General features: G+C 62.6%; 54 protein-coding genes and 1 pseudogene (2 of these 55 cut by a window edge). 18 read left to right on the forward strand and 37 right to left on the reverse strand.

Annotated features, from left to right (window positions below):
- The 15 genes from PVV54_RS20585 to PVV54_RS20655 form a co-directional block, all read right to left on the reverse strand.
- Positions 1–33 carry the 5' portion of a hypothetical protein gene (locus PVV54_RS20585; protein ID WP_274907001.1) on the reverse strand. Its footprint begins 294 nt before the window's first position, so the window shows 33 of its 327 coding nt (coding positions 1–33); its start codon is at positions 31–33; its stop codon lies off the left edge, out of view.
- Entirely contained in the window at positions 30–953 is a 924-nt protein-coding gene (locus PVV54_RS20590) for an alpha/beta hydrolase (RefSeq protein ID WP_274907002.1), read from the reverse strand. Before PVV54_RS20590 ends, PVV54_RS20585 begins: the two co-directional genes overlap by 4 nt.
- The gene (locus PVV54_RS20595; protein WP_274907003.1) at positions 925–2,244 is read right to left on the reverse strand and encodes a flavohemoglobin expression-modulating QEGLA motif protein; all 1,320 of its coding nucleotides are present in this window, start codon (positions 2,242–2,244) and stop codon (positions 925–927) included. Before PVV54_RS20595 ends, PVV54_RS20590 begins: the two co-directional genes overlap by 29 nt.
- A 43-nt stretch (positions 2,245–2,287) precedes the next feature.
- Positions 2,288–2,836, reverse strand: a complete 549-nt coding sequence (locus PVV54_RS20600; protein WP_274907004.1) for a hypothetical protein — start codon at positions 2,834–2,836, stop codon at positions 2,288–2,290.
- Between the two features lie 28 nt (positions 2,837–2,864).
- A complete protein-coding gene (locus PVV54_RS20605; protein WP_274910477.1) occupies positions 2,865–3,569 on the reverse strand; it encodes a TetR/AcrR family transcriptional regulator in 705 nt (234 codons plus the stop codon).
- Positions 3,570–3,756: 187 nt separating this feature from the next.
- Entirely contained in the window at positions 3,757–5,259 is a 1,503-nt protein-coding gene (lysS, locus tag PVV54_RS20610; RefSeq protein ID WP_274907005.1) for a lysine--tRNA ligase, read from the reverse strand.
- Between the two features lie 93 nt (positions 5,260–5,352).
- A protein-coding gene (gene prfB / locus PVV54_RS20615; protein WP_274907006.1) for a peptide chain release factor 2 occupies positions 5,353–6,448 on the reverse strand; the annotation gives its coding sequence in 2 pieces (ribosomal slippage) (positions 5,353–6,375 and positions 6,377–6,448; 1,095 coding nt in all).
- A 103-nt stretch (positions 6,449–6,551) separates the two neighbouring features.
- Complete coding sequence (wspR, locus tag PVV54_RS20620; protein WP_274907007.1) at positions 6,552–7,556, reverse strand: Wsp signal transduction system regulator diguanylate cyclase WspR; 1,005 nt, start codon at positions 7,554–7,556, stop codon at positions 6,552–6,554.
- A 51-nt stretch (positions 7,557–7,607) separates the two neighbouring features.
- Positions 7,608–8,621 carry a chemotaxis response regulator protein-glutamate methylesterase gene (cheB, locus tag PVV54_RS20625; protein WP_274907008.1) on the reverse strand — a complete coding sequence of 338 codons (1,014 nt, stop codon included), beginning with the start codon at positions 8,619–8,621 and terminating at the stop codon, positions 7,608–7,610.
- Positions 8,618–10,888 (reverse strand): hybrid sensor histidine kinase/response regulator, encoded by a 2,271-nt coding sequence (locus tag PVV54_RS20630; protein ID WP_274907009.1) that lies wholly within the window; start codon positions 10,886–10,888, stop codon positions 8,618–8,620. Before PVV54_RS20630 ends, cheB begins: the two co-directional genes overlap by 4 nt.
- Positions 10,885–11,544 (reverse strand): chemotaxis protein CheW, encoded by a 660-nt coding sequence (locus PVV54_RS20635; RefSeq protein ID WP_274907010.1) that lies wholly within the window; start codon positions 11,542–11,544, stop codon positions 10,885–10,887. The genes PVV54_RS20630 and PVV54_RS20635 overlap by 4 nt, the downstream gene beginning before the upstream one ends.
- Positions 11,541–12,785: a CheR family methyltransferase gene (locus tag PVV54_RS20640; RefSeq protein ID WP_274907011.1), complete on the reverse strand. Its 1,245-nt coding sequence runs from the start codon at positions 12,783–12,785 to the stop codon at positions 11,541–11,543. Before PVV54_RS20640 ends, PVV54_RS20635 begins: the two co-directional genes overlap by 4 nt.
- The gene (locus PVV54_RS20645) at positions 12,782–13,288 is read right to left on the reverse strand and encodes a chemotaxis protein CheW (protein WP_274907012.1); all 507 of its coding nucleotides are present in this window, start codon (positions 13,286–13,288) and stop codon (positions 12,782–12,784) included. Before PVV54_RS20645 ends, PVV54_RS20640 begins: the two co-directional genes overlap by 4 nt.
- 5 nt (positions 13,289–13,293) lie before the next feature.
- Positions 13,294–14,916 carry a methyl-accepting chemotaxis protein gene (locus tag PVV54_RS20650; RefSeq protein WP_274907013.1) on the reverse strand — a complete coding sequence of 541 codons (1,623 nt, stop codon included), beginning with the start codon at positions 14,914–14,916 and terminating at the stop codon, positions 13,294–13,296.
- 106 nt (positions 14,917–15,022) lie between these two features.
- Positions 15,023–15,709, reverse strand: coding sequence for a tellurite resistance TerB family protein (locus PVV54_RS20655; protein ID WP_274907014.1), 687 nt, complete (start codon positions 15,707–15,709; stop codon positions 15,023–15,025).
- Between the two features lie 155 nt (positions 15,710–15,864).
- Here PVV54_RS20655 and ydcS point away from each other — a divergent pair, with 155 nt between their 5' ends.
- The 8 genes and pseudogenes from ydcS to PVV54_RS20695 form a co-directional block, all read left to right on the forward strand.
- Positions 15,865–17,016, forward strand: a complete 1,152-nt coding sequence (gene ydcS / locus PVV54_RS20660) for a putative ABC transporter substrate-binding protein YdcS (protein ID WP_274907015.1) — start codon at positions 15,865–15,867, stop codon at positions 17,014–17,016.
- 139 nt (positions 17,017–17,155) lie between these two features.
- Entirely contained in the window at positions 17,156–18,184 is a 1,029-nt protein-coding gene (locus PVV54_RS20665) for an ABC transporter ATP-binding protein (RefSeq protein WP_274907016.1), read from the forward strand.
- A complete protein-coding gene (locus tag PVV54_RS20670; protein WP_274907017.1) occupies positions 18,181–19,092 on the forward strand; it encodes an ABC transporter permease in 912 nt (303 codons plus the stop codon). Before PVV54_RS20665 ends, PVV54_RS20670 begins: the two co-directional genes overlap by 4 nt.
- Positions 19,082–19,888 carry an ABC transporter permease gene (locus PVV54_RS20675; RefSeq protein ID WP_274907018.1) on the forward strand — a complete coding sequence of 269 codons (807 nt, stop codon included), beginning with the start codon at positions 19,082–19,084 and terminating at the stop codon, positions 19,886–19,888. Before PVV54_RS20670 ends, PVV54_RS20675 begins: the two co-directional genes overlap by 11 nt.
- A 16-nt stretch (positions 19,889–19,904) precedes the next feature.
- Entirely contained in the window at positions 19,905–21,329 is a 1,425-nt protein-coding gene (locus PVV54_RS20680) for a gamma-aminobutyraldehyde dehydrogenase (protein WP_274907019.1), read from the forward strand.
- Positions 21,330–21,456: 127 nt separating this feature from the next.
- Positions 21,457–21,711, forward strand: coding sequence for a type II toxin-antitoxin system HicA family toxin (locus PVV54_RS20685; RefSeq protein WP_274907020.1), 255 nt, complete (start codon positions 21,457–21,459; stop codon positions 21,709–21,711).
- Positions 21,708–22,040, forward strand: a complete 333-nt coding sequence (locus PVV54_RS20690; RefSeq protein WP_274907021.1) for a type II toxin-antitoxin system HicB family antitoxin — start codon at positions 21,708–21,710, stop codon at positions 22,038–22,040. The genes PVV54_RS20685 and PVV54_RS20690 overlap by 4 nt, the downstream gene beginning before the upstream one ends.
- A 20-nt stretch (positions 22,041–22,060) precedes the next feature.
- Positions 22,061–22,291 (forward strand): annotated as a pseudogene (locus PVV54_RS20695) (aldehyde dehydrogenase family protein); the annotation flags it as partial.
- Positions 22,292–22,405: 114 nt separating this feature from the next.
- Here the strand turns inward: PVV54_RS20695 and PVV54_RS20700 are convergent.
- The 3 genes from PVV54_RS20700 to PVV54_RS20710 all read right to left on the reverse strand — a co-directional run bounded on the left by PVV54_RS20700 (position 22,406) and on the right by PVV54_RS20710 (position 25,917).
- Positions 22,406–23,512 (reverse strand): NADH:flavin oxidoreductase/NADH oxidase, encoded by a 1,107-nt coding sequence (locus PVV54_RS20700; protein ID WP_274907022.1) that lies wholly within the window; start codon positions 23,510–23,512, stop codon positions 22,406–22,408.
- 126 nt (positions 23,513–23,638) lie between these two features.
- Positions 23,639–25,348 carry a single-stranded-DNA-specific exonuclease RecJ gene (recJ, locus tag PVV54_RS20705; protein WP_274907023.1) on the reverse strand — a complete coding sequence of 570 codons (1,710 nt, stop codon included), beginning with the start codon at positions 25,346–25,348 and terminating at the stop codon, positions 23,639–23,641.
- A gap of 26 nt (positions 25,349–25,374) precedes the next feature.
- Positions 25,375–25,917 (reverse strand): YaeQ family protein, encoded by a 543-nt coding sequence (locus tag PVV54_RS20710; RefSeq protein WP_274907024.1) that lies wholly within the window; start codon positions 25,915–25,917, stop codon positions 25,375–25,377.
- 132 nt (positions 25,918–26,049) lie between these two features.
- On the opposite strand from PVV54_RS20710, the gene PVV54_RS20715 reads away from it, so the two are divergent.
- Both PVV54_RS20715 and PVV54_RS20720 read left to right on the forward strand, forming a co-directional pair.
- Positions 26,050–27,249, forward strand: a complete 1,200-nt coding sequence (locus tag PVV54_RS20715) for a CaiB/BaiF CoA transferase family protein (RefSeq protein ID WP_274907025.1) — start codon at positions 26,050–26,052, stop codon at positions 27,247–27,249.
- Between the two features lie 14 nt (positions 27,250–27,263).
- The gene (locus tag PVV54_RS20720; RefSeq protein WP_446731426.1) at positions 27,264–28,124 is read left to right on the forward strand and encodes a TIGR02285 family protein; all 861 of its coding nucleotides are present in this window, start codon (positions 27,264–27,266) and stop codon (positions 28,122–28,124) included.
- A gap of 130 nt (positions 28,125–28,254) precedes the next feature.
- Here PVV54_RS20720 and PVV54_RS20725 read toward each other — a convergent pair whose 3' ends face one another.
- From PVV54_RS20725 to xerD, 6 genes are all read right to left on the reverse strand, one after another.
- Positions 28,255–28,536: a DUF3509 domain-containing protein gene (locus PVV54_RS20725; protein ID WP_274907026.1), complete on the reverse strand. Its 282-nt coding sequence runs from the start codon at positions 28,534–28,536 to the stop codon at positions 28,255–28,257.
- A 48-nt stretch (positions 28,537–28,584) separates the two neighbouring features.
- Complete coding sequence (locus PVV54_RS20730) at positions 28,585–29,004, reverse strand: histidine kinase (RefSeq protein WP_274907027.1); 420 nt, start codon at positions 29,002–29,004, stop codon at positions 28,585–28,587.
- A gap of 242 nt (positions 29,005–29,246) precedes the next feature.
- A complete protein-coding gene (gene thrC, locus PVV54_RS20735; protein ID WP_274907028.1) occupies positions 29,247–30,656 on the reverse strand; it encodes a threonine synthase in 1,410 nt (469 codons plus the stop codon).
- A gap of 59 nt (positions 30,657–30,715) precedes the next feature.
- Positions 30,716–32,020 carry a homoserine dehydrogenase gene (locus PVV54_RS20740; protein ID WP_274907029.1) on the reverse strand — a complete coding sequence of 435 codons (1,305 nt, stop codon included), beginning with the start codon at positions 32,018–32,020 and terminating at the stop codon, positions 30,716–30,718.
- Positions 32,021–32,102: 82 nt separating this feature from the next.
- Positions 32,103–32,846, reverse strand: coding sequence for a bifunctional protein-disulfide isomerase/oxidoreductase DsbC (dsbC, locus tag PVV54_RS20745; RefSeq protein WP_274907030.1), 744 nt, complete (start codon positions 32,844–32,846; stop codon positions 32,103–32,105).
- A gap of 152 nt (positions 32,847–32,998) precedes the next feature.
- Positions 32,999–33,895 (reverse strand): site-specific tyrosine recombinase XerD, encoded by an 897-nt coding sequence (xerD, locus tag PVV54_RS20750; protein ID WP_274907031.1) that lies wholly within the window; start codon positions 33,893–33,895, stop codon positions 32,999–33,001.
- Positions 33,896–33,963: 68 nt separating this feature from the next.
- Between xerD and PVV54_RS20755 the strand changes: the two genes are divergently transcribed.
- Positions 33,964–35,769 (forward strand): cation:proton antiporter, encoded by a 1,806-nt coding sequence (locus PVV54_RS20755; RefSeq protein WP_274907032.1) that lies wholly within the window; start codon positions 33,964–33,966, stop codon positions 35,767–35,769.
- Positions 35,770–35,771: 2 nt separating this feature from the next.
- Here PVV54_RS20755 and PVV54_RS20760 read toward each other — a convergent pair whose 3' ends face one another.
- The 6 genes from PVV54_RS20760 to ffh form a co-directional block, all read right to left on the reverse strand.
- Positions 35,772–36,182, reverse strand: a complete 411-nt coding sequence (locus PVV54_RS20760; protein WP_274907033.1) for an acyl-CoA thioesterase — start codon at positions 36,180–36,182, stop codon at positions 35,772–35,774.
- Between the two features lie 99 nt (positions 36,183–36,281).
- Entirely contained in the window at positions 36,282–36,632 is a 351-nt protein-coding gene (rplS, locus tag PVV54_RS20765; RefSeq protein WP_008094487.1) for a 50S ribosomal protein L19, read from the reverse strand.
- 42 nt (positions 36,633–36,674) lie between these two features.
- Positions 36,675–37,427 (reverse strand): tRNA (guanosine(37)-N1)-methyltransferase TrmD, encoded by a 753-nt coding sequence (trmD, locus tag PVV54_RS20770; RefSeq protein WP_008094486.1) that lies wholly within the window; start codon positions 37,425–37,427, stop codon positions 36,675–36,677.
- Between the two features lie 3 nt (positions 37,428–37,430).
- The gene (rimM, locus tag PVV54_RS20775; RefSeq protein ID WP_274907034.1) at positions 37,431–37,967 is read right to left on the reverse strand and encodes a ribosome maturation factor RimM; all 537 of its coding nucleotides are present in this window, start codon (positions 37,965–37,967) and stop codon (positions 37,431–37,433) included.
- Positions 37,968–37,972: 5 nt separating this feature from the next.
- Positions 37,973–38,224 carry a 30S ribosomal protein S16 gene (gene rpsP / locus PVV54_RS20780; RefSeq protein WP_011535318.1) on the reverse strand — a complete coding sequence of 84 codons (252 nt, stop codon included), beginning with the start codon at positions 38,222–38,224 and terminating at the stop codon, positions 37,973–37,975.
- Between the two features lie 236 nt (positions 38,225–38,460).
- Positions 38,461–39,837, reverse strand: coding sequence for a signal recognition particle protein (gene ffh, locus PVV54_RS20785; protein WP_012270758.1), 1,377 nt, complete (start codon positions 39,835–39,837; stop codon positions 38,461–38,463).
- 312 nt (positions 39,838–40,149) lie between these two features.
- Here ffh and PVV54_RS20790 point away from each other — a divergent pair, with 312 nt between their 5' ends.
- From PVV54_RS20790 to PVV54_RS20800, 3 genes are all read left to right on the forward strand, one after another.
- Positions 40,150–40,959, forward strand: a complete 810-nt coding sequence (locus tag PVV54_RS20790; RefSeq protein WP_274907035.1) for a cytochrome C assembly family protein — start codon at positions 40,150–40,152, stop codon at positions 40,957–40,959.
- Positions 40,960–40,968: 9 nt separating this feature from the next.
- Positions 40,969–42,174, forward strand: coding sequence for a transporter associated domain-containing protein (locus PVV54_RS20795; RefSeq protein WP_274907036.1), 1,206 nt, complete (start codon positions 40,969–40,971; stop codon positions 42,172–42,174).
- A 261-nt stretch (positions 42,175–42,435) separates the two neighbouring features.
- Positions 42,436–43,734: an MFS transporter gene (locus PVV54_RS20800; RefSeq protein ID WP_274907037.1), complete on the forward strand. Its 1,299-nt coding sequence runs from the start codon at positions 42,436–42,438 to the stop codon at positions 43,732–43,734.
- A 111-nt stretch (positions 43,735–43,845) separates the two neighbouring features.
- On the opposite strand, the gene purT is transcribed toward PVV54_RS20800, so the two are convergent.
- From purT to PVV54_RS20825, 5 genes are all read right to left on the reverse strand, one after another.
- A complete protein-coding gene (gene purT / locus PVV54_RS20805) occupies positions 43,846–45,027 on the reverse strand; it encodes a formate-dependent phosphoribosylglycinamide formyltransferase (RefSeq protein WP_274907038.1) in 1,182 nt (393 codons plus the stop codon).
- A gap of 76 nt (positions 45,028–45,103) precedes the next feature.
- Positions 45,104–45,571 (reverse strand): VUT family protein, encoded by a 468-nt coding sequence (locus PVV54_RS20810; RefSeq protein WP_274907039.1) that lies wholly within the window; start codon positions 45,569–45,571, stop codon positions 45,104–45,106.
- A 69-nt stretch (positions 45,572–45,640) separates the two neighbouring features.
- Positions 45,641–45,841 (reverse strand): DUF1289 domain-containing protein, encoded by a 201-nt coding sequence (locus PVV54_RS20815; RefSeq protein WP_274907040.1) that lies wholly within the window; start codon positions 45,839–45,841, stop codon positions 45,641–45,643.
- Entirely contained in the window at positions 45,834–46,358 is a 525-nt protein-coding gene (locus PVV54_RS20820; protein ID WP_274907041.1) for a gamma carbonic anhydrase family protein, read from the reverse strand. Before PVV54_RS20820 ends, PVV54_RS20815 begins: the two co-directional genes overlap by 8 nt.
- 44 nt (positions 46,359–46,402) lie before the next feature.
- Positions 46,403–47,002 (reverse strand): CoA pyrophosphatase, encoded by a 600-nt coding sequence (locus PVV54_RS20825; protein ID WP_274907042.1) that lies wholly within the window; start codon positions 47,000–47,002, stop codon positions 46,403–46,405.
- 123 nt (positions 47,003–47,125) lie between these two features.
- Between PVV54_RS20825 and PVV54_RS20830 the strand changes: the two genes are divergently transcribed.
- From PVV54_RS20830 to PVV54_RS20845, 4 genes are all read left to right on the forward strand, one after another.
- On the forward strand, positions 47,126–47,677 hold the full coding sequence (locus PVV54_RS20830; RefSeq protein ID WP_274907043.1) for an NUDIX hydrolase: 552 nt from the start codon (positions 47,126–47,128) through the stop codon (positions 47,675–47,677).
- A 20-nt stretch (positions 47,678–47,697) separates the two neighbouring features.
- Positions 47,698–48,243, forward strand: coding sequence for a L,D-transpeptidase family protein (locus tag PVV54_RS20835; protein ID WP_274907044.1), 546 nt, complete (start codon positions 47,698–47,700; stop codon positions 48,241–48,243).
- A gap of 160 nt (positions 48,244–48,403) precedes the next feature.
- Positions 48,404–50,059 (forward strand): ShlB/FhaC/HecB family hemolysin secretion/activation protein, encoded by a 1,656-nt coding sequence (locus PVV54_RS20840; protein WP_274907045.1) that lies wholly within the window; start codon positions 48,404–48,406, stop codon positions 50,057–50,059.
- Between the two features lie 27 nt (positions 50,060–50,086).
- Positions 50,087–54,613, forward strand: a complete 4,527-nt coding sequence (locus PVV54_RS20845; protein ID WP_274907046.1) for a hemagglutinin repeat-containing protein — start codon at positions 50,087–50,089, stop codon at positions 54,611–54,613.
- 312 nt (positions 54,614–54,925) lie between these two features.
- Here PVV54_RS20845 and PVV54_RS20850 read toward each other — a convergent pair whose 3' ends face one another.
- Together PVV54_RS20850 and PVV54_RS20855 are read right to left on the reverse strand one after the other, a co-directional pair.
- Positions 54,926–55,363 carry an NTF2 fold immunity protein gene (locus tag PVV54_RS20850; protein ID WP_274907047.1) on the reverse strand — a complete coding sequence of 146 codons (438 nt, stop codon included), beginning with the start codon at positions 55,361–55,363 and terminating at the stop codon, positions 54,926–54,928.
- Positions 55,341–56,496 carry the 3' end of an RHS repeat-associated core domain-containing protein gene (locus PVV54_RS20855; protein ID WP_274907048.1) on the reverse strand. 3,080 nt of this gene lie beyond the right edge of the window, so only the last 1,156 of its 4,236 coding nucleotides appear in the window; the start codon falls outside the window, past its right edge — the gene reads right to left on this strand; its stop codon occupies positions 55,341–55,343. Before PVV54_RS20855 ends, PVV54_RS20850 begins: the two co-directional genes overlap by 23 nt.

Consider the following 56,496-nt stretch of genomic DNA (forward strand, 5'->3'; position numbering starts at 1 on the left):
GATCAGCGGGATGGCGTTGCGTTCTTCACTCATTGCTTGTTCTTCTCGTCTGGGTAGTTAGGCACTTCGGCAAGCCGCCGCAGGCCGTTGAAATGGCTGGGGTCGTCCAGAAAACGCAGCATCACCTGGCGCCAGGTCGGGTCGGCGAAGGTCTGCACGTGGCCGCCCCGGGTCAGTTGCAACACCCGTGGGGGCGGCGCGTGCTGGTACAGGCGGATGCCGTTGTCCATCGGTACCAGGTTGTCGTCGATGCTATGGAAGAAGAGCTTCGGCGGGCTGCTCAGTTGCTCGATCGAACGAATCGCACTGTCGCCGTCCGGCACCAGCCACGACAAAGGCACTTGCAACGGCCAGGTCAGCCACGAAGTGCTCAGGGCGTAACGCCCCACTGCGCGATAACTGGCGGGCACACCATCGAACACCAGCGCACTGAAGCGCTGACGCTGATCGGGGTGGGCTGCCAGGTAATGAATGGCCATCGCGCCACCCAGGCTCTGCCCCAGCAGCACCAGCGGTTTGCCCTTTACTTCCGGGGCCTGGTCGAGCCACGCCATGGCGGCGGCGATGTCCTCGTAGACTTCCGGCAGGCCAGGTTTGCCCTGCGACAGGCCATAGCCACGATAGTCAATCATCAGCACCTGATAGCCCTGCTCCGGCAACCAGTAGCTGCCGCCCAAGTGCCCAGGCAGGTTGCCACCATTGCCATGCAGGTGCAGCACTGTGCCTTTGACCGCCACCCCAGCCTTGGCCGGCAGCCACCAACCGTGCAGCCTTATGCCATCCGAGGTGACCAAGGTGAGGTCGCGGTACTCAAGCTTGGCCCGCTCCGGCGTGAATGGCTGGCCAGGCTCCGGGTAGAACAGCAGGCTGCTGCACCCGCCCAGCCCCAGCAGCATCAGCCCCAGGGCCAAGCGGCGGCAGCACTCAGAGAATGTTCGCGTAATCGGCTTCAATGCGGTCCAGGCTCAGGTGGTTGAGGAAGTTGGAGAAGCACATCCAGGCCGAAAGGGCGTTAAGGTCGCGGAACTGCTCCGGCAGGTATTTGGGCGGCTCCACCAACCCCTCTTCCACCAATTGGCGCAGGGTGCGCATGTCTTCCAGGGTGGTCTTGCCACAGAACAGCAGCGGAATCTGTTCGAGCTTGCCCTTCTTCACGGCCAACTGAATGTAGTTGTAAACCATGATGAAACCCTTGAGGTAGGACAAGTCCTTGGTAAACGGCAGGCCATTGGGCACCGAGCCACGGAACACCCGGCTGGCGTTGCTGTAGCTTTGCGCCATCTCGAAGCCTTGCTCGCGGAAGAACGCGAACACCTGCATGAAATCGGCGCCCTCCTCGACCATATGGATGGCGCGGGTGCGGTTGGTGAGTTTGCGCAGGCGGCTGGGGTATGAGGCGAAGGCAATGACCTCCATGAGGATCGCCAGGCCTTCCTGGGTCACCGTCGACGAGGGTGGGCCCTTGGCCAAAAACGTGCAGATTGGCTGGTTAAGGCCGTTAAGCGTGGTACCCACGTGCACCAACCCTTCATGCACCTCCAGCGCGCGCACGTCGCGGTTGTTGAACATGGCGTCGGCACGCACCTTGATGTAGTCGGCGCCTGCTGCCGCATCGGCGACGATGCCGTCGGACTCGAACACGCGGATGGTTTCCTCAGCCTCGCCGAACACCTTGTTCAGGCGGCGCTGGAGGATTTCAACCGCCTCTTTGGCGGTCAGGTTCTTCGGCTCGTCCTTCAGGTCGCCACGGCCGTCAATGTTGTTCAGGTAATCGGACAGCATCAGGCCCAAGTCAGCCAGGGTCGGGTCACCGGCGTGGAAGGCGTCGGACGCGGCGCCGTACAGTTCCTGGGAAATCAGCCCGAAGTCCTCGGTACCGCGGGCTTCGAGCATGCGCACCACCATGCGGTATTCACGGCACATGCGCTTCATGATCTGCCCGACCGGGTTGAACTGGCCAAGCTGGCGGATGATGTCGCGCTCGATCGCCTGGAACTCTGCCTTGACCGCGTTCGAGTCGAACGACAATGGTCGGCCCAGGTAATAGTCACGATCGATGGCAGGCGGCTCTTTGCCCTTGGCCTTGAGGAAGCCCTGGCGGATGTTTTCGTCCCATTTCACGGCATCCAGTACGCGGATCGGGGTCTGGGCCGCGACGATACGGTCGGACAGGGTGCGGATGGTTTGTTGGTATTCGTCCACCGGGGACTCCTTTCTTGAACCGGATACCTGTGCCGGCCTCATCGCGGCTAAAGCCGCTCCTACAGGGATTTCACAACCTTCGTGGTCATTTGCCGGATCGCTGGAACCGCGCCACCTCAACGAACAGGTCCGAGTTGGCCGGGTCGTCCAGGTACGCCAGCACACGCGCCGACGGGCTGTCGATCAACACGCCCTCGCCGTTGTCTTCCGGCACTTCGGTGCTACGCCCGGTGAGTTCTTTCTTGTCCACGGCTTGCTGCACCTGCTCTACATCAAGGTTGTAAAGCACCAGCTCCTTGCCCTCGACGATATCGAAACCGCCAATCAGGAAATGCCCACCCAGGCGCTTGGGCACGCCAGCCGACAGGTACCAACGGTTACCGTGGCGCGACACCGTGAACACGTACTCCTCAGGCTTTTTGCCCTTGGCCGTGGCCACGGCTTTATAGGCATCGGCACCGCTGCGGCTGATCACCAGTTTCAGCGGCTCACCCCAGGCATCCTTGCTGCTCCACTTGCCCAGCAAGGCCTTGGGCGCCGCCTGGTTACTCGGCAGCGGCTCATGAAAGGTCACCAGACAACCGCCCAGCAGCAGGAATGACAACGTCAACAACACCACACGCCAGGCTTTCATCAGGTTCTCCTTGAAGTTCGGGCTCTGCTCAGGCCGATGCCAGCACCAAATGCAGGTAACGGGTAAGCATAGCGAGCATCTGCCCGTCGGCTTGCGCATCGGCATCCTTGAGCAGGCCCTGATATTCCATCTGCTCGATAATCGCCGTCAACATCTGGGCGTCCTGTTCCGGCTGGCGCGAGCCGACTACCTGCAGCATCTGCCGCGCACCGTGCAGCAAAATCTGCTCGTGGGCGCGCACCAGCTCGGCCAGGCGCGGGCACAGCAATGCCTCCTGACGGAAGGCTTGTTCTGCCATGAGGTAGTCACGGCGGTTGAGCAACTGGCGCGAGACGTAGTCAGCGGTCATGCGTGCCACTTCATCGGCCAACCGTGCGCGAGACTGCACACTGCCATCACCTTGGGCGAGCAACTGGCGCAACACCACTTCGGTGTTGGCCCACAGCTTGGCCATGTAGGCAGCGCTGCGCTCGACGTACTGGGCGAAGGTGTCGGTGAGCAGGTCTTCGATGTCCTTGAAGTAATACGTGGTAGCAGACAGCGGTACCTCGGCTTCGGCGGCCACTGCGCGGTGCCGTACGCCACGCACGCCATCGCGCACGACGATGCGCATGGCGGCATCGAGGATTTGCTGGCGGCGTTGCTCGCTACCTTGGCGGGCGGTCTTGCGGCCTTGGTATTGCACGCTTTCGGCGACGGCGGTGGCGATGCCTGCGGCGCCTGGGTGAGGCATTGCGGGGGTCACGGGGGTTACCTCGGGGAAGTGGGTATTCTGTGCGGGCCAATCGCGGATAAATCCGCCCCTACAGGGCTGCGCTGCCTGTGTAGGAGCGGATTCATCCGCGATAGGGCCAGTACAGACAACATAAAGCTTCAGACAAGAAAAAGCCGCCCCTAAAGGCGGCTCGTTCAGTTCACACTCAGGCCTGTGGGCGCATGTGCGGGAACAGGATCACGTCACGGATCGACGGCGAGTTGGTCAGCAGCATCACCAGGCGGTCGATACCAATGCCTTCACCGGCAGTCGGCGGCATGCCGTACTCCAGGGCGCGGACGAAATCGGCGTCGTAGTGCATGGCTTCGTCGTCACCGGCGTCCTTCTCGGCCACCTGGGCCAGGAAGCGCTCGGCCTGATCTTCGGCATCGTTGAGCTCGGAGTAGGCGTTGGCGATTTCGCGGCCGCCAATGAACAGCTCGAAGCGGTCGGTCACAGCCGGGTTGTCGTCGTTGCGGCGCGCCAGCGGCGACACTTCGAACGGGTACTCGGTGATGAAGTGCGGCTGCTCCAGCTTGTGCTCGACCAGCTCTTCGAAAATCATCACCTGCAGTTTACCCAGGCCTTCATGGCCCAGCACCTTGGCACCGGCCTTCTTGGCGATGTCGCGGGCGCGGTCAACGTCCTGCAGGTCGGCGGCGGTCAACTCTGGGTTGTACTTGAGGATCGAGTCGAACACCGACAGGCGTACGAACGGCTCGCCGAAGTGGAACACCTTGTCGCCGTACGGCACGTCGGTGCTGCCCAGCACCAGTTGCGCCAGCTCGCGGAACAGTTCCTCGGTGAGGTCCATGTTGTCGCGGTAGTCGGCGTAGGCCTGGTAGAACTCGAGCATGGTGAACTCAGGGTTGTGCCGGGTCGACACACCTTCGTTACGGAAGTTGCGGTTGATCTCGAAGACCTTCTCGAAACCACCCACTACCAGGCGCTTGAGGTACAGCTCCGGCGCGATACGCAGGAACATGGCCATGTCCAGGGCGTTGTGGTGGGTTTCGAACGGCTTGGCCGCCGCGCCACCCGGGATGGTCTGCAGCATCGGGGTTTCGACTTCGAGGAAGTCACGCTCGATGAGGAATTTGCGGATGTGCGAGATCACCTGCGAACGCACACGGAAGGTGTGGCGGGTTTCTTCGTTGACCATCAGGTCGACGTAGCGCTGGCGGTAGCGCTGCTCGGTGTCGGTCAGGCCGTGGTGCTTGTCGGGCAGCGGGCGCAGCGACTTGGTCAGCAGGCGCACGTTGGTCATTTCGACGTACAGGTCGCCCTTGCCGGAGCGGGCCAGGGTGCCTTCGGCGCTAATGATGTCGCCCAAGTCCCAGGTTTTGACGGCGGCCAGGGTTTCTTCCGGCAGGGTCTTGCGGTTGACGTAGACCTGGATGCGACCGGTCATGTCCTGGATCACCATGAACGAGCCACGGTTGAGCATGATGCGGCCCGCCACCTTGACCGGGATCGCTGCAGCTTCCAGCTCTTCCTTGGTCTTGTCCGCGTACTGCTTCTGCAGGTCGTTGCAGTAGCTGTCGCGGCGGAAGTCGTTGGGGAAGGCATTGCCTTTGGCGCGCTCGGCGGCAAGTTTTTCCTTGCGCAGGGCGATCAGGGCGTTTTCTTCCTGTTGCAGGTCTTGCGGTTGGGTGTTGAGGTCGCTCATGTCGTCATTCTTTCCATCAGGTGTTCGTTGCCCCTGTCGGGCAGGGCACGCGATACGGGCCGGTTGCCTCGTATCGCGGCGGTGGTGTGCGGCTTACAGCCCCTGCTTGAGGCTCGCTTCCAGGTACTGGTCGAGGTCGCCGTCCAGCACCTTCTGGCAGTCGCTGCGCTCGACGCCGGTACGCAGGTCCTTGATGCGGGAGTCGTCCAGCACGTACGAGCGGATCTGGTGGCCCCAGCCGATGTCGGACTTGCTGTCTTCCAGCGCCTGCGAAGCGGCGTTGCGTTTTTGCATTTCCAGCTCGTACAACTTGGCCCGCAGCATCTTCATGGCGGTGTCTTTGTTGGCGTGCTGGGAGCGTTCGTTCTGGCACGCCACCACGGTGTTGGTCGGCACGTGGGTGATACGTACCGCCGAGTCGGTGGTGTTGACGTGCTGACCACCGGCACCCGAGGAGCGGTAGGTGTCGATGCGCAGGTCGGACGGGTTGATGTCGATTTCGACCTTGTCGTCGATCTCCGGCGATACGAATACGGCCGAGAACGAGGTGTGGCGACGGGCGCCGGAGTCGAACGGGCTTTTGCGCACCAGGCGGTGCACGCCGATTTCGGTGCGCAGCCAGCCAAAGGCGTACTCGCCCTTGATGTGCACGGTGGCGCCCTTGATACCGGCAACTTCACCTTCGGACAGTTCGATGATGGTGGCATCGAACCCACGCTTGTCGGCCCAGCGCAGGTACATGCGCAGCAGGATGTTGGCCCAGTCCTGCGCTTCGGTACCGCCGGAGCCGGCCTGGATGTCCAGGTAGGCGTTGTTCATGTCCATCTCGCCGCTGAACATGCGACGGAACTCAAGCTGGGCCAGGGATTCTTCCAGGCTCTCCAGTTCGGTCACGACGTCGCTTACAGCGCCTTCATCACCCTCTTCGACGGCCATGTCGAGCAGGTCTTTGCTGTCGTTCAGGCCACCGGACAGTTTGTCCAGGGTGTCGACAACCTGCGCCAGCATGGCGCGCTCACGGCCCAGGGCCTGGGCGTACTCGGGCTTGTTCCAGACGTTGGGGTCTTCCAGCTCGCGGTTGACTTCGATCAGGCGGTCATGCTTTTGATCGTAGTCAAAGATACCCCCGAATGGACTGGGAACGTTCGGTGAGGTCCTTGATGGTGTTGAGGATCGGTTGGATTTCCATGGGCGGCCTACTCGCAAGAATTCGGTGAAAAGCCGGGGAGTATAACCGAGTCTGGAGCACGGCGGCAGACCCGCCGGGCGGCAGGCACTGCCATGCGCATGGGTCAGGCGATGCCGACCTGGTTCCGCCCGCTGTTCTTGGCCTGGTAGAGGCCCTTGTCCGCGGCCGAAATCAGCTGCCGGCAATGGCTGCCAATCGCTGGCGTCTGGGTCGCCAGGCCAATACTCACCGTCAACCGAGAGTCCGCCTGCGGCGCGGTATGCGGAATGTTCAGGCCATGCACCGTCTGGCGCAGCTTTTCCGCCACCAGCCGCGCGCCACCTGGGGACGTATTGGGCAGCACCAGCGCGAATTCTTCGCCACCATAGCGCGCAGGCAAGTCGGATGGCCGCGAGCAGGAGCCGCGAATGGCCTCGGCCACCTGCCGCAACGCCTCATCTCCGGCCAGGTGCCCAAAGCTGTCGTTGTAGGCCTTGAAGTAGTCCACATCGATCATCAGCAACGACAACTGCTGCTGTTCGCGCATGGCCCGGCGCCACTCCAGTTCGAGGTACTCGTCGAAGTGGCGGCGGTTGGACAGCCCGGTCAGGCCATCGGAGTTCATCAGCCGCTGCAGCATCAGGTTGGTGTCCAGCAACTGTTGCTGGCTCACGCGCAGGGCGCGGTAGGCTTCATCGCGCTGCAGCAGGGTAAGGTAGGAACGCGAATGATAGCGAATGCGCGCCACCAGTTCGATGGTGTCCGGCAGCTTGACCAGGTAATCGTTGGCCCCGGCAGCAAACGCGGCACTCTTGACCAGCGGGTCTTCCTTGGTCGACAGGACGATGATCGGGATGTCTTGAGTTGCCGGGTTGTTACGGTATTCGCGCACCAGTGTCAGGCCGTCGAGGCCCGGCATGATCAGGTCCTGCAGGATGACCGTGGGCTTGATGCGCATGGCCTGGGCCACGGCCTGGTGCGGGTCGGCACAGAAGTGGAAGTCGATGTTCTCTTCGTGGGCCAAGCCACGGCGCACCGCTTCGCCGATCATCGCCTGATCATCGACCAGAAGGACCATCGCGGAATTTTCGTCGGTGGTCGCAAAACCTTCGATCGGTAGATCAGTCATCCGTATTCACCTGTTCACTGCCGCCCAAGCGGTGTGACTCATTACATGTCGTCATTTGGCAAAGAGTTCCATCAAGCGCCCGGCAATGCGGTCCAACGGGCGGATTTCCACGGCTGCGTCAATGGCCGCGGCGGCCTTTGGCATCCCGTATACCGCGCTGCTGGCCTGGTCCTGGGCAATGGTCAAAAAGCCCTGCTGGCGCATCAGTTTCAGCCCTTGGGCGCCATCTCGGCCCATGCCGGTAAGCAGCACCCCCACTGCGTCACCGCGCCAGAAGCGCGCCACGCTTTCGAAAAATACATCGATCGAAGGCCGGTAGATCTCATTGACAGGGTCGGGAGTGTAGGCCAATTCGCCGTTTTGTTGCAGGCGGATATGGTGGTTGGTCCCTGCCAGCAACACTTGCCCCGGCTGCGGTGGCTCGCCTTCGCGGGCCAGGCGCACCGGCAAACCGCTGGCCGAGGCTAGCCATTCGGCCATGCCCGCGGCGAACACCTGGTCCACATGCTGAACCAGCACAATGGAGGCCGGGAAGGTTTTCGGCAAGCCTTTGAGCAGCACTTCAAGGGCTGCCGGCCCACCGGCGGAGGAGCCGATTGCCACCAGGCCACGGCGCTGCGAGGCTTCACGCAATGGCGCGGACACCGCTTTGGTGGCACTGGGCCGCTGCTGGCCGATCAGCCAGCCGATGTTGAGGATCTTGCGCAGCAACGGCGCAGCCGCCTCGCGCGCATCACCGGCCCCAAGCGCGGGGGTGTCGACCACATCCAGGGCGCCATGGCCCATGGCCTCGAACACCCGGTGCACGTTCTGCTTGCGGTCGACGGTAACAATGACGATGGCACACGGCGTATCGGCCATGATCCGCCGCGTGGCCTCAACGCCATCCATGACCGGCATGATCAGGTCCATGAGGATCAGATCGGGGGTATCCTCGGCGCATTTATGCACCGCTTCTGCCCCATTGCCTGCCACCCAGATCACCTGGTGCGCAGGCTCGAAGGCCAGCGCCCGGCGCAGCGCCTCAACGGCCATGGGCATGTCGTTGACGATGGCGATCTTCATCCCTGAGCACCTCCGATCAGTTCTACCACGGCATCCAGCAACGCATCATCGTGGAAGCTGGCTTTTGCCAAATAGTAGTCGGCGCCGGCATCCAGGCCACGTCGGCGATCTTCTTCACGGTCCTTGTACGACACCACCATCACCGGCAGCGATTGCAGGCGCTGGTCGCGGCGCACCAGGGTTACCAGTTCGATACCGTCCATGCGCGGCATGTCGATGTCGGTGATGAGCAGGTCAAAGTCTTCACTGCGCAGGGCGTTCCAGCCGTCCATGCCATCGACCGCCACGGCCACGTCATAACCGCGGTTGCCCAGCAATTTGCGCTGCAGTTCGCGCACGGTGAGCGAATCGTCGACCACGAGCACGCGCTTGCGGCTGAGGCCCCGGCCATGCTGCCCGCCCCGCTCGATGCGCTCCAGGCGGCCGGTGCTGAGTAGTTTCTCCACCGAGCGCAGCAGGTCTTCGACATCCACGATCAACACCACTGAACCGTCGTCCAGCAAGGCCCCGGACGAAATGTCCTGCACCTTGCCCAAGCGAGGGTCCAGCGGCATCACCACCAGCACCCGCTCGCCGATCAGGCGTTCCACGGCCACGCCATACAGCTGCTCGCGCTCGCGAATCACCACCACCCGCAGGCTGCTTTCATCATGTTGCGCAGCAGGCCGGTTGAGCAACTGGCTGGCGGCCACCAGGCCGATGTGTCGGCCTTCGTGCCAGAAGTGCTGGCGCCCTTCAATCTGCACGATTTCATCGCTGGCCACCTCCAGCGTGCGTTCGATATGAGCCAGCGGGAAGGCGTAGGCTTCGCCGCCCACCTCCACCACCAGGCTGCGCACCACCGACAGGGTCAGCGGCACTTCCAGGTGGAAGCGGCAGCCTTGGCCGGCCACCTGAGTCAGCTCGATGGCGCCGCGCAGTTCGCGCACCATGTGCTGAACCGCGTCCAGCCCGACACCCCGCCCAGACACCTCCGTGACCTTGTCACGCATGCTGAAGCCAGGCAGGAACAGGAACGTCAGCAGCTCGGCCTCGCTCATCTGCTCCACGGTTTCAAGCGGCGAAAGGCCGCGTTCGACGATGCCCCGGCGCAACCGCTCCAGGTTGATGCCACCGCCGTCGTCCGTCAGTTCCAGCACCAGCATGCCGGCCTGATGCGAGGCCCGCAGGCGAATGGTGCCCTCTTCCGCCTTGCCCGCCAGCAAGCGCTGTTCGGGCATTTCGATACCGTGGTCGACCGCATTGCGCAGCAAATGGGTCAGCGGCGCTTCGAGCTTTTCCAGCACATCACGATCGACCTGGGTCTTTTCGCCGTCGATCAGCAGGCGCACTTGCTTTCCCAATGAACGGCCCAGGTCACGCACCATTCGGCTCTGGCCGGTGAGCACGTCGGCAAACGGGCGCATACGACACGCCAGAGCCGTGTCATACAGCAATTGCGCGCGTTGGCTGGCCTGCCAGCCGAACTCGTCAAGGTCGGCGGCCTGCTGCTGCAGGATTTGCTGGGTTTCCACCAGCAGGCGCTGGGTCTGGGCCAGGGCCTCAAGCACCTCGGCACTCTGGCCGGTGCTTTCCAACTGGCCTTTAAGGCCGTCGAGTGCCCGCATGCCTTGGCCGTGCATGCGCTTGAGGCGCTGCAAGGTGGCCAGGTAAGGCTTCAGGCGCTGAGTTTCGACCAAGGATTTGCTGGAAAGGTCGAGCAGGCTGTTGAGGCGGTCAGCGGTTACCCGCAACACCCGCTCGCCGCCTTCTGCCCCCCGCTTGGCAGCCTTGCGTGGCGCAGGCTCAGCCTCGGGTTCTGGCAGGATGGCTTCAGGTTCGGCCACAAGGGGCGCAGGCGCCAGCACAGGTGCGGGCACGGCAATGGCAAGCGCGCCGGTGGGGTCCAGCAGGCCTGCCATCTGGGCCAGGAAGGCGGGAACAGCCGCCTCGCCAGCCGGATCACCGGGGGTGGCAACGTGCATCAGCAGGTCGGTACCGCGCAACAGCGCGTCGATGTGTTCGGCGCGCAGCAACAGGCGGCCTTCCTGGGCCGCGACCAGGCAGTCCTCCATCACATGGGCAACACTCACACCGGCATCGATACCGACAATCCGTGCGGCGCCTTTGAGTGAGTGGGCCGCACGCATGCAGGCTTCCAGCTGGTCGGCTTGGGTCGGGTTGCGCTCCAGCGCGATGAGGCCGGCGTTAAGCACCTGGGTCTGGGCCTCGGCTTCGAGGCTGAACAGTTCGAGCAACGATGCGTCGCGCATTTGCTCAGGGGTCATGACAGGCTCCGCTGCACGGCAGACAGTAATTGTTGTTCGTCCAGCACGCGGACACTGCGCCCGCGCCACTGCAATACCGCGGCGGTGAAGGGGGCTGCCTCATGGGCGCCATCCATCACCACCGGATCGAGCCGATGGATACCGTCGATTTCGTCCACCGCCATCACCACGGGGCCGCCCGCTGCGCTCAGGATCAGCATGCGCGGCATGGCCCGGCCCGTGCCAGCCACCCCACCGCCGTGCTCCACGGCCAGCAGGTCACTCAGCGACAGGCATGGCACCAAGGCCCCACGCACATTGGCAACGCCTTGCAACACGCGTGAGCGCTGGTGCGGCAGCGAGTGCACCGGCAACACCTGGGCAATTTCAGCCAGGCAGGCGGTGGCCAGCGCCAACCATTCCTCGCCCAGGCGGAACAGCAACAGCGAGCGCCCGGCACACGTCTGCACCGGTGCATCATCGACCTGCTCATCCTGCACCAGGGCATAGCGGTCCAGCAGGCGAGTGGCGGCCGCGGCGTACACGTCACAATTGCGGCAGTGGATATGCCGTTCCAGCAGCGGGCATTGTTTGTTACCGCGCACGCCGATGCGGTTCCAGCAATCGTCGATGCGCTCGTCCTGCGCCAGCAGTTCGACTGCGTGTTCGACATTCATCGTTCAGACTCCCGTCCAGCGCGCGCCGCACGTTCCTGCAAGCGCCTGGCGCCGGCTTCATCACCCTGTGCCGCCAGCAACGTGGCCAGGTGCAGCAACGCCTCGGCATGCTGCGGCTCAAGGTACAGCGCCTTGCGGTAATGGGTCAGCGCCTGGGTGGCATCGCCTTCGGTATCGCTGAGCAAGCCCAGCCAGTAGTACACCTGAGCCTTGGGCGCAAATTGCTGCAAATAGCGTTGGCAGCTGGCGCGCGCCTGGGCACTGTCGCCTGCATTGGCCAGCCGTGCGATGCTGGCAAGCAATTCGGCCTCGCTGTCGCGCTGCACGGGTGCTGTTGTGGCAACCGTCGGATTACGGTGAGGCCGCACAGGCGTTACCGGCGAAGGCCGGATCGGCGCGATGGAAGTGGACATGCGGTGCGCCAGCACCGCCGATACAGGCGGCGGGCCGAGCGGCTGGCGTACATAGGCAAACGACTGGGCGATGCCCAGAGGCCGCATGCCCAACCGCGCCAGCAGGCTGCCTTCGGCGGGGCCAATAAACAGTACGCCCTGCTCATGGGCAAGGCGCTTGAGCACTTCAAATACCCGTTGCTGGGTGGGCACATCGAAGTAGATCAGCAGGTTGCGGCAGAACACGAAGTCGTACCGGCCGCTGCGGCTGGCAAGCGTCGGGTCGAGCACGTTGCCCACCTCCAGCGTCACCTGCTGGCGCACCCGCTCATCCAGTTGATGGTTGTCGCCCTCTGCATGAAAATGCCGCTCGCGAAACCCAAGCTCGCGCCCGCGGAACGAGTTGCGCCCGTACACAGCTTGCGTCGCTTTGGCCACCGAATGGCCGCTGATATCGATACCGTCGATGTGAAACGCCGCTGGGTTCATCCCCGCGTCGAGCAAGGCCATGGCCAGCGAGTACGGCTCCTCCCCGGTCGAACACGGCAGGCTCAACAGGCGCAGGGGCCGTTCGCCAGCGAGTTCGGCCAAACGCTTGTGGGCCAGGCCCACCAGCGCGGTGAACGATTCGGGATAGCGGAAGAACCAGGTTTCCGGAACGATGACTGCCTCGATCAGTGCCTGCTGCTCCTCGGTCGACTGTTGCAGCCGCAGCCAGTAATCATCCAGATCGGCCGCATTCAACGCCACACAGCGCTGACGCAGCGCCCGCTCGACCATTGGCACACCGACCGACTCCACGTCCAGGCCAATACGCTGCTGCAAGAAGCGGAAGAAACGCTCGTTCATGGGGCCTCCTGCACGGCCACTGGAGGGAACAGCAGTTCACGCACGGCATCGGTCAGCAGGTCATCCACCTCGATACGCTGCAGCAAGCCCTGGGCATCCCGGCGAACCGGGCCCAGGTATCGCGCCTCGGCATTGTCCAGGCCATACGGCTGGAACTCCCCGGGCGGGCAGCGCAGGGTGTCGGTGGCCTGCTCCAGCACCAGGCCAAGCTGATGCCTGGCACGGTAGCGCACCAGCACCAGGCGCGTGCTGGTGCGGTCGGCTGCCGGCTGGCCAAAGCCGAGTGCAGACAGGTCGACGACCGGCACCAGCACCCCGCGGTGGGCAAGAATGCCGGCAACCCAGGCAGGTGCCTGAGCGATCGGCTTGAGTGGCCGGCGCGGCAGCACCTCGATCACCTCGCGCACGTCCAGCGCGAAACGCTGCTCGCCGAGGCGAAACTGCAGGTACAACACGCCCTTGGCGCTGGCCGCCCCGGCCGTGAGAGGATGCAGGTCGGTCATGGCGGTCAGACTTTGAAGCGCGACACACCGCCGCGCAGGCCAGCGGCCACCTGGCTCAACTCATCGATGGCGAAGCTGGCCTGGCGCAGCGACTCGACCGTCTGGGTGCTGGCGTCGCTGAGCTGCGCCAGCGCCTGGTTGATCTGCTCGGCGCCCGTGGCCTGTGCCTGCATGCCTTCGTTGACCATCAGCACCCGTGGCGCCAGTGCCTGCACCTGGTGGATGATCTGGCTCAGTTGCTCACCCACCTGCTGCACTTCAAACATGCCACGGCGCACTTCTTCGGAGAACTTGTCCATGCCCATGACCCCGGCCGACACCGCCGACTGGATCTCGCGCACCATCTGCTCAATGTCGTAGGTTGCCACGGCAGTCTGGTCGGCCAGGCGCCGCACTTCGGTGGCAACCACGGCGAAACCACGGCCATACTCACCGGCTTTCTCCGCTTCGATGGCGGCGTTAAGCGACAACAGGTTGGTCTGGTCGGCCACCTTGACGATGGTGACCACCATCTGGGTGATGTTGCTGGCCTTTTCGTTGAGGATCGACAGCTTGGCGTTGACCAGGTCGGCCGCGCCCATTACCTGGTGCATGGTGTCTTCCATGCGCGCCAGGCCTTGCTGGCCAGAGCCTGCCAGGCTGGAGGCCTGATCGGCGGCACTGGTGACTTCGGTCATGGTACGCACCAGGTCACGCGAAGTAGCGGCGATTTCCCGTGAGGTGGCGCCGATCTCGGTGGTGGTGGCGGCCGTTTCAGTGGCTGTGGCCTGCTGCTGCTTGGACGTGGCGGCAATTTCGGTCACCGAAGTGGTTACCTGCACCGACGAGCGCTGGGCCTGGGCAACCAGGTTGGCCAGCGCCTCGGCCATTTCATTGAAGCCGCTTTCGATGGCGCCGAACTCATCCTTGCGGTCCAGGCTCAGGCGCATGCTCAGGTCGCCCGAGCGCAACTTGTCGAGGGCGTGCACCACGCGCTGAACGGGGGCGGTGATGGCACGCATCAGCAGCAACCCGCAGATGCCGGCGGCGACGATTGCCAGCAGCAGCGACACCATCATGCTGCCTTTGGCAGTGTTAACGGCGTTGACGATTTCATGCGTAGCCGCGTCGGCAGCTTCGCGGTTGCGTTCGATCACCGTGTTCAAGTGCTTGCGGCCTTCTACCCAGGCCGGGGTGAGCACATCGATGATCAGTCGCTCGGCTTCCGCGTAATTGTGCGCGCGATAGGCGTCCAGCACCTGGCCGACAATCTCCAGGTACTTTTCTTCAAGCTTGATGAAGACGTCGAAGCTTTCCTGGTCGTCCTTGGCCTGAATGGTGCCCTGGTAACTGGCCATGTGCTGCTTGAGGCGGTCATCGAAGCTTTTGAACAGTTCCATGTCGGCCGCCGTGATCTCGCGGTGCTTGGACAGCCCCACCAACTGCTGGCTGGTGACATAGCTGTCAACCCAGGCACTGCGGATCATCGAGCTGTAGTAAACCCCGGGGATGCTGTCTGTACCCACCGCCTCTTCGGCGCTCTCGATCGCCAGCAGCCGCGAGTAGGCGGCGACGATCATCAGCAGCATGATGGCGATGATCACGGCGAAACTTGCCAGGATCCGTTGGCGCAAGGTCCAGTTCTTCACATTCAGCCCTCAGGAATTCACAACGAGCGGGAAAAATCGCCGAAGTATAGCCCAGGCTTCGTGTGGATTTGCGGCTGAATTGAGATCGATCAGGCCATATGCCAGCTTACTGCGCAGCGGCTTGCCGCACCTGGTTCTCCAGCTCTTGGCGCAGCGCCGGGTCCAGGCGCAGCTGGCGGGCGAGTTCGTCGAGGTAGGCGCGCTCCATGAAGTTTTCCTGATCAACCATCATCACGCTGGCCAGGTACATTTCAGCGGCCATTTCCGGGGTTTGCGCGGCGCGGGCGACTTCGGCCGGGTCGAGGGGTTTGTTGAGCTCGGCATGCAGCCAGTGCTGCAGCTCGCGATCACTGTCCAGGCGGGTGAACTCGCCTTCGATCAGGGCGCGTTCGCGGTCATCGATATGGCCATCGGACTTGGCCGCGGCCACCAGTGCACGCAATACCGCCTGGCTGTGCTGTTCGGCCTGTGCGGGTGGCAGGCGGTCGAGGGTTTGCGGTTCGGTGCCCTGCCCCTTGCCCTGGTTGGCCTGCCAGTTGCCATAGGCTTTGTAGGCCAACACGCCCAAGGCGGCCAAACCGCCATAGGTAAGCACCTTGCCGCCGTACTTGCGGGCGCTTTTGTTGCCCATCAGCAAGCCCATGGCACCTGCCGCCAGCGCCCCGCCACCGGCCCCGGACAACAGGCCGCCCAGGCCGCCCGAGCCCGAAGCGGGTTTGCTGGCGCCTGACTGTTTGTTGAGCATTTGCTGGCCGGATTTAAGCAGTTGGTCGAGCAGGCCGCGGGTGTTCATGTGCACGTCTCCATGCATGGAAAGTTAACGGCCAGAGTAAAGCCTGACGGATCGCAGGCCACCCACGGATTTGCTTCGGGATGTTGCATTGGCTGGCAAAAAGCCAACTAGACTCGATTTCGCCAAGACCAAGATCTCCACCAAGAGGGAACACCATGCCAGTGCTCAAGACTGCATCACTCGGTGCCGTGGTAGGCGCCTTGCTGGCCAGCGCCAGCCTGCAGGCCGCCGACTTGCCCAAGGCCGTGGGGGCTGGGGAAGGCAGCCTGGATATCGTCGCCTGGCCGGGCTACATCGAGCGCGGCGAGAGCGACAAGGCCTACGACTGGGTTACCGGGTTCGAGAAGGAAACCGGCTGCAAGGTCAACGTGAAAACCGCCGCCACATCCGATGAAATGGTCAGCCTCATGAACAAGGGCGGGTACGACCTGGTCACGGCCTCCGGTGATGCATCATTGCGGCTGATCGTCGGCAAAAAAGTGCAGCCCATCAACACCGCCCTGATCCCCAACTGGAAAAACATCGACCCACGCCTGCAAAACGGCGGCTGGTATGTGGTCGACAAGCAGGTGTACGGCACGCCATACCAGTGGGGCCCGAACGTATTGCTGTACAACACCAATGCCTTCAAGCAAGCGCCCACCAGCTGGGCCGTGGTATTCGAGCCGCAAAACCTGCCCGACGGCAAGCCGAACAAGGGCCGAGTGCAGGCCTACGACGGGCCGATCTACATCGCAGATGCGGCGCTGTACCTGAAATCGGCCAAGCCGGAACTGGGCATTCAAGACCCCTACGAACTGACCGAAGCCCAGTACAAGGCGGTGCTCGACCTTCTGCGCCAGCAGCAACCGCTGGTTCACCGTTACTGGCATGACGCCACGGTACAGATGAGCGACGTGAAGAACGAAGGCGTGGTGGCGTCCAGCTCATGGGGCTACATGGTCAACAGCCTGAAGGCCGACAACCAGCCGGTGGCCTCGACCATTCCGAAAGAAGGCGCTACTGGCTGGGCCGACACCACCATGCTGCACAGCGAGGCCAAGCACCCCAACTGCGCCTACAAGTGGATGGACTGGTCGTTGCAGCCCAAGGTGCAGGGTGATGTGGCGGCCTGGTTCGGTTCGTTGCCGGCGGTGCCGGCGGCCTGTACCGGCAGTGAGCTGCTGGGCGCCGAAGGGTGCAAGACCAATGGTTTCGACAACTTTGACAAGATTGCCTTCTGGAAGACGCCGCAGGCGCAGGGGGGCAAGTTCGTGCCGTATAGCCGGTGGACGCAGGATTACATTGCCATCATGGGCGGGCGCTGAGTTTTGTTGAGCCTGTGCGGGCCCTATCGCGGATAAATCCGCTCCTACAAGGGTTACGCCTGTAGGAGCGGATTTACCGAGACGTCGGACCGCCGCGATAGGCCCGCACTGGCAACACGTCCCTAACTGAGAGGCCTCCATGCCCCTAGCCGTCCAGTTCACCCAGGTTTCCCGCACCTTCGGCGAAGTCAAAGCCGTCGACCACGTCAGCATCGACATCAATGACGGCGAGTTCTTCTCCATGCTCGGCCCCTCCGGCTCGGGCAAAACCACCTGCCTGCGCCTGATTGCCGGTTTCGAGCAACCCAGCAGTGGCTCGATCCGCATCCATGGCATCGAAGCCGCTGGCGTGCCGCCCTACCAGCGCGACGTCAACACCGTATTCCAGGACTACGCCCTGTTCCCGCACATGAACGTGCGCGACAACATCGCCTACGGCCTGAAGGTTAAAGGCGTGGCCAAGGCCGAACGCCATGCCCGCGCCGAAGAGGCACTGGCCATGGTCGCCCTGGCTGGCTACGGCGAGCGCAAACCGGCGCAGCTGTCCGGTGGCCAGCGCCAGCGCGTTGCCCTGGCCCGGGCGCTGGTCAATCGCCCCCGCGTGCTGCTGCTGGACGAACCGCTTGGCGCGCTGGACCTGAAACTGCGCGAGCAGATGCAGGGCGAGCTGAAAAAACTGCAGCGCCAACTCGGCATCACCTTCATTTTCGTCACCCACGACCAGACCGAAGCCCTGTCGATGTCCGACCGGGTAGCCGTGTTCAACCGGGGCCGCATCGAACAGGTGGACACCCCGCGCAACCTCTACATGAAACCCGCCACCACGTTCGTCGCCGAATTCGTCGGCACCTCCAACGTAGTGCGTGGCGACCTCGCCGAGCAGCTCAGCGGCAGCCGCCAGCCCTTCTCCATCCGCCCCGAACACATGCGCCTCGGCGAGCCAACCCACGGTCAAGAGGTGCAGGTAAGCGGCCTGCTGCACGACATCCAGTACCAGGGCAGCGCCACGCGCTTTGAAGTGAAGCTGGACAACGGCCAGTTACTGGCAGTAAGCCACGCCAACGACCGTTGGCTGGACCAATCGCCCCCTTGGCAAACCGGCCAGCGGGTGCAGGTGCGCTGGCCTCGCGAGGCCATGACCGCGCTGCAGGAGACCGTGCAGGGATGAGCCCGATGCGCAGTTTCTCCAGCCTGCTCTACCGGCGCCCCAACCTTTACCTGGCGCTATTGCTGATTCCACCGCTGACCTGGTTCGGGGCGATCTACCTGGGCTCGCTGCTTAATTTGCTGTGGCAGGGTTTCTACACCTTCGACGACTTCACCATGGCGGTAACCCCGGACCTCACCCTGGGCAACTTCGCCGCCCTGTTCAACCCGTCCAACTTCGACATCATCCTGCGCACCCTGGCCATGGCGGTGGCAGTATCGCTGGCCAGCGCGGTGCTGGCCTTCCCGATTGCCTACTACATGGCGCGCTACACCAGCGGCAAGACCAAGGCGTTTTTCTACATCGCGGTGATGATGCCGATGTGGGCCAGCTACATCGTCAAGACCTACGCCTGGACCTTGTTGCTGGCAAAAGGCGGCGTGGCCCAGTGGTTCGTGCAGGTGCTGCACCTGGATGCCCTGCTACAAGCGCTGCTGGCCGTGCCCGGGGTTGGCGGCAGCACACTGTCCACATCGCACCTTGGGCGCTTTCTGGTGTTCGTGTACATCTGGCTGCCGTTCATGATTCTGCCAATCCAGGCCGCGCTCGAGCGCCTGCCGCCCTCGCTGCTGCAGGCCTCGGCAGACCTGGGCGCCAGGCCCGGGCAAACCTTCATGCAGGTGATTCTGCCGCTGTCGGTACCGGGTATCGCGGCGGGCTCGATCTTCACCTTCTCCCTGACCTTGGGCGATTTCATCGTGCCTCAGCTGATCGGCCCGCCGGGGTACTTCATTGGCAGCATGGTCTACGCCCAGCAGGGGGCCATCGGCAACATGCCGATGGCGGCCGCCTTCACCTTGGTACCGATCGTGCTGATCGCTGTGTACTTGTCCATCGTCAAGCGCCTGGGGGCTTTCGATGCACTCTGAAAAAGCGTCGATGGGCCTGCGCCTGGCGGCCTGGGGCGGGTTGCTGTTCCTGCATTTCCCGATCCTGATCATCCTGCTGTACGCCTTCAATACCGAAGACGCGGCGTTCAGCTTCCCGCCCAAAGGGTTCACCCTGAAGTGGTTCAGCGTGGCCTTCGCCCGCCCCGACGTACTCGATGCCATCAAACTATCGTTGCAAGTGGCCTGCCTGGCCACACTGATCGCCCTGGTGCTCGGCACGCTGGCGTCGGCGGCGCTGTACCGGCGCAACTTCTTTGGCAAAGAAAGCATCTCGCTGATGCTGATCCTGCCCATCGCCCTGCCCGGCATCATCACCGGCATCGCCCTGCTGTCGGCCTTCAAGCGCCTGGGCATCGAACCTGGCGTGTTCACCATCGTGGTCGGCCATGCCACGTTCTGCGTGGTGATCGTCTATAACAACGTGATCGCTCGCCTGCGGCGCACCTCACAGAGCCTGATCGAGGCATCGATGGACCTGGGCGCCGACGGCTGGCAGACGTTTCGCTACATCATCCTGCCCAACCTCGGCTCGGCCCTGCTGGCAGGCGGGATGCTGGCCTTTGCCCTGTCGTTCGACGAAATCATCGTCACCACGTTTACCGCCGGCCATGAGCGTACCCTGCCAATCTGGCTGCTCAACCAGCTCAGCCGCCCGCGCGACGTGCCGGTGACCAACGTGGTGGCCATGCTGGTGATGCTGGTGACCATGTTGCCGATCCTTGGCGCCTATTACCTGACCCGCGGCGGCGAAAGCGTTGCCGGCAGCGGCAAATGAACTGGAGGAATATGCGATGAATACGCACATGCTGATCAACGGCAAGCTGGTGAACGGTGAAGGCCCCGCCTGGACCGTACTTGACCCTGCAACCGGCAATGCCCTGGCGCAGATCAAGGAAGCCACCGAGGCGCAGGTTGATGTCGCCGTGCGTGCCGCCGACCAGGCATTCGACAGCTGGTCACAAACCAGCCCCAAAGAGCGCTCGCTGGCCCTGCTGGCGCTGGCCGATCTCATCGAAGCCCATGGCGACGAACTGGCCCGGCTGGAGTCGCAAAACTGCGGCAAACCCTTCAGCGCTGCACTGAATGACGAAATCCCGGCCATTGCCGACGTGTTCCGCTATTTTGCCGGTGCTGCCCGCTGCTTGGGTGGCTCAGCGGCCGGTGAATACCTGCCAGGCCACACCTCGATGACCCGCCGCGACCCGCTGGGCGTGGTGGCCTCCATCGCGCCCTGGAACTACCCGCTGATGATGCTGGCCTGGAAGATCGCCCCCGCGCTGGCAGCCGGCAACACAGTGGTAATCAAACCCTCTGAAATGACCCCGCTGACCGCCCTGCGCCTGGGCGACCTCGCCAAAGGCCTGCTGCCGTCTGGCGTGCTCAACATCCTCTTCGGGCGGGGGCAAACGGTCGGCAACCCGCTGGTCACCCACCCCAAGGTGCGCATGGTCTCGCTGACCGGCTCCATCCCCACCGGCGCGCACATCATCGGCGCCACGGCCAACAGCGTTAAACGCATGCACATGGAGCTGGGCGGCAAGGCGCCGGTGCTGGTGTTCGACGACGCGGACATCGATGCCGCCATCGAGGGCATCCGCACCTTCGGTTTTTACAACGCCGGCCAGGACTGCACAGCCGCCTGCCGCCTGTACGTGCAGGCGGGCATCTACGACAAGTTCGTCGAGCGCCTCGGCAAAGCCGTCTCCAGCCTCAAGCCTGGCCTGCAGGATGCCGAAGACACCGAACTCGGCCCGCTGATCAGCGCCCAGCACCGCGACAAGGTCGCCGGCCTGGTGCAGCGCGCCATCGAGCAGCCGCACATCCGCCTGATCACCGGCGGCAAGGTGCTGCCGGGGGACGGCTTCTTCTATGCACCGACAGTGCTGGCCGATGCCCTGCAGGATGATGAAATCGTGCGCCATGAAGTGTTCGGCCCGGTGGTGTCGGTGACCCGCTTCACCGACGAAGCCCAGGCGCTTGAGTGGGCCAACGACTCCGAATACGGCCTGGCCTCATCGGTATGGACCCGCGACACCGGCCGCGCCCACCGCCTGGCGGCGCGGTTGCAATATGGCTGCACCTGGGTGAATACCCACTTCATGCTGGTCAGCGAAATGCCCCATGGCGGGCAGAAGCATTCGGGGTATGGGAAGGATATGTCGATGTATGGGCTGGAGGATTACACCTGTGTGCGGCATGTGATGATCAAGCATTGATTCAGAGTGACTCTGGCGCGCGCAGGTAGGGCACCTGCGCACGCGTGCCTTTCATAGAGACGCTTCCTTCAACGATGGCTTAACCGTCCTACACCTCCCTCATTGACTGGTATCGTATTCTGATACCATGAACAATCATCAAAGATCGACCCTCGAAATCATCTTCAGAAAGCCGGTTGCAAAGTCCTTGGAGTGGGCACGCCTCGAGTCATTTCTGGTGTCGATTGGCGCCAGAGTTGTTGAAGGCCGTGGTTCACGGGTTCGTTTTGAACTCAATGGAGCAGTAGCTACCTTCCATCGGCCACATCCGGACAAACTTGCCAAACCTTATCAAGTAAAAGGCGCACGCCAGTTCCTTGAGCAGGCAGGAGTAACACCATGAATGTCATGACTTATCGCGGTTACGCTGCGCGAATCGAATACAGCGACGAAGACCAATTGCTCATCGGCCACGTTGCCGGCATACGTGACGTAATCGGATTTCACGGCGAATCCATCAGCGAACTGCGCCAAGCGTTCGAGGAAGCCGTTGATGATTACATTGAAACCTGTGAACGCTTAGGCCGAGAGCCGCAGAAGGCCTATTCAGGGAAATTGAGCCTGCGCCTGGAGCCAACCCTTCACGCCAGCGTGGCTGCAAAAGCCGAACTGGCGCACAAAAGCATCAACCAATGGGTAAGCGACATCCTCAGCCAAGCCGCTTACAACTGAGGCACCTTCAATCCCGTAAATCCGACTCATGTATCGGGTTAGCCGGGCTGTTAGCACGCTGGTACTGCGCCGGCCGCGCTCACCGTTTGGCGGCGCGGTTGCAATATGGCTGCACCTGGGTGAATACCCACTTCATGCTGGTCAGCGAAATGCCCCATGGCGGGCAGAAGCATTCGGGGTATGGGAAAGATATGTCGATGTATGGGTTGGAGGATTACACCTGTGTGCGGCATGTGATGATCAAGCATTGATTGCCAACACGATCAGGCGCCGCTGTCGCGCCGCATCGCGGATAAATCCGCTCCTACACCAACCCTTGTAGGAGCGGATTTATCCGCGATACGGCGCGACAGCGGCGCCCGTTTTCAATCCCGCAAATCCGACTCATGTATCGGGTTCGCCCGGCTGGTAGCGCGCTGATACTGCGCCGGCCAGGTGGCCTTGTTGCCGCCCAGGTCATCGTCGGCATGCAGTGGCCAGTACGGGTCGCGCAGCAGTTCACGGGCGAGGAAGATCACGTCCGCCTGGCCAGTGCGCAGGATATGCTCAGCCTGAGCCGGTTCGGTAATCATGCCCACCGTGCCAGTGGCGATTTCCGACTCTTTGCGCACCCGCTCGGCGAAGCGGGTCTGGTACCCGGGGCCGGTCGGGATTTCGGCGTTCACCGAGGTGCCGCCAGAAGACACATCGATGAGGTCGACACCCAGCGCACGCAGGCGGCGGGCCAGTTCGACGGTTTCATCCGGGTTCCAGCCGTCCTCCACCCAGTCGGTGGCCGACACGCGCACGATCAGCGGCAACTCCGCCGGCCATACCTTGCGCACCGCGTCGGTGACCTGCAACGTAAGCCGAATGCGGTTTTCGAAGCAGCTGCCGTATTCATCACGCCGCTGGTTGCTCAGTGGCGACAGAAACTGATGCAGCAAATAGCCATGAGCCGCGTGGATTTCCACCACCTTGAACCCGGCCTCCAACGCCCGCTTGGTCGAAGCGACGAATGCTTCGACCACGCCCTGTATATCGTCCTTGCTCAGTTCGCGCGGCGCCGTGTGTTCAGGGTCAAAAGCAATCTTTGATGGCCCTACCGGCTGCCAGCCACCGTCCTCGACCTTGACGCTGCCATGCTTGCCCAGCCACGGCCGATAGGTACTGGCCTTACGCCCGGCGTGGGCCAGCTGGATGCCCGGCACGGCGCCCTGTGCGGTAATGAACCGGGTGATGCGTTGCAGTGGGGCGATTTGCGCATCGTCCCACAAGCCGAGGTCTTCGGCGGTGATGCGGCCATCAGCCGTCACGGCAACGGCTTCGGTAATGACCAGGCCGGCTCCACCCACGGCGCGGCTGCCTAAGTGAACAAGGTGCCAGTCATTGGCCAGGCCATCTTTGGCCGAGTACTGGCACATTGGCGATACGGCAATGCGGTTGGGCAGGGTCAGCTGACGCAGGGTGTAAGGCTCAAGCAGCAGGCTCATGAGGGCACCTCCCAAGGACTCCAATGGTGATCCGGCCCGGGCACTCATGCACAACCTTGGCCCGGTGATCTTTCTTCAGCCTAGACCAGATTGTTCCCCTTACCCCCTGCGAACATACCGTCGGCGTCAGCGCGGCTCCATGTGCGCGATCATCAACTGCACGCTTTCATTGCCACGAAACTCGTTCACATCCAGCTTGTAGGCCAGCTCTACCCAGCGCACGGTCGGGTTTGGCCACACCTCGCGGTCGATGCCAAAAGCAATGCCATCCAGGCGCACCGAACCGCACTCGCTCTTTAGCACGACCTTCAAGTGCCGCTCGCCCACCACCCGCTGCTCGACCAGCTGGAACACCCCATGGAACAACGGCTCGGGGAAGTGCTGCCCCCACGGCCCGGCATTGCGCAAGGCTTTGGCCAAGTCGAGGTGGAACTCTTCCACCGCCAGGCTGCCATCCGACAGCAGGCGGCCGGTCAGGTCGTCTTCGCACAACTGGCGCCGCACCTCTTCGTCGAAGGCCGCGGCAAAGGCCGGGAAATTACCCTCTGGCAACGACAACCCTGCCGCCATGGCATGCCCGCCGAACTTGCTGATCAGTTGGGGGTGGCGCGCGGCCACGGCGTCCAGCGCATCCCGAATATGAAAACCCGCCACCGAACGCGCCGAGCCCTTGAGCATGCCGTCACCGGCGTCGGCAAAGGCGATGGTCGGGCGGTGGTAACGCTCCTTGAGGCGCGAAGCCAGGATGCCGATCACGCCCTGGTGCCATTCGGCGTCGAACAGGCACAGGCCATACGGCATGGACTCGACCGGCAAATCCTTGAGCTGGGCCAGCGCCTCGCGCTGCATGCCCTGCTCGATCGACTTGCGGTCCTGGTTCAGGCCATCGAGTTGTTGGGCCATGTCCTGGGCCAACGCCGCGTCCTCGCACAACAGGCATTCAATGCCCAGGCTCATGTCGTCCAGGCGCCCGGCGGCATTGAGCCGGGGGCCGAGGATGAAACCGAGGTCGGTGGAGGTGATGCGCCGATGATCGCGACGGGCCACTTCCAGGATCGCCTTCAGGCCCTCGCGCGCGCGGCCGGCGCGAATGCGCTCCAGCCCCTGGTGCACAAGGATGCGGTTGTTGGCGTCCAGCGGCACCACGTCGGCAACGCTGCCCAGGGCAACCAGGTCGAGCAGTTCGCCGATGTTCGGCTGGGGTTGGGTGTCGTAGCGGCCCAGGCTGCGCAACCGGGCGCGCAAGGCCATCAGGACATAGAAGATTACCCCGACCCCGGCCAGCGATTTGCTGGGGAAGGCACAGCCCGGCTGGTTCGGGTTGACGATGGCATCGGCGTCCGGCAGTTGCTCACCCGGCAGGTGGTGGTCGGTTACCAGCACCTTGAGGCCAGCGGCCTTGGCGGCCGCTACACCCTCGACGCTGGAGATGCCGTTGTCGACGGTAATCAGCAGTTGCGGCTGACGCTCCAGCGCGACCTGAACGATTTCCGGGGTCAACCCATAGCCGTATTCGAAGCGATTGGGCACCAGGTAGTCGACATGGGCCGCGCCCAGCAGGCGAAGGCCAAGTACGCCGACGGTACTGGCAGTGGCGCCATCGGCATCGAAGTCGCCGACGATGATAATGCGCTGGCGTTGGTCGAGGGCCTCGACCAACAGGTCCACCGCAGCATCGATGCCTTTAAGTTGCTGATACGGCAACAGCCGCGCCAGGCTCTTGTCCAGCTCGGCTTCGGTCTGCACGCCGCGAGCGGCATACAGGCGGGTCAGCAAGGGTGGCAGGTTACCCAGAAATGGCAGGGTCGGTGGCAGCGGGCGAGGTTCGATACGCATGGGGGCAGGCAATCCGTTTCGTCAGTTCAACCACGCTCACCCAGCAGCCACTGCAGCTGCACTTCGTGCTGGCCACGGTCGTCGGTGACGAACACCGTGCCTTCGCTGATCATCACGTCCCACTTGATGGTGCGTGGCATGTCGGTGGCCAGGGTTTCCAGCACCTCTTGCGGTACTGCGGCGATGCTCAGGTTTTTCAGGCCCTTGACCGCGCCCAGCACTTTGGTTTCCCACACACGCAGGCTGCCGTAGGCCAGCAGGCTGGTGCGCTCGGTACGGCGCGAGCACCAGGTCAGGCGGTCGGCATCCGGCTGGCCGACTTCGATCCAGTGCAGGATGCGGTCATCCAGGCTCTTTTCCCACAGCGCGGCTTCATCGACGTCCGATAGGCCACGGCCGAACGCCAGGTTTTCGTTGTACCACAGGGCGTAGGCCAGCAGGCGCACCGCCATGCGTTCCTCGGTTTCCGAAGGGTGACGGGCGATGGTCTGGCGGACGTTTTCGTACACGCCGCGATCAAGGTCGGTCAGGTTCAGTTCGAATTTATAGGTGGTGGACGGCTGGGCCATGGTCGGATGGGCTTCGTGCGTAGAGAAAGGCGACTAGTCTAACCGATCGTGCCTCTGCTTGCGCCGGGGCAGTATCTGCCGCCTCACACCTATGATAAAACCACGGCTCTGCCCAGTTGCCACGGATGCCCCATGTCTACGCCCAGCAAACCCCTCGCCGGCCTGAAAGTCATCGAACTCGGCACCCTGATCGCCGGCCCGTTCGCCTCGCGCATCTGCGCCGAGTTCGGCGCCGAAGTGATCAAGGTCGAGTCGCCCGACGGCGGCGACCCGCTGCGCAAGTGGCGCAAGCTGTATGAGGGCACTTCGTTGTGGTGGTTTGTGCAGGCGCGCAACAAGCAATCGCTGACGTTGAACCTCAAGCACCCGGAAGGCCGCGAAATCCTCAAGCGGCTGCTGGCCGAGGCTGACATCCTGATCGAAAACTTCCGCCCCGGCGTGCTGGAAAAACTCGGTTTGGGCTGGGATGTGCTGCATGCACTGAACCCGCGCCTGGTGATGGTGCGCCTGTCCGGCTTCGGCCAGACCGGCCCCATGAAGGACCAGCCCGGCTTCGGTGCCGTGGGCGAGTCCATGGGCGGCCTGCGCTACATCACCGGTTTCGACGACCGCCCACCGGTACGCACCGGTATTTCCATTGGCGACTCCATCGCCGCCCTGTGGGGCGTGATCGGCGCGCTGATGGCGCTGCGCCACCGCGAGGTCAATGGCGGCCAGGGCCAAGTGGTGGACGTGGCGCTGTACGAAGCCATTTTCGCCATGATGGAAAGCATGGTCCCGGAGTTCGACGTGTTCGGCTTCATCCGTGAACGCACCGGCAACATCATGCCGGGCATCACGCCCTCCTCCATCCACACCAGCGCCGACGGCAAGCATGTGCAGATCGGCGCCAACGGCGATGCCATCTTCAAACGCTTCATGCAGGCCATTGGCCGCAATGACCTGGCCGACGACCCGGCCCTGGCCAGCAATGATGGCCGCGATGCCCGCCGTGACGAACTGTATGGGGTGATTGACCGTTGGGCCAACAGCCTACCACTGGAGCAGGTGATGCAAACGCTCAACGATGCTGAAGTGCCGGCCAGCCGCATCTATTCGGCCGAGGACATGTTCAACGACCCGCAGTACCTGGCGCGGGAAATGTTCCTGCAGGCCCGCCTGCCGGACGGCAAGCCGTTCAAGATGCCGGGGATCGTGCCTAAGCTGTCCGAAACACCGGGCTCCACCGAGTGGGTCGGCCCGGCACTGGGGGAGCACACCGAAAGCCTGCTTACCCGGTTGGGCTATGATGCCCAGGCCATCGCCGGCCTGCGTCAGGCTGGCACGGTCTGAGACGGCCCCGGCCCATGCGCGCCCTTACCCTGCTGTGCGGGCTGTTCATCGGCCTGGCCATGGTGCCCGTACACGCCAAGGAGCGCTTGCTTTGGCTGGTGCGCGACCTGCCGCCCTTCACGATCTTCGAAGGGTCGGGCAAAGGCCAGGGCGTGATCGACCAGATGCTGCCATTGCTGATCGCGCAAATGCCCGAATACGAGCACAGCATCCTGCGGGTAAACCGCGCACGCGGCCTGCAGATGCTGCAAGACCCTAAAAGCCTGACCTGCGACCCGACGCTGCTGTGGACACCTGAGCGTGCCAAGTTCGTGCACTTCTCGATCCCGTCGCTGGGCGTGCTCAGCGGCGGCCTGATCGTGCGTAAAACAGCGCAGCAATCGCTGGCTCCCTACGTTGAGGGGCAGCAAGTAGACCTCGCCAGCCTGCTGGACAACACGCAACTCAAATTGGGCATTGTTGGCGAACGCAGCTACGGCACGCAAATTGATGAAATCCTGCGGCAACTACCCGATAGCGCCTTGAGCCGCCACTATGGCAACGATGCCACCGCCAACTTGCTGCAGATGCAGCAACTTGGGCGCCTGCAACTGGTGCTCGGCTACTGGCATGAAATGCTCTACCTGTTACAGCAGCAACGGGTGCCGCTGGAGGACTATGAGTTCCACCCGATCAACAAGGTGAATCGCTTTCAGTTCCTGCATGTGGGCTGCTCGGACACCCCTCTGGGCCGTCAGGCCGTGGCGCACATCGACCAGTTATTGCCGGCCCTGCGTCGCAATACCCTGCCGGGCCTTTACGCGCATTGGCTGGATGATGAGCTACAGCAGGACTACCTGGAGCAGAGCAGCCACTTCTTCGAAGCACAGCCCTGAAAAAAGAAACCCCGGTGCGCTGGGGAGGACGCCCGGGGCCAATCGAAAGCCATCAGAGGCTTCCCGCGACAACCCGCCAGTGCCGGAGCAATGCCCTGGCAGGGTGCCGTCACCTTTTCTGACGGGCAACTCAGGCGAAGGTTCCCTGAGGTTGCCGGCTTTGTTGCAATGCTGCGATCACACAGGGCTGCAAGCGCCCTTCGACAATCTGCAGGTCACGGTGCAGGCCATCGACCAGATCGATCAACAAACGTTGCTCCTGCAACTGGCGCAGGCTCACGGTGCGCCGCAGGGCTGTACTGCCTAGGTTGTCGATGACGGTCAACAGGCGGTTACCGCTGGCATCCGCCGATCCAAGTTGGGCCTGGTAAGGGGCCAGGGCATCGTTGAGCAGGCTGCAGATTCTTTCCATCCGGTTCACTCACAGGTAGTGGGACATAGAGGAACAGACCAGCAAGCGCTAGGCAAAGTTCGCCGAACAGCGCCTGCCAAGCCGAGCATGGCGGGGCGATGTGACAGTTTGAATACGTTGCAATGCCTGCTGCCAGCGCAGAATGGGCAAAGGCCATGGCAGGTCGGCGAGCACCCAGAGGCCACGCCTGCGGGCCTCGCTGGCCAGGTTCGGGCGGTTTTTGGCAGCGTGCCCCACGAGCAGCACCGCACGAACGGACGATGCGCGCTCCAGGCAGGCCAGGCCATCGTTCAGGGCGTGATCGAGGATCAGCAGGTCAGCGTGGTGCTTGCGGGCCAGGCAGGCGTCCAGGTCGGAATGGTCGCTGGTAACACGCACGTTGAACAAACCTTGGGCATTGCAGGCCTGGTGCAGAAGGATCTGGTGGGATGGGCGTGAGTGGTGGATCAACACGTAAGGCTGGTGCATTGGCCATTCCTGGGGAGAGGAATGGCCACGCTAGGGAATGGGGTTGAGGTTTTCTGTCAGTCATTTCCCTTGTTGATGCCGGAAACGTCTGAACTGTGCTGCCGCAGACACAACCGCGGCCGCAAGCGCACCGCGTATTCTGTAGGAGCGGATTTATCCGCGAAGCAGGCGACGCGGTGCCTGGCACCGGCTCCGCCGGTGTTCGCGGCTGAAGCCGCTCCTACAGGTTCCTTCAACCCCGCTTACAGCGGCTTGCCGCGGTTCCCATGCTGGCTCACAAAGCCCTGAACAGCTTTCAGGTCATTCGCCAGTACCGTGCAGCGCTCTTCACGGCTGAACAGGTCAGCCAGGTGTGCTGGCAGCTCCAGGGCCTTGCCAACGCCGGCCTTCTCGACCGCCTCGGGGAACTTGACCGGGTGGGCAGTGCCCAGCACCACCATCGGCGTGTCCAGGCTGCGGCGGCACTCACGGGCGGCCTTGACGCCGATCGCGGTGTGCGGGTCAAGCACTTCACCGGTGCTGGCGAAGACTTCGGCGATCGTCTCGCAGGTCTGCTCGTCGCTGACAGCCAGCGAATCAAACAGCTTGCGGGCTTCGGTCCAGCGGTCTTGATCGACGCTGAAACCACCGCCCTGCTTGAAGTTGGCCATCAGCTCGGCAATGGCAGCGCCGTTGCGGCCGTGCAGGTCGAACAGCAAGCGCTCGAAGTTGGACGACACCATGATGTCCATCGACGGCGACAGGGTGGCGTGCAGGGTTTCCTTGACGTACTGGTTGCCACTCATGAAACGGTGCAGGATGTCGTTACGGTTGGTGGCCACTACCAACTGGCTGATCGGCAGGCCCATGTTGCGCGCCAGGTAACCGGCGAAGATGTCGCCGAAGTTGCCGGTTGGCACCGAGAACGCCACCGAACGGGCCGGGCCGCCCAGCTGCAGCGCCGCGTGGAAGTAGTACACGATCTGGGCCATGATCCGCGCCCAGTTGATCGAGTTTACCGCCACCAGGCGCGTGCCCTTGAGGAACGACTGGTCGGCAAAGCTGGCCTTGACCATTTCCTGGCAGTCGTCGAAGTTGCCTTCGATGGCGATGTTGTGGATGTTGTCACCGAAGATGGTGGTCATCTGGCGGCGCTGCACTTCCGACACGCGCTGGTGCGGGTGCAGGATGAAGATGTCGACGTTGTCGCAACGGCGGCAGCCTTCGATGGCGGCGGAGCCGGTGTCACCGCTGGTGGCACCGATGATCACCACACGCTCGCCGCGCTTGGCCAGCACGTGATCGAGCAGGCGGCCGAGCAGTTGCAGGGCGAAGTCCTTGAACGCCAGGGTCGGGCCGTGGAACAGCTCCATCACCCACTCGTTGCTGTTCAGCTGGCGCAGCGGTGCGACTGCCGCATGAGCAAACTCACCGTAGGTTTCTTCGAGGATTTTCTTGAAATCGGCATCGGCGATGCTGCCGGTGACGAACGGGCGCATCACACGGAAGGCCAGTTCGTGGTACGGCAGGCCAGCCCACGAGGCGATTTCTTCCTGGGTGAAGCGTGGCAGGTTTTCTGGCACGTAAAGGCCGCCATCACTGGCCAGGCCAGCCAGCAACACGTCTTCGAAATTCAGGGCCGGTGCCTGGCCGCGGGTGCTGATATAGCGCATGGGTACAAACCTTCGATACTGGGGCTTGGGCCACTGCTGCGGCCCGTAAGCACTATTCGTTAATTGAGCTGTTCGACGCGGATGCGCACGACCTTGCCGACCACGTCCTGCAGGGCTTCCAGGGCGACGATGGCATCGTTGATGCGCTGTTCGACCACGCCGTGGGTCAGCAGGATCATCGGCACCAGGCCATCCTGTTCCTCGGCTTCCTTCTGCATGATCGACTCGATGTTGATGCCACGCTCCGACAGGATGCTTGCCACCTGAGCCAGCACACCTGGGTGGTCCTTGGCCTGGATGCGCAGGTAGTAGGCGCTTTCGCAGGCTTCGATCGGCAGGATCGGGTGGGCCGACAGCGAGTCCGGCTGGAAGGCCAGGTGTGGCACGCGGTTTTCCGGGTCGGAGGTCATGGCACGAACCACGTCAACCAGGTCGGCCACCACGGACGATGCGGTTGGCTCCATGCCGGCGCCAGCGCCGTAATACAAGGTGGAACCGGCGGCGTCGCCGTTGACCATCACTGCGTTCATCACGCCGTTGACGTTGGCGATCAGGCGGTCGGCCGGGATAAGCGTCGGGTGAACGCGCAATTCGATGCCGGCAGGGGTGCTGCGGGCAACGCCCAGGTGCTTGATGCGGTAGCCCAGGGCTTCGGCGTAATTCACGTCAGCGGTGGTCAGCTGGGTGATGCCCTCGGTGTAGGCCTTTTCGAACTGCAGCGGAATGCCAAAGGCGATGGACGCCAGAATGGTCAGCTTGTGGGCAGCATCAATACCTTCGACGTCGAAGGTCGGGTCGGCTTCGGCATAACCCAGTGCCTGGGCTTCGGCCAATACGTCCGGGAAGGCACGGCCCTTCTCGCGCATTTCGGTGAGGATGAAGTTGCCGGTGCCATTGATGATGCCGGCCAGCCAGTTGATACGGTTGGCCGACAGGCCTTCACGGATCGCCTTGATCACCGGGATGCCACCGGCCACGGCCGCTTCAAAGGCAACGATTACGCCCTTCTCGCGGGCCTTGGCGAAGATTTCGTTGCCGTGCACGGCAATCAGCGCCTTGTTGGCGGTGACCACGTGCTTGCCGTTTTCGATGGCCTTGAGCACCAGGTCGCGGGCGATGGTGTAGCCACCGATCAGCTCGATGACAATGTCGATTTCCGGGTTGGTCGCAACGTCGAACACATCAGCGGTAATGGGGGTACCGGTAATCTGGCAGTTCGGGTTCTGCGAGCGCATGGCAATCTGTGCCACTTCAATACCGCGCCCGGCACGGCGGGCAATCTCCTCGGCGTTGCGCTGAAGTACATTGAAGGTACCGCCACCGACGGTCCCCAACCCACAGATGCCTACTTTGACCGGTTTCACAGTGAACTCCCCATTGAACGGCCGGCGCTGCGCCGACCGTGAACCATGCCGTCACCCCATGACGACGGCGTATTGAATTGGATTACTTGGCAAGTGCCAGCTTGGCGACTTGCGGTGCCGGCTGGTAGCCCGGAATGACCTGGCCGTTTTCCAGCACGATGGCTGGCGTGCCGTTGACGCCGATCGACTGGCCCAGCTGGAACTGTTTGCTGACCGGGTTGGCGCACTTGGCGGCCTTGATTTCTTCACCTTCGACCATTTTGTCCATCGCCGCGCGGCGGTCGCTGGAGCACCACACCGCCTGCAACTGCTGGTCACCCGACGAACCCAGGCCCTGACGCGGGAAGGCGACATAGCGCACTTCGATACCGCGGCGGTTCAGCTCAGGCACTTCGGCGTGCAGTTTGTGGCAGTACGGGCAGGTGGTGTCGGTGAACACGGTGATGTGCGACTTGGTCTCGCCCTTGGCAGGATAAACCACCATCTCGGCGGCCGGAATGCCGTTGATGAGCTTGGCAACACCGATGCGTTCGGCCTTTTCGGTCAGGTTGACCGGCTTGCCGTCCTGGATCTGGTACAAGTAGCCCTGCATCACGAACTGCCCGTCGGCACTGGCGTACAGCACGCGCCCGCCTTGCAACTTGACTTCATACAGGCCGCTGACCGGGCTGCTGGCCACGCTTTCGACGGGCACTTCCAGCTCAAGGTTCTGCAACGACTTGCGGATGGCCTGCTCGGCACCGGCATTGGTATCGGTCGCCGCGGCAACGGCAAAGGTACTGGCCAGCGCCAACGCGGCGGCGGCGAACAACTGGGTCACGCGCATGGGAACTCCTGAAGGCGGACAGGGGCCGGAGGGCGCCACCTGCGCAAAAACGCGGTGGCCGTGCGGCCCTTGGTGCAAACCGCCCAAGCCTACCACATCGCGCTGCCAATAAAGGGGGTTGCAAGGACCGGTGGGCGGAACATGAAAATCATTCATCCACGCGGGTGGTGCTGGGCGTGCAGTTGCTGCAGGCGGGCCTTGGCTACATGGGTATAGATCTGCGTGGTAGACAGGTCGCTGTGGCCCAGCAGCATCTGCACCACGCGCAGGTCAGCGCCGTGGTTGATCAGGTGGGTGGCGAACGCATGGCGCAGGGTATGCGGCGACAATGGTTTGTCGATGCCTGCCACCCGCGCCTGGTGCTTGATGCGGTGCCAGAAGGTTTGCCGGGTCATCTGTTCGCCGCGCTGGCTGGGAAACAGCACATCGCTCGGGCGCCCGTTGAGCAGGTCGTTGCGGCCATTGCGCAGGTAGCGCTCCACCCACAGCACCGCCTCCTCACCCATCGGCACGAGGCGCTCTTTGCTGCCTTTGCCCATCACCCGCAGCACACCCTGGCGCAGGTTGACCTGATCGAGCGTGAGGCTGACCAGTTCGGTCACCCGCAGGCCGCATGCGTAAAGGACTTCGAGCATGGCGCGGTCGCGCTCACCAATGGCTTCGCTCAAGTCCGGCGCCTGCAGCAACGCTTCGACGTCGGCTTCGGACAAGGACTTTGGCAACGGCCGGCCGAGTTGCGGCATCTCGACCAGCAAGGTCGGGTCGACTGCTACCCGTTGTTCCCGCAGCAGGTAGCGAAAGAAGCCACGCAGGCCAGAGAGAAATCGCGCGGTGGAGCGGGGTTTGTAGCCTTGATCGAGGCGCCAGGCCAAGTGGTCGAGAATCAAGTCACGGCCCGCGTCGGGCAGGCTCACGCCATGCTCCTGCAACCAGCCGTTGAACAGCGCCAGGTCACTGCGGTAGGACACACGGGTGTTATCGGACAGGCCTTTTTCCAGCCAAAGGGCATCGAGAAACTGGTCGATCAGGGGGTGGTCGAGGGCAGGCATGAAAACTCGGTGGCAAACGTCGAAATGACGCTTAGTCTTTCATAACCACGCCGGCATAGGGAGAGCCCATGAACGAACAGCAGATCCTTTTGAGCGTTGGCGGTATCGGCGCTGCCGCCCTCGCCTGCCAATGGCTGGCCTGGCGCCTGAAACTGCCGGCCATCCTGTTTCTGCTACTGGCCGGCATCACCGCTGGCCCATTGCTGGGCTGGCTCGACCCGCAAGCGCTGTTCGGCCCCTTGTTGATGCCGCTGGTGTCACTGGCTGTGGCGCTGATCCTGTTCGAGGGCAGCCTGACACTGCACCTGTCCCAGTGGAAAGACATCGGCAGCGTGGTGCACCGGCTGGTTACCGTCGGCGCGCTGGTCACCTGGCTGGTGATTGCGCTGGCCACACACTGGCTACTGGGGTTTGACTGGCCGCTGGCCATCCTGTTCGGCACCCTGACGCTGGTCACCGGGCCCACGGTGATCGTGCCGATGCTGCGCGTGGTGCGGCCGAAGGCGGCGATCGCCAATATCCTGCGCTGGGAAGGCATCATGATCGACCCCATCGGCGCGCTGCTGGCCGTTGTGGTATACAGCTTCATTATCGCCAGTGCCGACGGCAACGGGCTGACCCAGAGCCTGATCACCTTCGCCGGCGTCATTTTTTGCGGCAGCGCCCTGGGCGCGGCAGGGGGCTGGCTGCTGGGGCAGATCATGCGCGAGCAATGGTTGCCGGAGTACCTGCACAACCTTGCCTCGCTGGCCGCCGTACTGGGCATTTTCATTGCCGCCAATCAGATCGTGCACGAGTCCGGCCTGCTGGCCGTGACGGTGATGGGCATGTGGCTGGCCAACATGCGCGGGGTGGACGTGCGGCAAATCCTGCACTTCAAGGAAAACCTCAGCGTGCTGCTGATTTCCGGCCTGTTCATCCTGCTGGCCGCGCGCCTGGACCTCAACGCCCTGCTCGGCCTGGGCCCGGCGGTGCTGGCGCTGCTGCTGGTGATCCAGCTGGTGGCGCGCCCGCTGAACGTGTGGCTGTCCACGCTGGGTTCGTCGCTGAACTGGCGCGAACGCACGCTGCTGGCCTGGGTTGCCCCACGCGGCATCGTGGCGGCGGCGGTGTCGGCCATTTTTGCCATTCGCTTGCATGAGGCCGGCCACGAGGGCGCCTTGCTGCTGGTGCCGCTGACCTTCGCCGTGATCATCGGCACAGTGGTGCTGCAAAGCGCAACAGCAAGGCCCTTGGCACGGCTGCTGAAAGTCGCGGAACCCGCGCCGAGCGGCTTCCTGATCGTTGGTGCAAACGAACCGGCGCGAGCCATCGCCAAAGCCCTGCAGCAACTGGGCTGCCGCGTGCTGCTCACCGATTCGAGCTGGGAGAACATCCGTGCCGCGCGCATGGACGGGCTGCCCACCTATTTTGGCAACCCTGCCTCGCAGCATGCCGATGCGCATCTGGACCTTGTCGGGCTGGGCCACCTGTTGGGCCTGTCACCTGCCGGGGAAATCAATGCCCTGGCCTGCGCACGCTTTCGCCATGATTTTGGCCACAGCCGCCTGTTCGTGCTGGCCAGCGGCCTTGAAAAACAGCGCAGCGACAAGCACCGGGCCGCCGAAGAGCACCGCGGGCACCTGCTGGGCGCCAACCCGATGACTTACCTGCAGATGGCCAACCGCCTGCATCAAGGGGCCGAACTCTACAGCACCAACCTTACAGAAGGTTTTGACTGGCGTGCCTATCAAGACCTGCATGGCGAGCGCGCGCATGTGCTGTTTGCGCGGGATGGCCATGGCTGGGTGCACGTTGCGAGTCCGGACGAGGCACTTGCCCCGCAGCCTGGCTGGACGTTGGTAGCGCTCATCGAACCCGCGCCACAGCAATAAGCTCAGGCCTCGGGCAATACCGGTACCGGGCGCTTGTCCTCGTCGATGGCGACGAAGCTGAACACGCCGTGGATGGCGCGCTCGCGGCCGTCCAGGTACATGTTTTCAACGAACACATCCACCTGCACCTGCAGGCTGGTGTTGCCGACTTTAACCACGGTCCCCACCAGTTCGACGATGGTGCCCGCCGGGATCGGGTGCTTGAAGTCGATGCGGTCGGTGGACACGGTCACCAGCGGCAAGCGGCAGAAGCGCGTGGCGGCGATGAACGACACTTCGTCCATCCACGCCAGGGCGGTGCCGCCGAACAGGGTGTTGTGGTGGTTGGTGGTGCTGGGGAATACGGCTTTGGTCACGCGGGTTACCGAGAGCTCGGTACGGCGCTGGATTTCCTGATCGCGGGTAGTGGTCATGGCATGCTCACAACAAATGACAGGGTGCATAATGCAAAAAAGCAGCCCGAAGGCTGCTTTTTTCTCGCTAGGCGGCCTCGGCCACCGGGCAAACTGTACTCAGGACAGTTTTTCCTTGATGCGAGCGGCTTTGCCGGACAGGTCGCGCAGGTAGTACAGCTTGGCTTTACGCACGTCACCACGACGTTTCACGGCCAGGCTGTCGATTTGCGGGCTGTAGGTCTGGAAGGTACGCTCAACACCAACGCCGCTGGAGATTTTGCGCACGGTGAAAGCGCTGTTCAGGCCGCGGTTACGCTTGGCGATAACAACGCCTTCGAACGCCTGCAGACGGGAACGCTCGCCTTCCTTCACTTTAACCTGAACGACGATGGTGTCGCCTGGTGCGAAGGTCGGGATTTCCTTGCTCATCTGCTCGGCTTCGAGCTGCTGGATGATCTTGTTGGTCATGCTGTGCTCCTAAGATGGATACGTGATCCACCATCGATACGTTTAACTATCGTCCCGCTCGCGGAGATATTCCTCGAGCAGCTTCTTCTCTTCTCCAGAAAGCGAGCGACTTTCCAGAAGATCGGCGCGTCGTTCGAAGGTCCTACCAAGGGACTGCTTCATCCTCCAACGCCGGATATGTGCATGGTTGCCACTTAGCAACACGTCGGGAACACGCTGATCCGCATACACCTCGGGTCGGGTGTAGTGCGGGCAATCAAGCAGACCGTCGGTGAAGGAATCTTCTTCCGCCGAGTCCACATGCCCTAAAGCTCCGGGCAGCAGCCGCGTAACCGCATCGATCAGAACCATGGCCGGCAGCTCGCCACCGGAAAGCACATAGTCACCAATCGACCACTCCTCATCGACATGAGCCTCGATAAAGCGCTCGTCGATGCCTTCATAACGACCGGCGATCAGGATCAACGATTCCTGTTCGGCCAGGCCTTTGACCGCCTGCTGAGTCAGCTTGCGGCCCTGCGGCGAAAGGTAAATGACCTTTGCCGATGCTCCGGTCGCTTGCCTGGCGCTAACCAGGGCGTCTTCCAGAGGCTTGATTTTCATCACCATGCCCGGACCACCGCCAAACGGCCGATCATCCACCGTGTGGTGACGATCTGTGGTGTAGTCCCGCGGGTTCCAGCAAGTCACCTGAAGCAACCCCTGTTTCACCGCGCGGCTGGTAATGCCGTACTCCGTGATGGCCGAGAACATCTCGGGGAACAACGTGATGACGTCTACGCGAAGGTTACCCATCGTTTAGAAGTCCGCGTCCCACTCAACCCGCATCACGCCTGCTTCCAGGTCGATGCTGAGCACGCATTGCTCCGTATAGGGCAACAAACGCTCGCGATCATCCAGGCTGCCTGCGCAGGGTTTGACCACCATTACATCGTTCGCACCGGTCTCCAACAGGTGATCGACCTTGCCGAACAATTGTTCGTCCTGGTTGATGACCTTCAGGCCTTCCAACTGGTACCAGTAGTACTCGTCAGCGGCCAGGTTGGGCAAAAGGCTCCGCGCAATGCAGATTTCGTAACCGCTCAGAAGACGGGCTTCATCACGATCATCGAGGCCTTTCAGTTTCACGACCAGGCCCTTTTGGGAGCCACGACCGTTGACCAGCTCGACCTGCTTTACCTTGCCTTCGTGCCGAAGCGTCCAGCGCGGATAATCCAACAGGTTTTCAATCGGATCGGTAAAGGAATACACCTTCACCTCGCCGCGAACGCCGTGAACCGAAAAAATCTTGCCAACGACGATGAGGTCGTCAGCCTTTTCTGGCGTCGCGTTCATACTGCTCAGGCTGCAGCCTTGGCAGCTTCCTTCAGCAGCTGAGCAACACGCTCAGACGGCTGTGCGCCCTGGCTCAGCCAGTAGGTGACGCGCTCTTGGTTGACCGACAGCTTGACTTCGGCGCCCGATGCGATCGGGTTGAAGAAGCCAACGCGCTCAACGAAACGGCCGTCACGGGCGTTACGCGAGTTGGTCACGGTCAGGTGGTAGAATGGGCGCTTTTTCGAGCCGCCACGGGCCAGACGAATGGTTACCATGTGAACATTGTTCCTATAGTCGGTGCTGCAAATCTGAATGCCAAATAGGCACACGGGTGCCCAAAAGGCCGCATATTCTCGGGGAATACACGGACATTTGCAAATGCCTTTTTCGGCAAGGCCTTGCCTTACCGTCCAGATTTGCCGGTTAAGCCACGAAATCCGTGGCCGTTGCCCCGCCGCAGCGGGGGTTCTGGGGGCCTGCCCCGATCAAAGGCAGCCCCCCGGAATACGTATTACAGCTTCGGCATGCCGCCGCCTGGCAGCATCCCGCCAAGGCCACGCATCATCTTGGCCATGCCGCCCTTGGCGGAGAATTTCTTCATCATCTTCTGCATCTGCTTGTGCTGCTTGATCAAGCGGCCGATGTCCTGCACCTGAGTGCCCGAACCCAAGGCGATGCGGCGCTTGCGCGAACCGCTGATCAGGTCAGGGTCGCGGCGCTCGGCCGGGGTCATGGAGTTGATGATCGCTTCCATCTGCTTGAACTGCTTCTCGGCGGCGCCCTGGGCGTTGCCCATCTGCGACAGGTTGACCCCACCGATGCTTGGCAACTTGTCCATCAGGCCGCCCAGGCCGCCCATGTTCTTCATCTGCTGCAGCTGGTCGCGGAAGTCTTCGAGGTCGAAGCCCTTGCCCTTCTTCAGCTTCTTGGCCAGCTTGTCGGCCTTGGCCTTGTCGATGGTCTGCTCGGCCTGCTCGATCAGGCTGAGCACGTCACCCATGCCGAGGATGCGCGAAGCGACGCGGTCCGGGTGGAACGGCTCCAGCGCTTCGGTCTTCTCGCCCATACCGATGAACTTGATCGGCTTGCCGGTGATGGCGCGCACCGACAGCGCGGCACCGCCACGGGCATCACCGTCGACCTTGGTCAGCACCACGCCGGTCAGCGGCAGGGCTTCGCCAAAGGCCTTGGCGGTGTTGGCGGCGTCCTGGCCGGTCATGGCGTCAACCACGAACAGGGTTTCGATCGGCTTGACCGCGGCGTGCAGGGCCTTGATCTCGTCCATCATGTCGGCGTCGATGTGCAGACGGCCGGCGGTGTCGACGATGACCACGTCGATGAACTTGAGCTTGGCTTCGCGGATGGCCGCTTCAGCGATGGCCACCGGCTTCTGGCTGATATCGGACGGGAAGAAGGTGACGCCGATGTCGTTGGCCAGGGTTTCCAGCTGTTTGATTGCCGCCGGGCGGTAGACGTCGGCCGACACCACCATCACGCTCTTTTTCTTGCGCTCTTTAAGGAAGCGCGCGAGCTTGCCGGCGGTGGTGGTCTTACCCGCACCCTGCAAGCCAGCCATCAGCACCACGGCAGGTGGCGCCGCGTTCAGCGCGAGGTCTTCGTTGGCCGCGCCCATCAGGCTTTCCAGCTCGGCCTGGACAATCTTCACGAACGCCTGGCCCGGCGTCAGGCTGCGCGACACCTCGGTGCCGACCGCACGCTCCTTGACGCTGTTGACGAAATCCTTGACCACCGGCAGGGCAACGTCGGCTTCGAGCAGGGCCATGCGCACTTCGCGCAACGTGTCCTTGATGTTGTCTTCAGTCAGCTTGGCCTTGCCGGTGACATGGCGCAGCGTCTGTGACAGGCGGTCGGTCAGGTTTTCGAACATGGTGATCCTTTCAGGCCCAGTTAAAGCCGAGGTTTGTCAGGTGCCCGCGGGGAACTACACACCCGCCAGACACAGCAAGGCGGCGATTATAGCGAAGAGCGGCGGCGGCGCACACCTTGGGAGATATTCGGTGGTTGTGCGGGCCCTTCGCGGGTAAACCCGCTCCCACAGGTGATGCACTGCATTCAAAATGCCTCGCTGCACTGTGGGAGCGGGTTTACCCGCGAAAGCCGCAACGCGGTGCCGCAGGCTTCCTTGGCAGCGACGATCTATGCCAAACTCCGTCTCTTTAAGGCTTGCCATCCAGGACTTATGGTTTCCTCTCCCAGCCTCATCCCTAACCTGATCGCCGCCGGCCTTTATATAGCAGCCACCGTCTATCAGGGTTCTTACCTGGCCCAGGGTCGCAAAGCCGACAAGCGGCTGCTGAGCCTGCTCGGCGCCCTTGCCGTGGTCGCGCAGGCCGGTGCGCTGTTCTTCCAGCTGATTACCCCGCTGGGCCTGAGCCTGGATTTCTTCAGTGCCGCCAGCCTGATCGCAGTGGCCGTGATCGCCCTGACCCTGATCGCCTGCCTGCGCATCCCGGTGGAAAACCTGCTGGTGCTGCTGTTCCCGCTCGGCGCGGTAACCGCCTTGCTGGCACAGTTCGCCCCGCCCGGCACGGTCCCGTTGATCAACGAAGAGCCGGGCATCCTGGCGCATATCCTGCTGTCGATCCTGGCCTACGGCCTGTTCACCATTGCCGTGTTCCAGTCGCTGCTGTTACTGCTGCAGGACCGCCAGCTTAAGAACAAGCACCCGTCGGGCCTGATTCGCAACTTCCCGCCGCTGCAGACCATGGAAAGCCTATTGTTCGGCTTCCTCTGGGCCGGCTGGTGCCTGCTGTCGCTGTCGCTGCTGTCGGGCTGGCTGTTCCTGGACAACCTGTTCGCCCAGCACCTGGTGCATAAAACCTTGCTGGCCTGTGTGGCCTGGGTGGTGTTCAGTGTGCTGTTGTGGGGCCGCACCCGCCTGGGTTGGCGCGGCCACAAGGCCATCCGCTGGACACTGGCCGGTTTTTGCCTGTTGATGCTGGCTTATTTCGGCAGCAAGCTGGTTCGCGAATTCATCCTGCATATCTGACGGCCACTTATGGACAACCTGCCGTACGCACCGCTACTCGGCACTCTGGCACTGGCGCTGCTGTGGTCAGCGCTGTTCACGGCAGTGGATGCCGCCCGCCTGCAGCTCAACGGTTCGTTGCGCGCCAATGACGACGGGCAAGCGCCCCTCCCCGCCCAGGCCCTGGTGCTGTGCGCCAGCCTGGGCAAGCTGCTGGTGCTGGGCCTGGCCTGCCTGATCGGGCAGCGCTACAACGGCGAACACGGCTTCTGGCTGGCGGGCCTGGCCGCAACGTTCGCACTGCTGATTTTTGCAGAGTACCTGCCGCGACGCCTTGCCCGGCGCAATCCGCTGGCCTTCGTCAGCCTGGGGGCAAGCCTGCTCAAGTTGCCGCTGGCATTGCTGCAGCCGCTGGCCTACTTGCTCGACGGCTGCGCCAAGCTGTTGCTGCGGCCGTTCCGTGTGCAACCCACGGCCGTGGCCCTGCACCCGCAGGAAGATGACGATTACGACGAGGACGACGCCCCCGAGCCCCAGCGCCTAGGCTTGCTGGACGGCCTGCAGTCGCTGGACAAGATCACGGTCAACGACATCCTTGTGCCACGCAACGAGGTAGACGGCATTAACCTGGACGACCCGATCGAGCGCATCATCGAGCAGCTGATCGTCAGCCGCCACACGCGCCTGCCGGTGTACCACAACGACATCAACCAGGTTGAAGCGATCCTCAACACCAAGCTCATCAGCCACCTGTTGCCCAAGGCCGAGCTGACCCTCGAAAAACTCCACGGCGCCTGCTACGAACCCTACTTCGTCCCGGAAAGCACCCCGCTGCACATGCAGTTGCTGAACTTCCACAAACAACAGCGCCGCCTTGGCGTGGTGGTGGACGAGTATGGCGAAGTGCTGGGTATCGTCACCCTGGAAGACATCCTCGAAGAAATCGTCGGCGAGTTCGAAGAAGAGCACAGCCTGGACAACCCCCATGTGCACCCGCAGCCCGACGGCACTTTCGTCATCGAGGGCACCGCTTCGCTACGCGAAATCAACCGCACCCTGGGCTGGCACCTGCCCTGCGACGGCGGGCCAAAAACCCTTAACGGCCTGGTGACCGAAGCGCTCGAAAGCATCCCTGAAAGCGCCGTGTGCCTGAAAATCGGCCGCTATCGGCTGGAAATCCTCGAAACCGAGGACAATTGCGCCAGCAAGGTACTGGTGTGGACCGTGACCCGATAGCTATACTCGGGTCACGCTTACCCAGCCCCGCCGTCACGCCTGCTACCCGCACCCGGCGCCACACGGCCAGTCCGCCCCACTGACACGCCCCGCGGTCCTGCTTCAACACCCCGAACAGTGCCCGCTCCCGCCCCTATCCCCCTTGGGCCATCGTCAGCCGGGCGAGCAAAAGAACAATGCGCTCCAGCGTTTGCGAAGTTGTGCCTGCCTGGGCACTCGCCACGCGCATGGAGCACGACCAGACTGTTAGGGACCTATTCAATGACAAGCAGCACCTATGCCGAAGCGCCCGCAGCGCCGGTCAACTCGCCTGCGCGCGTAGCCACCGCCAGCTTTATCGGCACCGCCATCGAGTTTTACGACTTCTACGTTTACGCCACTGCCGCCGCCCTGGTAATCGGCCCGGTGTTCTTCCCGTCCGGGTCGGGCACCGCGCAAATGCTGGCTGCCTTCCTCACTTTCGGTATCGCCTTCCTCGCCCGCCCGCTGGGCTCGGCGCTGTTCGGCCACTTCGGCGACCGCATCGGGCGCAAGTCGACGCTGGTGGCCTCGTTGCTGCTGATGGGCGTGTCCACCACGCTGATCGGCGTGTTGCCGGGTTATGACAGCATCGGCGTGTGGGCACCGATCATTCTGTGCCTGCTGCGCTTTGGCCAGGGCCTGGGCCTGGGTGGTGAATGGGGCGGCGCCGCGCTGCTGGCGACGGAAAACGCGCCGGAAGGCAAGCGCGCCTGGTTCGGCATGTTCCCGCAGCTTGGCCCCTCGATTGGCTTCCTGGCGGCCAATGGCCTGTTCCTGACCCTGGCGTTGGTGCTCAGCGATGAGCAGTTCCGCGAGTGGGGCTGGCGTATTCCCTTCCTGCTCAGCGCTGCCTTGGTGCTGGTAGGCCTTTACGTGCGCCTGAAACTGGAAGAAAGCCCGGTGTTTGCCAAGGCCGTAGCCCGCCATGAGCGGGTGAAAATGCCGGTGGTCGACCTGTTTTCCAAGTACTGGCTGCCGACATTGCTGGGCGCGGCCGCCATGGTGGTGTGCTATGCGCTGTTCTACATCTCGACGGTGTTTTCGCTGAGTTACGGCGTGACCACGCTGGGCTATAGCCGGGAAACGTTCCTGGGGCTGCTGTGTTTTGCTGTGGTGTTCATGGCCTTGGCTACACCGCTATCGGCCTGGCTCAGCGACCGTTACGGGCGCAAGCCGGTACTGATTGTGGGCGGCCTGCTGGCGGTGGCATCGGGCTTCACCATGGAGCCGTTGCTGACTTCGGGGTCGACCACGGGGGTGGCGCTGTTCCTGGCCATCGAGCTGTTCCTGATGGGCGTGACCTTTGCACCGATGGGGGCTTTGCTGCCTGAGTTGTTCCCTACCCACGTGCGTTATACCGGTGCTTCGGCGGCGTATAACCTGGGCGGTATCGTGGGAGCCTCGGCGGCGCCGTTCTTTGCTCAGAAACTGGTGAGCATGGGCGGGTTGAGCTGGGTGGGGGGTTATGTGTCGGTGGCGGCGGTGATCAGCTTGATTGCTGTGTTGTGCCTGAAAGAGACGCGTAATACCGAGCTTTGAGTGATTGGGGGCTGCTTTGCAGCCCATCGCGGCTGAAGCCGCTCCTACAAAGATCTGTGTAGGAGCGGCTTCAGCCGCGATGGGCCGCAAAGCGGCCCCAACCATCTCAGATCAGAACTCGACCTTCACCGCCTGCGAAGCACGGGTAGCCTTGGCCCGCGCCGCTTCAACCGACTCATCCCGCGCCAGGCAAACGCCCATGCGGCGCGTGCCATTGATCTCCGGCTTGCCGAACAGGCGAATGGCCGTATCCGGCTCGCTCAGCGCCGCCCCCAGGTTGGCGAAGCTGGTCTGCTGCGACTGGCCTTCCGGCAAAATCACCGCCGAAGCCGACGGGCCGAACTGGCGCACCACCGGGATCGGCAGGCCGAGAATGGCACGGGCATGCAGGGCGAACTGGGACAGGTCCTGGGAAATCAGGGTAACCAGGCCAGTGTCATGCGGGCGCGGCGACACTTCGCTGAACCACACCTGGTCGCCCTTCACGAACAGCTCCACGCCGAACAGGCCGCGGCCGCCCAGTGCATCGGTGACGGCCTTGGCGACCCGTTGCGATTCGGCCAGGGCTTTCGGGCTCATGGCCTGTGGCTGCCAGGACTCTTGATAATCGCCCTTCTCCTGGCGGTGACCTACCGGCTCAAGGAACGTGGTGCCGCCCACATGGCGCACGGTCAGCAGGGTGATTTCGTACTCGAAATCGATGAAGCCTTCGACAATTACCCGGCCCTTGCCGGCGCGGCCACCTTCCTGGGCATAGTCCCAGGACTTTTGCAGGTCGGCATCGCTGCGCAGCAGGCTCTGGCCCTTGCCCGACGAGCTCATCACCGGCTTGACCACGCAGGGGTAGCCCACGTCGGCCACGGCCTTGGCATAGTCTTCGAAGGTATCGGCGAAGTGGTAAGGCGAGGTCGGCAGGTCCAGCTCTTCGGCCGCGAGGCGGCGAATGCCTTCACGGTTCATGGTCAGCTGGGTGGCACGGGCGGTGGGCACAACGTTGAAGCCTTCGTTTTCCAGCTCGACCAGGGTGGCGGTGGCGATGGCTTCGATTTCGGGGACGATATAGTGCGGTTTTTCAGCCTCGATCACCGCGCGCAGGGCCACGCCGTCGAGCATGTTGATCACATGGCTGCGGTGCGCCACCTGCATGGCCGGCGCGTTGGCGTAGCGGTCCACGGCAATCACTTCGACGCCCAGGCGCTGCAGCTCGATCACCACTTCCTTGCCCAGCTCGCCGCAGCCGCAGAGCAGTACACGGGTCGCGGTGGGCGACAATGGGGTTCCGATACGGGTCATTTCAGGTCCTCGAAGGCGTCCGGGGCCGCGCCTGGGTTAGCGCCGCCCGCTGAAAAAGGACCGGTATTCTACACCATCAGCCGAGCGCGGCAGCGCGCCGTGCACGAAATGCCATCGCCAGCCACACCGCCGTGACGCCCGCGAATTTGGAGGCCATGGCCGTGCCGATCACGGCCGGGGTCATGGCGCCGATCATGCCGAAGAAGATGAAGGTATCCACCGGGATGCTCAGCGCCGAACTCAACCACAGGCGGTCGCGCAGAGGCCGGCGGGTGATGCTGAACACCAGCCAGTCGATCAGCTCGGAAATGAAGAACGCAGTGGCGCTGGCGAGGGCAATGGCTGGCTCGGAGGTCACGTACGACAGCACCAGGGCCAACAGCATGGCGATCAGCGCACCGTGACCAAAGCGGGTTTGCACCATGTCACGCAGGATGAACACCAGCCCACCCCAGGCGGACCAGATCACGTCCAGGTGCGGGGCGCTGGAGAAGGCGTAGTTGATCAGCACCACGCTGCTGATGTAGGCGGCTAGATAGAACATTTAGGCTGACCGTTGGGCAATCGGCACAGATTACTTGATTTTGAAGTCAATCGCAGCCGCCCATGCTTCCTACAGGACAATGCCTGCTGCCACGGCGCGCTCATGGCACAGCTTCAAGACGGCCCGACGCTCATCATTACTCATCCTGCCCCACCGCCCGATCTCCGCCACCGTGCGCTGGCAACCCGTACAGATGTCCTGCTCATCCAGCGCACAAATGCTCACACAAGGCGAAGCCACGGCCCGTTCGCGGGCAATCACCTCACTCATCGTCAGCCACCAGCTCCCGCGCGTAACGCTCGGCATTGTGTACATAGTGCGCGGCACTGGCCTCGAGCATGCGTTTCTGCTGTTCGGTCAGCTCGCGTACCACCTTGCCCGGCGAGCCCATGACCAGCGAACCGTCCGGGATTTCCTTGCCTTCGGGGATCAGCGCATTGGCGCCGATGATGCAGTGCTTGCCGATCCTGGCACCGTTGAGGATCACCGAATTGATGCCGATCAGGCTGTAATCGCCCACCGTGCAGCCATGCAGCATGGCGTTATGGCCGACAGTCACGCCCTTGCCCAAGGTGAGCGGCACGCCCATGTCGGTGTGCATGACGGTACCGTCCTGCACATTGCTGTCTTCACCAATGTCGATCAGCTCGTTGTCACCGCGCAATACCGCGCCAAACCAAACGCTGGCACGGGCCTGCAGGCGCACCTTGCCGATCAGCGTGGCGTTGGGTGCTGCCCAACTGGTGGGATGGCTCTCGACCCGCAGGTCGCCCAGGCGGTATTTCATGTGCTTTCCTCACGATTGAACGCAGACGGCGGGGTGGGCCCCACTCAGATTTCGATAAAACGCTCGGGGGGATGATGCAAGCTGATGCCGGCATCGTACAGCAGGTTGACCAGTTCGACGATCATGATCGCCGAAAGCCCCCAGATCTTGTACTCGCCGTAGCGGTAGCTGGGCACGTACCAACTGCGGCCCTGGTAATCGATACGATGGGTGTGGTCACGCGGGTCTTGCCTGAAGAACTCCAGCGGCACGGTGAATACTGCCGCGATCTCGGCATCATTGGCGTGGTATTCGACGTAATCGGGGATCAAGCCGACGAATGGCGTCACTTTCAGGCCGTGCAAAGAAATCAACGGGCTCAAAGGGCCGATGACTTCAACAAGGCCCGGAGGCAGGCCGATTTCTTCTTCGGCCTCACGCAGGGCGGTAAACACCAGATCAGGGTCTTCCGGATCACGACGGCCACCCGGGAAGGCGACTTCACCACCATGGGTAGACAGGCCCTTGGCACGCAAGGTTAAAACCAGTTCGGGCGCTTCGCTGCGGGTGATGGGCAAAAGGACCGCCGCCTCGGGGAACCGTCGGTCGGTTTCCAGTGAAGCCGGTTGGTGGTTGCTCATTCGGCGAAGTAGCTCGTCCAGCATTGCGCACTCTCGTTTCCAAAGCCTGCCTGCATCATGCACCAAAGCCGCGAAGCACCCAAGCCCCGCGCTTGCGGCAACCCTGCCCGGCGCGCCAAGATAGCCCAGTCACAAGGGAAGATAAGCATGAAATTCTGCAGCGCGTGCGGCCAACCGGTCATTCAGCGGGTCCCCGAAGGCGACAGCCGCCTGCGGTATGTCTGCGAACATTGCCATACCATTCATTATCAGAACCCGAACATCGTCGCCGGGGTGCTGCCCACCTGGGGTAGCCAGGTGCTGTTGTGCCGCCGCGCCATCGAGCCGCGCCGTGGTTTCTGGACGCTACCCGCAGGCTTCATGGAGAACGGTGAAACCCTGGATCAGGCCGCCCGTCGCGAAACCGTTGAAGAGGCCTGTGCCCGCGTTGGCACAATGACGCTGTATCAGCTGTTCGATTTGCCGCACATCAACCAGGTGCACGTGTTCTTCCGCGCCGAACTGGCCGACCTGGACTTTGCCATCGGCATCGAGAGCCTTGAGGTGCGTTTGTTCGAGGAGCACGAGATACCGTGGGGCGAGCTGGCTTTCCGGACCGTCACACGCACACTAGAATGCTACTATCGCGACCGCATCGGGCAGCACTACCCTCTGGGCCATGAATACCTGCCACCGATGAACGTTTCGCCCACCACTTAATGCCTGCAGGATACCGTTTCATGCGCTGGTTGTTTGCCCTTATCTGCCTTTGCGTTACCTCGGTGTCCCAGGCGGCCTTCACCGAAACCATCATCCGCAAGCCGTTGCCGCCGCAGACGCAATCGCAGCAGGCCATGCAACCGTTGATCGACAAGGTTTTGGTGATCAAGTCCGAACGGCGCCTGCAACTGATCAGCCGCGGTGAGCCGCTGAAAACCTACCGCATTTCCCTGGGCAAGCAGCCCAAGGGCGCCAAGGAACGCGAAGGCGACAAAAAAACCCCAGAAGGCCTGTACTGGCTTGACTGGCGTAAGGAAAGCGACAAATTCAACCTGTCCATGCACATCACCTACCCCAACATCAGCGACGCCGCCCGTGCCACCCGCGATGGCGTAAGCGCAGGCAGCATGATCATGATTCACGGTACGCCGATCAACGATGAGTACCCGGAATGGTACTTCCACACCCTCGACTGGACAGACGGCTGCATTGCCATGCGCAACTCGGACATGCGCGAGGTCTGGGACCTGGTGCGCGACGGCACACTGATTGAAATCCGCCCCTGACTATCCGTCGATGCACCTGAAGTTGTAGGAAGCGTCCCACCAAACTTCTTCCACACTCCTACGCTCGCGTAGGCAGCAGACTGCATCCAAACGAAGGCCTTAATTTTTAGCATCCACGCAAACGAGTACTTGAACTGTACGACCTTTGCGGGGAGCTTCAATGCCGTGCCGAGCCTGCCACACCCTTGCCTGCTGCCTTGCAGCCTTGCTGGCCATGCCTTCGGCGTGGGCGAACGACCCCGCCAGCCAGCAACTGCGCGACCAGCAGCAATCACTGCGGCAGCTTCAACAGCAACAGCGGCTTGAACGCTGGCAGCGGGCGCCATCCCCCGACACCGAAGAGAGCCCCACCCCTGAAACCACGCAAGACAGCCGCTGCTGGCCGGTCAGCGGTGTGCGCCTTGCGGGTAACCAGCGCCTGAGCACGACAGCACTTGAGCCCACGGTTCGTGCCTTGGTGCAGCCGTGCATGGGCATCCAGGCCATCAATCAGCTGCTCAAGGCCATCACTCAGGATTACGTGCAAGCGGGCTACCCCACCAGCCGCCCTTACCTGCGCCATGCGCCCCACGATGGTGCGCCGTTGGACATCGTCATCGTCGAAGGCTTCGTGGAGTCCGTGGAACTCTCCCGCGAGTTGCCGCTGTCGTTGCGCAGTGCCTTTCCCGACGTGCTTGGGCACCCTCTTTATCTACCCGAACTTGAGCAAGGCCTGGACCAGCTCAACCGCCTGCGCGCCTATGAGGTGAGTGCCGACCTGATGCCCGGCCAGATGCAGGGCGGTACGCGGGTCATGCTGCAGTCGCAACAGGTCGCATCACGCTGGCACCTGGACAGCCGCTTCGACAACCGTGGTAGCGAGCTGACCGGGCGCCACCGCGTAACCCTCGGCCTGGGTATCGACAGCCCGTTCGAACTCAACGACGACCTGCGCCTGTCGCTGAACACCACAGCCATCGATGCCCCCGGCAGCAGCCAGGGCGCCATGCTGTATTACAGCCTCCCCCACGGCCCCTGGACCTTCACCCTAAACGCCAGCCAACTGCGCTACGACGCGCCCCTGCAGCAAACCCCACTGCACAGCAACGGCGACAGCAGCTACCAAGGGCTGAGCGCCGAGCGCCTGCTGTGGCGCAACCAGCGCGGCATGGTCAGCGCAAGCGCCCGCCTGGACCGCAAAAAGCTGATCAACCGCCTGGGTGACAACGTGATCGGCCTGCAAAGCCCCACGCTCACCACAGTGGAAGCCGGGCTCAACCTGCTGTGGCTGGACAACGGCCTGTGGAATGCCTACCTCGGCGTCGCCCAGGGCACCGGTTGGCTGGGCGCCGATACGCCCTTGCAGCGCGCGGACGCCCCACGACCAGACTTTCGTAAGTACCGCGCCAACCTGCTGCACCTGCGCCAAGGGCCTGCCAACTGGCCATGGCGCTGGCAGAGCGAACTGGCCCTGCAATACAGCAGCGACGTGCTGCCGGCCATCGAGCAAATGTTGCTGAGCGACGACTCCGCCGTACGCGGCTTTCGCCTGCACACCCATGCCGGCGCCAACGCTGCCGTCTGGCGCAACACCTTCAGCCAGGCACTGCCACGCTCCCCGCAACTGCGCCCCTACATCGGCCTCGATCATGGCTGGGCTCGCCTGGCCACAGGTCAACCTTCCCAGCGCCTGATGGGCGCAGCGGCGGGCATCGAACTGAACCTGCCACAGAGCCGCCTGCGCCTGGACTTCCAGCGCGCCCTGTTCAACAGCGCCCTGCCCCGCTCACAACTGGAACCCGGCTACTGGGTGCTGGAGTGGGCCTTGAGTATTTGATTCACCCACAACAAAGAGAACGAGAAAATGCAAACACTCTCGCAATTACCTTCGATCCGCCCTGATACCTTGCGTTGGGCCATCTTCCTGGCAATGCTCGGCTCTGCCAGCGCGCTCGCGCAGGGAGGCCTTGAAGCAACCAACGGCCCCGGGGGCATGCCCTTGATCAACCAAGGCCACGGGGTGCCGGTGATCGACATCGTCGCCCCGAACAGCAGCGGCCTTTCTCACAACCAGTTCCTTGACTACAACGTCGGCAATGCGGGCGTTGTCATGAACAACGCGCTGCAGGCCGGGCAGTCTCAACTGGCTGGCGCCCTGGCCGCCAACCCGCAGTTTCAGGGCCATGCAGCGTCGACCATCCTGAACGAGGTGGTCAGCCGCAACGCCTCGCTGATCGCCGGCCCGCAGGAAATCTTCGGCCGCCCCGCCGACTACATCCTGGCCAACCCCAACGGCATCACCCTCAACGGCGGCAGCTTCATCAACACCACGCGTGCGGGCTTTCTGGTCGGTACACCGGAGCTTCAGGACGAGCAGCTCAAACACCTGAATACGCTCAATGCAACCGGCACGCTGCAAGTGCTGGGTGGCGGGCAGAGCAATGCCGACGGTGCGCTGGACCTGATTGCACCACAGGTGAACAGCAAAGGGCTGCTGCTGGCAAAGCACGACCTCAACGTTACCGTTGGCCGCAACCGGATCAGCCGTGACGATGGCCAAATCATCGAACACCTGCCCGGCACCCCGTCGAGCATTGACGCCAACCTGTTCGGGGCCATGCGCGCCGGGCGTATCCGGGTGGTCAGCACCGCCGAAGGCGCTGGTGTGCGCATGGGGGCGGTGGATGTGAATGCCGGGCAAGGCATCGACATGCAGTCGGCTGGCGCGCTGGAAATACGTGGTAGCGCCGAACAGCCCGGGCGTTTGCACAGCGAGAATGGAACGTTGCGACTTACTGCCGCCGATGACCTCACCCTGAGCGCAGTCGATGGCGTGGCCAAAAGCATCGACATAAAAGCAGGCAAGGCCCTCACGCTTGACGCCCAGGCACGGGAAAACATCGAACGCGAACGTGACAACTGGAACAAAAAGTTCCTGTTCGTCACCCGCGAAACCTATGACCGCGAGCGCACCACCACACGCCGCGAGCTGCGTGGCACTCAACTCCAGGCTGTCGACGACATAGCGTTGCAGTCGGGCGGCGACTTGACCATGACAGCCGCCAAAGTCGAAGCAGGCGGCGCCTTGAGCCTGGACAGCGGTGCCAACCTGAACATTCTCGCTGGCACCGAAAGCCAGCGTATCGAAGAGCGCATTCGCCACCGCAAAGACCTGTGGCGCGGCGACAGCGACACTGACCAGTTTCAGGAATCGGCCAAGGGCAGCGCCCTGAATGGCCAACGCCTCAACGTCAAGGCCAAAGGCGACTTGACGGTCAAGGGCAGCACTATGAACAGCCAAGGCGACATCGCCATCAACGCGGGGAAAGTCGACATCGGCACCGCGGCACTGGAACAGCGCGGCACCCAACGCAACTACCGGGGCGACCTGGTTTCCGGCACCTTCTTCGGCGACCGCAAGGGCAATGACAGCGAAGGCCAGACCCTGGCTGGCAGCACCGTGAACGCGGGCGGCAAACTGGACGTAAGCGCTGAGCAGGTCACCATCAAAGGCAGCAACGTGCATGGCAACCAGGATGCCGTGCTCTACAGCGAAAAAGGTGCCTTGGCTATCGAGGCCGACCACGGCAGCCGCACATCAACCGACCGCAACAGCGACAGCAAGCTGTTCGGGCTGATCGGCAGCAAGCACGAGAGCACCACGCAGCAACAGCAGGTGCTGGTCAGCGATGTCAGCTCGGCCAGCAATCTGCGCCTGGCCAGTGCCGATGAATTGCGCGTCCACGGTGCCAAGGTCGAAGCGGGTGGCCATCTTCAGGTTGAAGCCAAAGGTGACTTGGTGGTCGACAGCGTAGCGTCGGTTGAAAGCACCGAGACCAGCAGCCAGCGACGCCACCTCACGGGCCATGCCGGGCAGACCCAGGATGCCGAGGACGGCAAGCCCGGCTCCCGCCAGTACGCCGCAGGCCTGGCCTATGAAGTAACCAGCCGCACCGGCAAACAGCAACAGACCACGCAAACCGCCAGCGAGCTGAAAGGTGCGACGGTCAGCCTGAACAGCGATGCGAACCTGCAGGTGAACGGCTCTCGGGTCGAAGCCACGGCGGGTGACCTTGATGTAAAGGGTAAAGAGGTCACCCTTGGCGCCATCCGCAACGAACGCGAATCCACCGACACGCTGACCGAAAGCGGCGGCGGCCTTACAGTCACGGCCGGCATCGACCGTGTGGGCAGCCTGTTCGAAGGGCATCACAACCGCGAAGTGACTACCGAGCGCGACAGCAAGGTGCAAGGCAGCGAACTCATGGCCAAAGGTGACCTGCAGCTGAATACCGACAAGCTGGTCACCGAGGCCACCCGCGTCGAAGCAGGCAAGGCCCTGAAGATCGACGCCAACCACATCGAGAACCGAGCCGTGCAGGACATCGAGGAACGTGACGTACAGCGCAATGACTGGTCCGGCAGCCTGGGGGCGAGCCTGGAATACCGCGACCTCACCCGCCCCATCGAACGCTTGGTGCAAGGCGATGAAGCCCCGCGCTTTCAGCAAGGCTCGCCGGAGGATGCCATGGTGGCCCCCAGCGTCGGCGCCGACATGACCATCGCCCACCTCAAACGCCTGGAAAACCAGCGCCGTGGTATCGCCCAGGTCAGCGAATTTTCCGGTGCATCGGTCGAGGTCAAGGCAGGCACCCTCAATGACCAAGGCACTGCCTGGCGCGCCAATGCCGGTACCCTGAAGATCGATGCACAACAGCACACCCTGCGCGCAGCCGAAAACACTCATCAAAGCACCGTACAAAAGCTTAACTACGGCGGCGACCTGCGCGTCGACACCAGCAGCGGCAGCGACCTCAACGTTCGCGTCGCTGGTAATGGTGGCTCGCTGAACACGCAAACCGTCAGCAGCAATGCGGTGGCCGGTAGCCTTTATGGCCAGCAAGGCATTCAGGTTCAACTAGGAAGCGATGGCCAGTATGAAGGCACCCGCATCAACGGCGGCAAGGGCGATGTGGTGATGCACAGTGACGGCGCGCTGTCGCTGACCCAAGCGACAGACCACCTCAAGGAAATGTCACGCCAGCTCGACGGCAACGCCTGGGTAAAAGTCGGCAACCGCCCGGGCAGCACCGGGGTCGACGGCCGTGGCTACCTCGACCATGCCCAGCGGCAAAGCGCGCAAGCCATTGCCCAGGTTTCGCAAATCGACGCCAAAGGCGCGGTGCGCTTGAACAGTGCAGGTGACCTGCTGCTGGAAGGCACGCGCATCGGTAGCCGCGATGCCAAGGTGGGCGACACCACCCTGCAAAGCGGCGGCCGCCTGCAGGTCACGGCTGCCAGCAATACGCAGACGGCCAGTGGTGGCAACCTTGGCGGCGGGCTGGAGTTGCTGGTAAAAACCGGCACCACTCAAGGCGGTAGCGTGGGTGGCCATTTCAGCAACGGCAAACAGGATGAAGACGCCCGCCAGGCAGTGAACGCGCAAATCGAGAGCAAGGGCAAACTTACCCTCAGCAGCAGCGCGCGCGAGGATATCGCCGTGCACCTGGAAGGCTTGCAGGCCTCGGCAGAGCAAATCGACATTCAGGCCAACAGCGGCGGCGTGCTGATCGAAGCCTCCTCCGACCAGGACCGCCGCAACAACCTCGACATCACCGCCGGCGCAGGCTTCGGCATGGTAACCGGCGCCACCAACACCCGCAGCCTGCACGGCCGCGCCCAGGTCGACCTCGACAAACGCAACAACCACACCTGGAACGCCAGCAACCTGCGCGCCGAACACATCGACCTGCAAAGCCGCGGCGACACCCGCATCGAAGGCGCCAGCCTTGAAGCCGGGCGCATCACCGGCGACATCGGTGGCGACCTGCGCGTGGCCAGCCGCAAGGACAGTGTTGATATCGTGACCGTCAAGGTGGATGCCCGCCTTAGCCAGGAAAAAAACCCACAGGGCTACGTCAACGCCGCCACCTCGCTGGCAGGGCCTTTTGCCGGCAAGGTCGGCGACAAGGCCAAGTCATCCCTGAGCAAAGTGGACCCCAGCTTTTCGCCCACCCTTAACGTTGATGTCTCCCACGTGAAACGTGACAGCGTCGCGCAACAGACAGTGCTCAATGGCAGTGACGGCATCGACCTGCAGGTGGGGGGTGATGCGCTGCTGGTGGGTGCACGGTTGCAGTCGGCCATGGGGGCGGCAGCGCTGAAGGCCAATACGGTGACCAAAGAGACACTGAGCGGCAGCGATTATCGCCGGGATGTGTCGGTGGATGTGTCCAACTCGCTGGCGGACTTGGGGACGGCGATTGCCGAAATGACCAAAGGCAAAGGCGCGGCGGATGGGGAGCAGGCGCTGGACCTGGGGTTGGTGCGTACCAGTGGTCATAACCGGAGTGAGCAGTGGGTTTCGGGGGTGCAGGGTAAGGCTAATTGAGGTGGGGCTGGCCAACTTTTGAGAACAGCATGTGCAGGCCACGTTGCGGGCGGACCGACGTCTCGGCAAGCCGAGCCTGCGCATGCAATATCTCCGGGCCTCCTCAGCTCCCGCGATTACGGGCGCAGCTTGGGCAGGCTGCTGATGGGCCGTGCGCCAGTCCTCAACTGCAGTGAGGCAATAGGCCCGGGTTAGAACACACAAGAGCTTGCCGGCAGGAGTTACGAGGCCAATTGTCAAGTATTGCGGCCCATTGCGTCGTAGCCGAAGCAACTGTTGAGCTTGGCTTGAGTACAGTGGACATCGTGGTATCTAGATGTAGGTTTCTATCCACTCATTCCCACTACTCAGTTCGCGCCTCTTTACCTTACAAACACCCTCAACAAATCCGAGCGTTATTTTGAATGTGGCGCGGAGACCTTTTGTTTTTGTAATTACGACAGAAACTTCACCACCTTCTGATTCAAGAGCAACGACCTCATCATTATCCAAGTCATATTCAGGGTGGTAACCACAAATCAAATTTTCCACGCGTTCATAATTTCTACCTAGCTCAATTACGTGACTTTCGAAGATTATTTTCAAATCTCGCCGCATCCGCTGATCCAAATCGTCACTCACGTCGACAGCTGAAAAACCTTCAATGGATTCAGCGTAATACTGAGCTTCCCACTTAAACATCGCGGAAACAAAACTCTCGAGAGCCGCCAAGCAAGCTTCGTCAATTCTAATTTCTGAATACTTTGCCATCTACAAGCCCACCGTCCCTAAATACGTTATAAGATATTTTGGTTGGCCGCGTACCACCGACACCATATTGGAATATCAGCTCAACATTAACCGGCCCCTTTTCGAAAACATCTTTAGCAATTTGCCTTTCAAAATCCCTAAACAATCCACGGTTGACCTTGGAAAACTGGGGAAACACTCCGTACGTACCACCAGAACCTCCGAGCAGCTTCCCAATGATGTGTCCCGCGTCATCATCTGGATTTCCCATCATTCGGGCCCACGCCCTCGAAGACGCATTTGTAGCAGTGCCCGTCCTCAAATCTGCCTGCGTGATCGTAGCAGTCGCTCGCAACGGCTGTCCGGCAGGGCCTCGTGTCACGTTCGTTGAAACACACCAACCGAGTGGGTCCAACCAGCCATTTGAGTTTGGTGCGTAACTGTAGAAATTCTCTCCTCCTGAGAGACCTATCGGATCTTGAGTGACAAATCGCCCGACCTCAGGATCGTAATACCTAAACGTGTTGTAGTGCAGCCCCGTGTCAGCATCGTGGTACTGCCCCTGAAAACGCAGGTTCTGCTCCACCTCCTCGACGACCAACTGCTCCAACTGCCCCCACGACCGATACTTCGCCTGCCAGACAATCACCCCTTCGCTGTCCGTCAACTCCAGCGGCGTACCAATCTGGTCGGTATGAAAGTAGTAGACTTTTCGCTCGTCGCCTTCGGCTTGATCAACCCGCGCCAGCGGCGCATAACTGCCCGGTTCATACAGATACAAGATGCTCTGCCCGGGCGTTTCTTCCCTTAGCATCCGCAGCCCGTGCCACAGGAAGTGCTTCTGCTCCGGTTGGCCTTCGGTCTGGCCCCGGCGTTCTACCTCTTTCGCTACTCGACGGCCCAGGCTGTCATAACGGTATACCCCGCTACTTTCCCACCGCCCTTCCACATACCTGTCCGAACGAGTCAGCCGGTTTTCGCAGTCGTACTCCAGCTTTGTGAAGCTGCCGCGCCCGTCCCCTTTCTCGATCAGGTTGCCCCAGGGGTCGTAGCGGTACTGCTGATTGCGCAGTTCCCGAAGGCGGTTGTCCTTGACCTTGGCCAGTGGCCGCGCATCGAAGTCCAGCCGGTTGGCGGCGGGGTCGTAGCGGAAC

The organism is Pseudomonas sp. PSKL.D1 (assembly GCF_028898945.1).
Lineage (GTDB): Bacteria > Pseudomonadota > Gammaproteobacteria > Pseudomonadales > Pseudomonadaceae > Aquipseudomonas.

Coding starts and splice junctions, on each gene's coding strand:
- PVV54_RS20595 (WP_274907003.1), bottom strand. CDS start 2,244: ATGAGGCCGGCACAGGTATCCGGTTCAAGAAAGGAGTCCCCGGTGGAC.
- PVV54_RS20600 (WP_274907004.1), bottom strand. CDS start 2,836: ATGAAAGCCTGGCGTGTGGTGTTGTTGACGTTGTCATTCCTGCTGCTG.
- PVV54_RS20605 (WP_274910477.1), bottom strand. CDS start 3,569: ATGCCTCACCCAGGCGCCGCAGGCATCGCCACCGCCGTCGCCGAAAGC.
- lysS (WP_274907005.1), bottom strand. CDS start 5,259: ATGAGCGACCTCAACACCCAACCGCAAGACCTGCAACAGGAAGAAAAC.
- wspR (WP_274907007.1), bottom strand. CDS start 7,556: ATGACTGATCTACCGATCGAAGGTTTTGCGACCACCGACGAAAATTCC.
- cheB (WP_274907008.1), bottom strand. CDS start 8,621: ATGAAGATCGCCATCGTCAACGACATGCCCATGGCCGTTGAGGCGCTG.
- PVV54_RS20630 (WP_274907009.1), bottom strand. CDS start 10,888: ATGACCCCTGAGCAAATGCGCGACGCATCGTTGCTCGAACTGTTCAGC.
- PVV54_RS20635 (WP_274907010.1), bottom strand. CDS start 11,544: ATGAATGTCGAACACGCAGTCGAACTGCTGGCGCAGGACGAGCGCATC.
- PVV54_RS20640 (WP_274907011.1), bottom strand. CDS start 12,785: ATGAACGAGCGTTTCTTCCGCTTCTTGCAGCAGCGTATTGGCCTGGAC.
- PVV54_RS20645 (WP_274907012.1), bottom strand. CDS start 13,288: ATGACCGACCTGCATCCTCTCACGGCCGGGGCGGCCAGCGCCAAGGGC.
- PVV54_RS20655 (WP_274907014.1), bottom strand. CDS start 15,709: ATGAACACCCGCGGCCTGCTCGACCAACTGCTTAAATCCGGCCAGCAA.
- ydcS (WP_274907015.1), top strand. CDS start 15,865: ATGCCAGTGCTCAAGACTGCATCACTCGGTGCCGTGGTAGGCGCCTTG.
- PVV54_RS20665 (WP_274907016.1), top strand. CDS start 17,156: ATGCCCCTAGCCGTCCAGTTCACCCAGGTTTCCCGCACCTTCGGCGAA.
- PVV54_RS20670 (WP_274907017.1), top strand. CDS start 18,181: ATGAGCCCGATGCGCAGTTTCTCCAGCCTGCTCTACCGGCGCCCCAAC.
- PVV54_RS20675 (WP_274907018.1), top strand. CDS start 19,082: ATGCACTCTGAAAAAGCGTCGATGGGCCTGCGCCTGGCGGCCTGGGGC.
- PVV54_RS20680 (WP_274907019.1), top strand. CDS start 19,905: ATGAATACGCACATGCTGATCAACGGCAAGCTGGTGAACGGTGAAGGC.
- PVV54_RS20685 (WP_274907020.1), top strand. CDS start 21,457: ATGAACAATCATCAAAGATCGACCCTCGAAATCATCTTCAGAAAGCCG.
- PVV54_RS20690 (WP_274907021.1), top strand. CDS start 21,708: ATGAATGTCATGACTTATCGCGGTTACGCTGCGCGAATCGAATACAGC.
- PVV54_RS20700 (WP_274907022.1), bottom strand. CDS start 23,512: ATGAGCCTGCTGCTTGAGCCTTACACCCTGCGTCAGCTGACCCTGCCC.
- recJ (WP_274907023.1), bottom strand. CDS start 25,348: ATGCGTATCGAACCTCGCCCGCTGCCACCGACCCTGCCATTTCTGGGT.
- PVV54_RS20710 (WP_274907024.1), bottom strand. CDS start 25,917: ATGGCCCAGCCGTCCACCACCTATAAATTCGAACTGAACCTGACCGAC.
- PVV54_RS20715 (WP_274907025.1), top strand. CDS start 26,050: ATGTCTACGCCCAGCAAACCCCTCGCCGGCCTGAAAGTCATCGAACTC.
- PVV54_RS20720 (WP_446731426.1), top strand. CDS start 27,264: ATGCGCGCCCTTACCCTGCTGTGCGGGCTGTTCATCGGCCTGGCCATG.
- PVV54_RS20725 (WP_274907026.1), bottom strand. CDS start 28,536: ATGGAAAGAATCTGCAGCCTGCTCAACGATGCCCTGGCCCCTTACCAG.
- PVV54_RS20730 (WP_274907027.1), bottom strand. CDS start 29,004: ATGCACCAGCCTTACGTGTTGATCCACCACTCACGCCCATCCCACCAG.
- thrC (WP_274907028.1), bottom strand. CDS start 30,656: ATGCGCTATATCAGCACCCGCGGCCAGGCACCGGCCCTGAATTTCGAA.
- dsbC (WP_274907030.1), bottom strand. CDS start 32,846: ATGCGCGTGACCCAGTTGTTCGCCGCCGCCGCGTTGGCGCTGGCCAGT.
- xerD (WP_274907031.1), bottom strand. CDS start 33,895: ATGCCTGCCCTCGACCACCCCCTGATCGACCAGTTTCTCGATGCCCTT.
- PVV54_RS20755 (WP_274907032.1), top strand. CDS start 33,964: ATGAACGAACAGCAGATCCTTTTGAGCGTTGGCGGTATCGGCGCTGCC.
- PVV54_RS20760 (WP_274907033.1), bottom strand. CDS start 36,182: ATGACCACTACCCGCGATCAGGAAATCCAGCGCCGTACCGAGCTCTCG.
- rplS (WP_008094487.1), bottom strand. CDS start 36,632: ATGACCAACAAGATCATCCAGCAGCTCGAAGCCGAGCAGATGAGCAAG.
- trmD (WP_008094486.1), bottom strand. CDS start 37,427: ATGGGTAACCTTCGCGTAGACGTCATCACGTTGTTCCCCGAGATGTTC.
- rimM (WP_274907034.1), bottom strand. CDS start 37,967: ATGAACGCGACGCCAGAAAAGGCTGACGACCTCATCGTCGTTGGCAAG.
- rpsP (WP_011535318.1), bottom strand. CDS start 38,224: ATGGTAACCATTCGTCTGGCCCGTGGCGGCTCGAAAAAGCGCCCATTC.
- ffh (WP_012270758.1), bottom strand. CDS start 39,837: ATGTTCGAAAACCTGACCGACCGCCTGTCACAGACGCTGCGCCATGTC.
- PVV54_RS20790 (WP_274907035.1), top strand. CDS start 40,150: ATGGTTTCCTCTCCCAGCCTCATCCCTAACCTGATCGCCGCCGGCCTT.
- PVV54_RS20795 (WP_274907036.1), top strand. CDS start 40,969: ATGGACAACCTGCCGTACGCACCGCTACTCGGCACTCTGGCACTGGCG.
- PVV54_RS20800 (WP_274907037.1), top strand. CDS start 42,436: ATGACAAGCAGCACCTATGCCGAAGCGCCCGCAGCGCCGGTCAACTCG.
- purT (WP_274907038.1), bottom strand. CDS start 45,027: ATGACCCGTATCGGAACCCCATTGTCGCCCACCGCGACCCGTGTACTG.
- PVV54_RS20810 (WP_274907039.1), bottom strand. CDS start 45,571: ATGTTCTATCTAGCCGCCTACATCAGCAGCGTGGTGCTGATCAACTAC.
- PVV54_RS20815 (WP_274907040.1), bottom strand. CDS start 45,841: ATGAGTGAGGTGATTGCCCGCGAACGGGCCGTGGCTTCGCCTTGTGTG.
- PVV54_RS20820 (WP_274907041.1), bottom strand. CDS start 46,358: ATGAAATACCGCCTGGGCGACCTGCGGGTCGAGAGCCATCCCACCAGT.
- PVV54_RS20825 (WP_274907042.1), bottom strand. CDS start 47,002: ATGCTGGACGAGCTACTTCGCCGAATGAGCAACCACCAACCGGCTTCA.
- PVV54_RS20830 (WP_274907043.1), top strand. CDS start 47,126: ATGAAATTCTGCAGCGCGTGCGGCCAACCGGTCATTCAGCGGGTCCCC.
- PVV54_RS20835 (WP_274907044.1), top strand. CDS start 47,698: ATGCGCTGGTTGTTTGCCCTTATCTGCCTTTGCGTTACCTCGGTGTCC.
- PVV54_RS20840 (WP_274907045.1), top strand. CDS start 48,404: ATGCCGTGCCGAGCCTGCCACACCCTTGCCTGCTGCCTTGCAGCCTTG.
- PVV54_RS20845 (WP_274907046.1), top strand. CDS start 50,087: ATGCAAACACTCTCGCAATTACCTTCGATCCGCCCTGATACCTTGCGT.
- PVV54_RS20850 (WP_274907047.1), bottom strand. CDS start 55,363: ATGGCAAAGTATTCAGAAATTAGAATTGACGAAGCTTGCTTGGCGGCT.